Below are 55,653 nucleotides of genomic sequence, written 5' to 3'. Positions count from 1 at the left end.
TCTGCAAGCGGCGGTGGAGGCCAGCGCCAACACACAGCTAAAGTATATCGTCGCGTTGCTGCTGCTCACCGGCTGCCGCAAGCGTGAGCTACTTGACGCCAAGTGGGAGGAGTTCCAGCTCGATCGTCAGATGTGGCGCATTCCGATGCAACGCGCCAAAACATCGAAGACCCGCCATGTCCCCCTGTCAAAGGCGGCAATGGAGGTTCTTGCGCAAGTGCCGCGCTTCGAGGGATGCCCCTACGTTGTGCCCAATCCCGAGACCCTCAAGCCGTTCTGGTCGGTATACCACTGCTGGGACAAGGCGAGGAAGGCGGCGGGCTTGCCGGACGTCAGGATGCACGACCTGCGCCACAGTGCGGCATCCAACCTCGTGAACAGCGGACAGTCGCTCTATGTGGTTGGCACCATTCTCGGGCACGCGCAGACTAAGACCACGGCCAGATACGCCCATCTTGCTTCGGAGACCCTGCTGGCGGCGGCAAACGCTGCGGCGGATCACATGGGCACCGACTGGGCACGTACCGCAAGTTGATCCTTCCCCGGCCATCCCTTTCGTTAGATCGAACTAACGGAAGGGGTGGTTGGGGATTTTCTCCTTCTATTTTTTGCCGCCCCCGGAATCCGGCTCATCGCCGGGAATGGGCGGTGGTTGGTTGGAGCGGGCAGGGGCGTGGCTGGCCAAAGCGTGCTCGCCTTTGGAAACGGCAGGATTCGGAATCCGTCACCGATGGGTGATGGGTGGTTGGTGTCAAAAATTGTGACTTAAAATCAGAAGTTTGCGTTGAAAATTATCAACTTTAAAACCTATATGGTTAAATCTGATGATGCTGGTCAGTGCGCTGATGGGAATCGAGCGGATGCAGGCGGCTTATGCGCACGCCGTTGCGAACGAATACCGCTTCTACAGCTATGGCGATTCGAGTTTGCTGCTGCCGGGGGAATGAGCTGTAAGCTCTTTGCCCCGGTGCGGCCTCAGGCGATCATCGGCAGGTCTGGATAGGCGGGCGCGGGATGGGCGCGCGCTAGGCCGGGCGGTTGCGACTGCCGCTGTTTCGCCAATTCCGTCGTCATCGCAGGAGAAAGCGCCGGTGGCGCTGTTGTAGATGCTCCAGTCACCGGTATCGTGCGCGCCGACAGTGCATAAATACGGTTAGTAGTTCCAAAGTTACGGTGGTTCGACCGGGCCAGTCCTCCAATCCGTCAACGTAGTGCCATACAGAGTTCCGGCCCACGCGATTGACCAAGGGTCTTTACCAAGGGTCGTAGCGTTCATTTCATTTCGGGCGGCTCATCCTGGCGGCACCGGCACACGGCCTATTCAGGCCATCGAGGAGCTTACCTATGGCCATCACTCCCACCTTCACGCTCGTCAACACAGCAGGCATGGACCAGGCCGTGGTCGACCAGTTTCAAGCCGTTACGGCGGCTGCGATCGCCAATTGGGGTGCGGCGCTAGCCGGGGATGCAGCAGTTTCGGTGCGTATCGAGTTTTCTGGCGATACGTCGGGCCACACGTTGGAAGCGCGCTGGGGCAACGGGCTTATCGTGCAGCAGAATACCGATTTCGGCTATGTGATCGGCGGCGCGACCGCCGATCTGCAAGGGGCCGTTGGCCGCCTGGCGACCGATGCCGATATCTGGATCAAGGTCGATCCAGTTTATATCAGCGGCGAGCTGTTTCTCGATGCCACACCGCAGACGCGCGATGATGTGCCGCTTGATCGGACCGACGGACTTTCGGTGGTGATGCAGGCTGTCGGCCACGCGCTCGGCTTCTCAGGCTACTTCAACGAAACCGACAGCACATACGCCTACAATCTCAAGACGGCCTATGATGCCCGGCTGGTGGTGACCAATGGCGCGGTCACCTTCGATGGTCCGAACGTTCGCGCCGTGCTGGGCAATGCCGTACCGCTGACACCGGGCGCCTATCGCGGTTATGGCACGACGGACGGCGATCCGGCCACGAGTGGAGATCTGCTGCTCGGGCTGATGAACGGCGTCGCCTATCACCGCGGATATGGCTACACGATCAGCGACCTGGATCTGGCGTTCATGGCCGATATGGGTATCGGCACGACACGGGATGATATCCTGAACCTTGCCTGGTCTCCCGCGATGCACGGCGGAGCGGGTAACGACACGATCTCAGGCGGCAACTTCGACAATATCCTGACCGGAGACGCCGGCAACGACATCGTTCGGGGGCGTGCGGGTAACGATCGTCTTGAAGGCGGCGCGGACAACGACACGCTCGATGGTGGACGGGGCAACGATGTCATGTTCGGCGGCTCAGGCGACGACACGTATTTCGTCGATGCCGCGGCCGACGAAGTTTACGAGACGCTGACCAGGAAGCCCACCGACGCGAACGATGCTGGCGGCACCGATACCATTTCCAGCAGCGTGGCTTTCAGCTTGGCTGCCCGGAATGGCACCCGCTTTGTTGAGAACCTGACGCTGACCGGCAATGGCGACAGCACTGGAACGGGCAATGGCTTGGCCAACGTCATCACCGGCAACGGGGGCAACAATATGCTTTCCGGCGGCGCTGGCGATGACGTTCTGCGCGGCCTGGGAGGAAACGACAAATTGAGCGGCGGTGATGGCCGCGACACGCTGATCGGTGGTGCGGGGGCGGACCAGTTTGTGTTTGCGGTGCCAGCCACGGAAGCCGCCATGCGCGACCGCATTGCCGATTTCAGCCATGCCGAGGGCGATCTCATCCGGCTGAAGCAGGCCGCGTTTGCCGGGATCGGCCATACCGGTGCGCTGACGGCCGCCGAATTCCATGCCGCAGCGGGTGTGAGCCAGGCCCATGATGCCAGCGACCGGATCATCTACAATACGGCGACAGGCGAACTCTGGTATGATGCCGACGGCACCGGCGCAGCGGCGCAGGCCGTGCAAGTGGCGCTGCTGACCCGGCATCCCGACCTGGTGGCGGGCGATATTCTGATCTTTGCCTGAGCGGGCTAGCCGCGCGTCATTTGTGCGACAATCGGTTCAAAACAGGGCTCTCTTATCCGGCAAACCACCCCCAGACCAGCCGCCCGGTGAGCGCGAGGCTGGCGGTGACGAGCAGCGGGCGGATCAGCGCTGCGCCGTAGCGGGTGGCAAGCCGCGTGCCGATCAGCGCGCCCACCATCGAGCCCAAGCCCATGCACAGGCCCAGCAGCCAGATCACTTGTCCGCCCAATGCAAACACCACGAGGCTGGCGGCATTGCTCGCCAGGTTGAGCAGCTTGGTGAGGCCCGTGGCGCGGGTGAGGCCAAGACCGCGCAAGGCGACGAGCGTGGCGGCGAAGAACTGGCCGGTGCCAGGGCCGAAGAAGCCATCGTAGAAGCCGATCCCGCTGGCGACGGGGAGATAGCCGCGCTCGGTGATGCGCGGCTCGCGCGGGGCGTCGTCCATCCGGGGGGAGAGCAGCGTGTAGAGCGCCGCACCCATCAGCAGCAGCGGGACGACGAGGCGCAGGATGTGCGCATCGAAGTGCTGGATCACCAGCGCGCCCGCGCCCGCGCCAAGGAATGCGGCGGCCGTGGCCGGGAGATTGGGCCTCAGCGCAAACAGCCCGGCGCGGTGATAGCGCGTGGTGGCGACGGTTGCGCCCATCGCCGATTGCAGTTTGTTGGTGCCGAGCATCAGGTGTGGCGGCAGGCCGGCATAGATCATGGCCGGAATGGTGAGCAGCCCGCCGCCGCCCGCGATAGCATCGATGCAGCCTGTCAGCACCGCAAGGCCGGTGAGCGCGGGATAGAGCCAGGGGGCGAGGACGAACGCTTCGTGCATTTGCGCCCCATGGCGTTTGTGCGTAAGGGCCACAAGCTCTGCTGCACCCGAGAACCTCCCGATGACCCGCTTTTCCTTCAGCGTCCACGCCACCGATGGCCGCGCGCGCACCGGTGCGATCACCATGCAGCGCGGCACGATCCGCACGCCAGCGTTCATGCCTGTGGGCACGGCGGGTACGGTCAAGGCCATGAAGGTGGAGGATGTCGCGGCCACCGGGGCGGATATCATCCTCGGCAACACCTACCACCTGATGTTGCGCCCCGGCGCGGAGCGGATGGCGCGGCTGGGCGGGCTGCACCAGTTCATGCGCTGGGACAAACCGATCCTGACCGACAGCGGCGGCTATCAGGTGATGAGCCTTTCGGAACTGCGCAAGATCACCGAGGAAGGCGTGACCTTTGCCAGCCACCTTGATGGATCGCGCCACCTCATCAGCCCCGAACGTTCGATGGAGATCCAGCGGCTGCTGGGCAGCGATATCGTGATGGCGTTCGACGAATGCCCGCGCGCCGATGCCCCGCGCGATGTGATCGCGCGCAGCATGGAAATGTCGATGCGCTGGGCCAAGCGCAGCCGCGACGGCTTCGATGCGGGCGGCGAGCATGCGCAGCGCGCGGCGCTGTTTGGCATCCAGCAAGGCGGGCTGGATGAGCAACTGCGCGGCGAAAGCGCGGATAAGCTGCGGGGCATCGGCTTCGATGGCTATGCCATTGGCGGGCTGGCGGTGGGCGAGGGGCAGGAGGCGATGTTAGCCACGCTCGATTTCGCTCCGGGCCAATTGCCGGAAGATCGCCCGCGCTATCTGATGGGCGTGGGCAAGCCCGACGATCTGGTCGGCGCGGTGGAGCGCGGGGTCGACATGTTCGATTGCGTGCTGCCGACGCGGTCTGGCCGCAACGGGCAGGGCTTCACGTGGGATGGCCCGGTGAACTTGCGCAACGCGCGCCATGCCGAGGATACGGGACCGCTCGATCCGGATTGCACCTGCCCGGTTTGTGCGAAGTACAGCCGCGCCTATCTCCACCACTTGCACAAGAGCGGTGAGATGCTGGGGGCGATGCTGCTGACCGAGCACAACCTTTCATTCTACCAGCAACTGATGGCCGCGATGCGCGCCGCGATTGCCGAAGGGCGGTTTGCGGCCTTCGCGGCAGCTTTCCGCCAAAGGTATCTGGCAAAGCGTTAGAACCAGGCCGATAGTGGGAGGCGGCGGCTCTGGCGGCGATGGGGTGCGCTTTTGCTGCCGGGCAAAACCCGACCAATCCGGGCAATGGGCACCTTAAGGCCAGATTGACGAGCGCGCTGGGACGGATACGAGCGGCGCACCATGTTCGATGTTGATGCTGTTATTACCTGGGTGGATGGATCCGATCCTGCGCTTGCGCGCAAGCGCAATGCCTATCTTTCCGATGCGAAAACGCCGCTGCATGACAACGGGATCAATCCGCATCGCTGGGTGTGCAGTGATGAACTGAACTTTTGCCTGCGCTCCATTGCCAACAACGCGCCGTGGGTGCGGCGCGTGTGGATCGTGACGGACAGCCAAGTCCCTGAAATTGCGCCGCTGCCGGTGGAGTTTGCGCGCAAGATCACCATCGTCGATCATGCGGTGATCTTTGCTGGTTACGCAGAGGCCTTGCCGTCGTTCAATTCGCTTTCCATCGAAACCATGCTCTGGCGCATTCCCGGGCTGGCTGAGCGCTTCCTCTATTTCAACGACGATGTATTCCTGACAGCACCGGTCAGCCGCGACGATTTCTTTGCCGATGACGGACCAGTGCTGCGCGGCAGATGGACCGATCACTCATCGCTCGCCAATTGTTCTGCTTCACGCGATGAGGCTAGTCTGCTTAATCATTTCAATCAGATCAATGCTGCAGCTATGATCGGGTATGAAGCCGATCATGTGTTTGACAGCGCGCATGTGGTCCACCCCATGCAATGTTCGGTCATGGCGGGGCTGTTTGACGCGTTCTCTGAAGAATGTCGGCGCAATGCTGGTTTTCGGTTCCGCGACACGGCGCAATTTCTGCCGCAAAGTCTGCATAACCACGCCTGTCTGGCATTGGGCCGCGCGACCATTCTGGATACGCGCGATTATCTGCATGTGGCTGTCGGTGCGTTGGACCGCTGGTCGGACGAAGATGTTCACGCTTATCTGGGCGGTGCGGAGCGCCATGAAATCAAGTTCCTGTGCGTGAACGATCTGCCCGAAGTGGAGCGCAAGTTTCCCGAGGCGAGGGTGTGGATTGAAGCCGCGATTGCCTGAGGAAGCAGGTGCAGCCAGAGGCCAAACGTAACATTGCAGAGACGCGTTGATCGTGGCGGCAACAAAAAAGGCGGAGGTTTCCCCCCGCCTTTTTCGTGTTCGTTTGTGAACCGCCGGATCAGCGCGAGTAGAACTCGACGACCAGGTTCGGTTCCATCTTCACCGGGTAGGGCACTTCATCCAGCGTGGGCACGCGGACGAAGGTGGCCTTGTCGGCTTCGGCGACGACGTAATCGGGAACGTCACGCTCGGCCAGCGACTGGGCTTCGGCGATGAGCGCCATTTCCTTGGCCTTGGGGCCGAGGGTCAGGATATCGCCGGGGCGCACGCGGCGGCTGGCGATGTTGCACTTCACGCCGTTGACGCGGATGTGGCCGTGGCTGACGATCTGGCGGGCCGCGAAGATCGTCGGCGCGAACTTGGCGCGATAGACGATCATGTCGAGGCGCTGCTCGAGCAGGCCGATCAGGTTCTGGCCGGTATCACCCTTCATGGATGCGGCTTCCTGATAGGTGCGCTTGAACTGCTTTTCGGTGACGTCGCCGTAGTAGCCACGCAGCTTCTGCTTGGCGCGCAGCTGAATGCCGAAGTCCGACACCTTGCTCTTGCGGCGCTGGCCATGCTGGCCGGGGCCATAGGCGCGGCGGTTGACCGAGCTCTTCGGGCGGCCCCAGATATTCTCGCCAAGGCGGCGGTCAATTTTATGCTTTGATGCCTTGCGCTTCGACACAGGCAGTCCTTTCAATTTGCTATGGGGCCTGCGCTGGGCTGGCCCGATGGTGATCCAGCCTTGAGGCCGGGGTTTCGTAGACCCGGAACCGCACCATTGCCCCCTGCGGGGAAATGCGGCCACTGCTTCACCGGGCGTGCAGGGCCAATTGCGAAGGCGCGCCTAGACCAGTGATAGCGGGGAATGTCAAGGCTGTGATTGCCCCTCTCCCCTGAAGGGGGAAGGCTATTTCGGCTCGCGGGGGCCGGGTTTGCGCATCAGCGTGGTCAGCACACCGCGCATCGTGCGCACTTCGAGGTGGTTCCAGCCGGGCTTGGTCAGCATGGTGCGCAAGGTGCGGTGCGTCACGTCTGCCCGGCTGTAGGGTTCGAAATAGCCGCGCGGTTCAAGCAACTGGGTGAAGTGGCCGATCAGACCTTCGAGTTCCTCCTGCGGTGCAGGGGGGAGAAGGGGGTCTTCGGCCGGGGGCTGGGTCAGCCCGGCGGAGGCGTGCTTCGACCATTCATAGGCGCACAGGATTACCGCCTGCGCGAGATTGAGCGAGCCGAATTCGGGATTGATCGGCACGGTGATGATGCTGCGGGCGAGCGCGACATCGTCGGTTTCAAGGCCGGAGCGTTCGGGGCCGAAGACGAAGGCGGTGCCGCCGACCGCGCTGACGGCTTCCCTGGCGGCTTCCTCGGGCGTGAGCACGGGCTTGGTCACGCCGCGCTTGCGCACCGTGGTGGCATAAACATGCGCGCAGTCCGCCACGGCTTCGGCGAGGGTTTCATAGACTTCGGCGTTGGCCAGCACCACATCCGCACCAGCCGCCGCAGGCCCGGCGCTGGGATTGGGCCAGCCATCGCGCGGAGAAACGAGGCGCATGCGGGTCAGCCCGAAGTTCAGCATGGCGCGCGCGGCCTTGCCGATGTTTTCGCCCAGCTGCGGGCGGACGAGGACGATGACGGGCGTGTTGTTCACGATCCGCCCACTTCGCGCACGGTGCTGGCGAATTCCTCGAAATCGCGGGCTTCGGTGAAATCGCGGTAGACGGATGCGAAGCGGATATAGGCGACGCTATCGAGCTGGCGCAGGCCTTCCATCACCATTTCGCCGATCTGGCGGCTTTCCACTTCGGCATCGCCCAGCGTTTCAAGCTGGCGCTGGATGCCCGAAACGAGCCGTTCGATGCGTTCGGCGCTGACCGGGCGCTTGCGGCAGGCGAGCGCGACGGATTGTTCGATCTTGGCGCGATCAAACGGTTCGCGGCGCGGGTCGCGGCCATCGGTGCCGCTTTTGAGGATCATCACTTCCCGCAGTTGCACGCGCTCGAACGTGGTGAAGCGCGCGCCGCAGCCCTCGCACTGACGGCGCCGGCGGATCGAGGTGTTGTCCTCGCTCGGCCGGCTGTCCTTTACCTGGCTTTCTTCATGGGCGCAGAACGGGCAACGCATCAGGCGGTGTTACTTGATCCGCTGCCAGAACGCGTAACCGGCACCAACCGCAAGGCCGAGGGGAAGTGACACGAACGGCAGGAGCGCACCGGCCACCGCGCCGATGCCAGCGCCGACCAGCACTGGCTTGGTCGAAGGGTGCGCCATGCCCTCCTTGGCCATGCCTTCGATTTCAGCCTTGGCGCGCGCGGCCATATCGTCGTTGCCTGCCATGATCACATCTCCGGATAGATCGGGAAGCGGGCGCACAGCGCCTCGACCTTGCTGCGCACGGCCTGCTCCACCTGACCATCGCCTTCATCGCCATTGCGCGAGAGGCCATCGACCACTTCGGCGATCAGCGCGCCGATCTGCCGGAACTCGTCCTCGCGGAAGCCGCGCGTGGTGCCCGCAGGCGTGCCGAGGCGGATGCCCGAGGTGACGAACGGCGAGCGGGTATCGAAGGGGATACCGTTCTTGTTGCAGGTGAGCCAGGCGCGGTCGAGGCCCTTTTCGGCGGCCTTGCCGGTCACGTCCTTGGGGGTGAGATCCACCAGCATCGAGTGGTTGTCGGTGCCGCCCGAGACGATGCCAAGCCCGGCGTCTGCCAAGCTCGCCGCAAGCGCGCGCGAATTGGCGACGACCTGATGCGCATAGGCCTTGAACTCAGGCTTCAGCGCCTCGGCAAAGGCGACGGCCTTGGCGGCGATGATGTGCATCAGCGGGCCGCCCTGCATGCCGGGGAACACCGCCATGTTGATCTTCTTGGCCAGCGCCTCGTCGTTCGTCAGGATCACGCCGGAACGCGGCCCGCGCAGGGACTTGTGCGTGGTGGTGGTGACGACATGCGCGTGCGGGATCGGCGAGGGATGCGCGCCGCCTGCAACGAGGCCGGAGATATGCGACATGTCGACCAGCAGGTAAGCGCCGATCTCGTCCGCGATGGTGCGGAAGGCTTCCCAGTCCCACACGCGCGAATAGGCGGTGCCGCCTGCGATGATCAGCTTGGGCTTGTGCTCATGGGCCGTGGCGCGGACCGCATCCATGTCGATCTGGTGGTCTTCGCGGCGCACGCCGTAGGCGACCGGCTTGAACCACTTGCCCGACATGTTGACCGGCGAACCGTGGGTGAGGTGGCCGCCCGAATTGAGGTCGAGCCCCATGAACGTGTCACCCGGCTGAAGCAGCGCGAGGAACACGGCCTGGTTCATCTGGCTGCCCGAATTGGGCTGCACGTTGGCGAACTCGCAACCGAACAAGGCTTTGGCGCGCTCGATGGCCAGCGTCTCGACGACGTCGGCATATTCGCAGCCGCCGTAGTAGCGCTTGCCGGGATAGCCTTCGGCGTACTTGTTGGTGAACACCGAACCGGCCGCTTCGAGGCAGGCGAGGCTGGTGATGTTTTCCGACGCGATCAGCTCGATCTTGGTCTGCTGGCGGTTCAGCTCACCGCGGATCGCGGCGTAGACTTCGGGATCAGCCGCAGCGAGGTGTTCGGTGAAGAAGCCGACTTTGCGGATTTCCATTGCGGGGGCAGCAGCGTTCATCAGCGGGGCTCCTTTCAGAAGGCAGGGTTGGAAAGCTTGGCAGCGCGGCCTTCATGGCGGCCGCCGAGAAAATCGCCTGCGAGGAAAGCTTCAAGGCAGGCCTTGGCCATTTCGGGGCCGATCACGCGGGCGCCCATGGCAATGGCATTGGCGTTGTTGTGCGCGCGGCTGAGCGAGGCCGAGAGTGGCTCGCCGACGAGCGCGCAGCGCAGCGCCGGATGGCGGTTCACCGCGATGGATATGCCGATGCCCGAACCGCACAGCGCAACGCCGCGCTCCGCGGCGCCAGAGGCGACGGCTTCGGCCAGCTTGTAGCCATAATCGGGATAGTCGACGCTGGCGGTGCTGTCAGGACCGAGGTCGAGCACTTCGTGGCCGAGCGCGGCAATATGGGCGACGAGTTCGGCCTTCAGATCGAAGGCGGCGTGATCAGAGGCAATGGCGATGCGCATGGGCGGGCGTCGGCTTCCTGCAGCGGGGGATTCGCGTATCCAGCGCGCTTTAGGAGGGTTGGCCCGGCTTTGCCAGTCCGGCTGGTTGCCTTAAGTGCAGTATAAGCAATAATGATGGAAGCGCGTGCGTTCAGCGCCAGACGGGTGCGCGCTTTTCAAGGAAGGCTTCGATGCCTTCCGCCGTGTTCTCGTCCATCATGTTCTGCGCCATCACTTCAGCGGCGAGGGCATAGGCTTCGGCGCGGTGGACTTCACGCTGGGCATAGAACAGCGCCTTGCCGCGGCGGATCGCGTCCGGGCTCTTGGCGGCGATGGTCTGGGCGAGCGTGTCGATCGCGCTGTCGAGCTGGTCTGCCGGGACGGCGTGGTTGATCAGGCCCCAGCTTTCGGCAGTCTGCGCGCTGATGAACTCGCCCGTCACCAGCATTTCGAATGCGGGCTTGGCCGGCACGTTGCGGGTGAGCGCGACGGCGGGGGTGGAGCAGAACAGGCCGACATTGATGCCCGAGACGGCAAAGCGCGCGTCCTGGCTGGCGATGGCGAGATCGCAGGCACCGACGAGCTGGCAGCCCGCGGCCGTGGCGATGCCGTGGACGCGGGCGATGACGGGTACGGGCAGGGCGACGATGGCTTCCATCACTTCGGCGCAGGCGGCGAAGAGCGTGCGGTAATAGTCCAGCCTGCGCTGGCCGTGCATCTGGCGCAGATCGTGCCCGGCGCAAAAGGCCTTGCCCGCGCCCGAGAGCACGACGCAGCTGATCGCAGGATCGGCGGCGAGGCTGGTCAGTTCGGCCTTGAGCGCGGCGAGGAGGTCTTCGCTCAGCGCGTTGTACTGGTTCGGGCGGTTGAGCGTGAGATCGACGCGGGTGCCGGTGCGGCGAACCTCGAGAATTTCGTTGTCTGACATGGCGCGCGACCTCTCCTGGTTTTCAGGCAGTCTTACGCCTGTGGGGGCGGGGATCAAGTCCGGCGAAATACCCCTCCGTCTCGCTTCGCGAGCCACCTCCCCATTTTCGCGGAACGCGCAAATGGGGAGGTGGCCTGCCGCAGGCAGGTCGGAGAGGTTCTACTTCAATGCTTCTTGCGCGTCAGCTCGCGCATCGCCCCATCGAGGCCTTCGAGGCTGAGCGGGAACATCGAGCCGCCGACGAGATCCTTGATCATCTTGGTCGACTGCGAATAGTTCCACTGCTTTTCGGGCACGGGATTGAGCCAGACGGTGGCCGGATAGGTCTGCGCCACGCGGTGGAGCCAGACAGCGCCGGCTTCCTCGTTGAAATGCTCGACCGAGCCGCCGGGGTGGCTGATCTCGTAAGGGCTCATTGCCGCATCGCCGACGAACACGATCTTGTAATCGTGGCCATATTTGTGGAGCAGATCCCAGGTGTTGGTGCGTTCGGACCAGCGGCGCTTGTTGTCCTTCCACACGCCTTCGTAGAGGCAGTTGTGGAAATAGAAGAACTCCATGTTCTTGAATTCCGCCGTGGCGGCGCTGAACAGCTCCTCGACCAGCTTGATGAACGGGTCCATCGAACCGCCGACATCGAGGAATAAGAGCAGTTTGACCGCATTGCGCCGTTCCGGGCGCATCCGAATATCGAGCCAACCCTGCTTGGCGGTGCCTTCGATCGTGCCGGGCAGATCGAGCTCGTCGGCATGGCCTTCGCGTGCGAAGCGGCGCAGGCGGCGCAGCGCGATCTTGATGTTGCGGGTGCCGAGCTCCTTGGTGTTATCAAGGTTGGCGAACTCGCGCTTTTCCCAGACTTTGATCGCGCGGCCATGCTTCGATTCGCCGCCGACGCGCACGCCTTCGGGGTTGTAGCCGGAATTGCCGAACGGGCTGGTGCCGCCAGTTCCGACCCACTTGTTGCCGCCCTGATGGCGCTCCTGCTGCTCCTCGAGCCGCTTCTTGAGCGTCTCCATGATCTCTTCCCACGAGCCGAGGGCCTTGATCTTCTCCATTTCCTCTTCGGTGAGGAACTTTTCGGCGACGGCTTTGAGCCAGTCATCCGGAATATCGACCGGGCGCTGGCCGTAGTCCGTCAGCAGGCCCTTGAAGACCTTGTTGAACACCTGATCGAACCGATCGAGCAGGCCCTCGTCCTTCACGAAGGTGGCGCGGCTGAGGTAGTAGAACGCCTCCGGCGTCTGCTCGATCACGTCCTTGTCGAGCGCTTCGAGCAGGGTAAGATGCTCCTTGAAGCTGGCCTTGATGCCCGCAGCGCGCAGCTCGTCGATGAAGTTGAAGAACATGGGTGGTAGGGCCTCGCTCGCGTCTTAACCGGATGATTAAGGCGAATGGGGGGCTGGGGCAAGTCTTACGAGGCAGGCGGCGGAGGCGGCTGCTTGGCGTGGCGATCGATGCCCTCGGGGAACACCGCCCAGTCCGGTGCGTCGTCGGTCCAGATCACCATTTGCGGGGTGAGATCGTGCGGCGGCGTGATGAAGCCGACGCGCATGGTGCGGAACTGCGGGCGGGCGGAGACTTGCGCCATCACGGGGGTGCCGCAGGCGGGGCAGAACGACTGGGTAAGGGTATTGCCGCTGGCGGCGGTGTAGGCATGGGCGGCGAGCGTGCCGGTGATCGTCACGTTTTCGGTCAGGAACATGGCGTTGGTGCTGTGCGATCCGCCCGCGAGTTGCTGGCACTGGCGGCACCAGCACTGGCGCACCGCGATGGGCGCGTCAGCGGCTATCTCGGCGGTGACGGCCCCGCAGGCGCAGCGTCCGGTATAGGCCATGGCGTTCCCTCCGATTGGGTATTGTTAGTGTACCATACAATTTGTAGGCTGCGGGCAACCTGGAGAGGAAACCCATAACCATGCTCAAGCTCTACAGTTTCGGCCCCGCTGCCAACTCGATGAAGCCGCTGCTCACGCTCTATGAGAAGGGCCTGACGTTCGAGAAGAACCGGCTCGATCCGGCAAAGTTCGAACATCATACCGACTGGTTCAAGGCGATCAACCCGCGGGGCCAAGTGCCGGCGCTGGTCGATGGCGCGCATGTGATTACCGAAAGCACGGTGATCTGCGAGTACCTTGAGGATGAATACCCGACAGCCGTTTCGCTTCGCCCGGCGACCTCGGCGGGCAAGGCGGCGATGCGCGTTTGGACCAAGTGGGTGGACGAGTATTTCTGCTGGTGTGTCTCGACCATCGGTTGGCACCGCTATGTGGGCAACATGGTGAAGGCGCTTTCGGACGCGGAGTTCGAGGAGAAGGTGAAGGCCATTCCGGTGGTGGAGCAGCAGGTGAAATGGCGGCGCGCGCGCGAGGGCTTTCCGCAGGACATGCTCGATGAGGAAATGCGCAAGATCGGCTATTCGGTGGAGCGGCTGGACGCGCACTTGCGCGAGCATGAGTGGCTGGTGCCGGGGCAGTATACGCTGGCGGATATCTGCAACTTCGCCATCGCCAACGGGATGCAGTTCGGGTTTCCCGAGTTCGTGAGCAAGGACAAGACGCCGGGTCTGGTGCGCTGGATCGAACAGATCAATGCGCGCCCGGCGGTGAAGGCGATGTTTGCCGAAGTGGAGCTGGAGAAGCTTGGGCCCCGGGATTGATCCCGAGGCTCAGACCGGTGGCGGCCCCTTGGGCAGGCGGGGCATTTCGGCGGGGATCGGCGCCCAGCTTGGCGCGCTGTCGCCCCAGATGACGGTGGTCGGCGGGCAGAGCTCGGGATTGTCGAGCACGCCAGCGCGGATCCGCATCGGCAGGCCCTTCGGCGTGACGGTGCGGCTGTAGATCTGGCTGCCGCAGACCTTGCAGAAGCCGCGCTCGACGGTGTTTCCGCTGTCCGCGATCATCGTGAACAGGCCAAGATCGCCGGTGATCGAAACGGCTTCTTCCGGGAACAGCACGTTGACCGTGGCTGAACCGCTGGCGATGCGCTGGCAATCGCGGCACCAGCACATGCGCGCACCGATGGGTTCCGCGCTGATGGTGAAGCGCACCGCGCCGCAGAGGCATCCGCCGGGGTGGGTCATGTCTCGCTCCCAGTCTGAGTTATAATGAAATTGTACGCAGGCAGGATTACCGCTTCCAGCCAGCCAGTAGTCGGTAGTGCCTGACGATTCGGCCTGCCTCCTTGATGCGAGGAGGCATTCTGCTGCCCAAAGTAATCTTCCGAGTTGGCCAATAGAAGCTTGCCAACGCTCGGATGGGTGTTTTTAGTTGCAACTCCAACTCCCAATACACTCCGATCCTTCCACCTTCAATTCGCCTGACCCGTGAAGCCGAGATCTCAGACCAACTAATCGGGGTAGAGGCAATCCATGTTGGGAGGACTATCCCAGTCTCGTCGATGATGGCGTCAGGTTGATTGCTGAAAAGCCTGCAGGCACCTTGAAAGGCAATCCAAAAACATACGGATGCCAACGGAATTGAGATAATCATCAGCCAGATTTCTTTGGCCGGGCTCTCTTGCTTTACGAACGACCAGTCGAAGTACCCCGCCGGACCGAACGATGCGAAAACAATGCCCATCATCGCGGTCAACACTAGTGCAACGAAATCGTTCGTTCGGCCGCCCAGATCCAGCACCATGTAAGGTGCTGGGTCGAGGGCATCATCAGCCAGCTTAGTTCCCTGGTCGCCGCGCCATGAAGGCCAGCCGTTCGAACAGCATCACGTCCTGCTCGTTCTTGAGCAGCGCGCCGTGCAGCGGCGGGATCGCCTTGGTCGGGTCGCGGTTCTGGAGGATGTCGAGCGGCATGTCCTCATTGAGGAGGAGCTTCAGCCAGTCGAGCAGTTCCGAGGTGCTCGGCTTCTTCTTGAGGCCGGGGACTTCGCGCACTTCGTAGAAGATATCCATCGCCTTGGTGACGAGGGTCTTCTGGATGCCGGGGAAGTGCACGTCGATGATCGACTGCATCGTCTCCCGGTCCGGGAACTTGATGTAGTGGAAGAAGCAGCGGCGCAGGAACGCGTCGGGCAGTTCTTTCTCGTTGTTCGAGGTAATGACGACGATCGGGCGTTCCTTGGCGGCAATCGTCTCGTGCGTCTCGTAAACGTCGAAGCTCATCCGGTCGAGCTCCTGCAGGAGATCGTTCGGGAACTCGATATCGGCCTTGTCGATCTCGTCGATCAGCAGCACCGGCAGCTTGGGCGCGGTGAAGGCTTCCCAGAGCTTGCCTTTGCGGATGTAGTTCGAAATGTCGTGGACGCGCTCATCGCCCAGCTGGCCATCGCGCAGGCGGGCAACCGCGTCGTATTCATAGAGGCCCTGCTGCGCCTTGGTCGTGGACTTGACGTTCCACTCGATCAGCGGCGCGCCGACTGCCTTGGCGATTTCATGCGCGAGAACGGTCTTGCCGGTGCCTGGCTCGCCCTTCACCAGCAACGGGCGGCGCAGCAGCACTGCGGCGTTGACCGCAACCTTGAGATCATCGGTGGCGACGTAATTGCTGGTGCCTTCGAAGCGCATGTCCTGTCCCTGTAGCAATGTGGTTCAAGCCGGGTGATGGCGTGACGCGGGTTTAACCGAACGGTTAGACCGTAGGGGCGTCACGCCGGACAGGCAATAGCTTCAATTGAGAGGGCAGGGCTGGCCCCGAAATCAATCCGGGCTGCGGCACTTGCCGGTGGTGGTCTTCTCGATCGTGCCATCGTCGTCGTAGCGGATCTGCATGGTCAGGCCGTCTTCCGCCAGCCAGTTGATCCTGGCGCTGTACCAGTTGCCGTCCTTCCACTGGCATTCGATGGAAGAGCCCTTGCGCCAATCGAAGTCGCGCACTTCGCTGGCAATACGGGTTTCGCGGGTGCCATCATCGAACCGGATGGTGAGCGAAGAGCCGCTCTTGCCCACGACGACGCCGGGGAAGGTCTGCGAACTGTCGCGCCAGGGGGCGAGCACCCAATCGCCGACATCGTGGGCGAGCGCAGGCGCGGCGAACGCGCAGACGCCGAGGGCAGCGGCCAGTGCGGTGCGCATGGCGCGGCGGGTGGGCAGGTTGATCTTCATGGTTGTCCCCCAAGGATATGGCGACGCGAAACCTGCTTATGGTTGCCGCCGTTTGTTTGTTCAAAATAGTGGTCTTTGCTTATTTGGGCCACGCGCACAAAGCAACAGGCGTCACTGATCGCACCATGCGGGCGAACCGGCGCGGCGGGGCCGACTGATAGGGCAGGAGGCGTTGCCGAGCCTGCGCGCCGCGTGTAGGCGGTGCACCATGCCGTCCATCCCAGCCGCAAGCGCCGCGCGCTACGCTCCGTCGCGCCGGGACCGGGCCGTGTCGTTCGTGCTGGCGGTGCTGGCCGGTGTGGGCATGATTCTCGTGCTGGTGACGATGAGCGCCATGGGCGACGGGGTGGGAGATGCCGGGGGGCAACTGGTGGCGATCAACATTGCCCCGCCTTCCGCCGACAAGGCCAAGGAAAAGGCCGCGCCCAAGCAGGACGTGAAGCAGGAGCGGGTGCAGGCGGTGACGACCGTGCCGCCCAAGCTGCCGCCGCGCGTGGAGATCCCGAGCAAGAATCAGGTGGAATGGCCGCCGGGGTTCATCCGCATGAGCCGCGAGGATATTGCCAAGGCCGATATCAGCCGGATCAAGCCTGCAGGCGGCAGTTCCGGATCGACCGGCGCGTCGAGCGGGGGTGGCGGCAGCGCCGAAGGCACCGGCGACGGGCCGGGGGGCGCGCGGGTTTATAACGCCGAATGGTACCGCGAGCCGACGCGGGCGGAGCTTTCGCCTTATATGAGCGCGGCGCGCGGCAGTTCATCGGGCGATTGGGCGATGATCATCTGCCGCACGGTCGAGCGCTTCCATGTCGAGGATTGCCGCGAGGTGGATGAAAGCCCGCGCGGATCGGGGCTGGCGCGCGCCCTGCGGCAGGCGGCGTGGCAATTCCTGGTGCGTCCGCCGCGCGTGGACGGCAAGCCGCAGCTCGGCACCTGGGTGCGCATCCGTTTCGATTTCAAGTCTGCCAAGCGCGAGGATTCAGCCTCGGACGCGCCGTAGACTGCTGCCCCTTTGCGAAGCCCGCGCGGGCGGACTTCGCAAGGGGAGGCGGTTCAGAACTCGGACCAGTTGTCCTCATCAAGCTTGACGGCGAGATTGCCGTGGGCGGGGGCAGAGGCCACCGGGAGGGGGCGCGGCGCGCTGGCCAACGGAGCGGGCGCCGGGCGGTGGGCGGCTGGAGCACTGTACACAGCCACCGGTGCGGGCGCAGCATTGCCCCGGAAGCGGGCGACGAGATTGGCGAGATTGGCGGCCTGGCCCGAAAGATTGCGCGAAGCCGCCGCGCTTTCCTCGACCATCGCGGCGTTCTGCTGGGTCATGCGGTCAAGCTCGCCCATGGTCACGTTGACCTTCGAAATACTGGCCGCCTGATCGACCGCAGCGTCTGCGATCCCTTCGACCAGCGCGCCGATTTCGGCGACCTGAGTGATGATCGCATCGAGCGCCTCGCCGGTTTCGGAGACGAGGTGAACGCCCATTTCGACATGTTGCGCGCTGCCGCTGATGAGGCCCTTGATATCGCGCGCGGCTTCGGCCGAACGCTGGGCGAGGGCGCGCACTTCGTTGGCGACGACCGCGAAGCCCCGGCCCGCTTCACCCGCGCGGGCAGCTTCCACCCCGGCGTTGAGCGCGAGCAGGTTGGTCTGGAAGGCAATGCCGTCGATCAGGTCGATGATCTGGGTGATTTGCTTCGAGCTATCGACGATGCTGTCCATTGCGCCGACCGCGCGCTTGACGACATCGCCGCCAGCGTTGGCGCGGTCGGTGGCGCGCACGATGGTTTCGCGCACCGCACCGGCGTTGCTGGCGCTCTGCTCGACCTTGGCGGTCACTTCGCGCATCGCATTGGCGGCGGATTCGAGGTTGGCGGCCTGCTGCTCGGTGCGCGAGGCGAGATCGTCGGAGGCGGCGCGAATCTCGGTCGAGCCAGTCTGGACGCTGGTGGCGGTTCCGGCAACCGAGCCGATCACTTGCTCCAGTTCGGTGGCCATCGCGTTGAAGTCGGTCTTCAGCCGCGCGAAGGGGCCTTCCAGCGAAGCGGTGACGCGGGCGCCGAGATCGCCTTCCTTGAACTTCGCCAGCGCGGCGCCGAGCGTGCCGACGATCAGTTCGACCTGTTCGGCCTTGCTCGCTTCGGCACGGCCAAGCTGATCCTGCAGGCCGCGCATGGCCCGGCCCAGCGCGCCCACTTCATCCTGCGTATCGGCAATCTGCAGCGTGCGGGAAAGGCGGCCATCGGCAAGATCCTGGATCGCATGGGTGATCTGGCCGACCGGGCGGGCGACGAGGCGCACCATCATCGCATAGATCGCAGCGAGCGCAGCGAGCAGCGCAAGCGTGGCAACGACGCCGGTCCACTGCGCGATCGTGTAAGTCGAGGCGGCTTCCGCGCTCGCCTCTTCGATGTGCTTCTTCTGGTATTCGGCCAGCGCGCTCAGCGCCTTGGTGGTGACCTCGACCGGCTCGTTCGAGGTGGCGAGCCGCGCGAGTGCTTCGGCGGTGCGCCCTTCGGACGAGAGCTGCACGATCTGGCTGGTATCCTGGCTCATCTGCTGCCAGCCGCTCTTGAACGCCTTGAGGTAGCTCCTTTCCTTGTCGTCGAGATCGGTCGCCTCGAACGCGGCGGTCTGGGTGCTGATGATCTTCTGGTTCGATGCGATCTTCGCCTCGGCATCGGCGCGCTCGTATTCGTCGGCTGCGAGCAGGTGAGCACGCAGCGCGTTTTCGAACTCGGCCATCGCGATGTTGATCTTGTCCGCAGACAAGGCCTGCGGCACGTGATCCTCCGCCACTTCGATCTCGGAAGCGCGCATGGTGCTCATGCGCCAGACCATGCTGCCGATGGCGGCGACAACAACCAGCGAAAGCACGGCGAACAACACCGCGAGCTTGCGTCCGATCGGAGCATTCCTGAGATAATCCATGCCGTATGAGCCCGTCCCTGCGGCTGCGCGGGACTGCGCGGCCGATTTCGCTGGCGGTCTAGACCGGCGCGGGCTGCAACGGGGTTTGGCGCGGGCTAGGGTGAAACCCGGGGGGTGTGGTTAAATTTCAGGCGAGAGGCGCGGCGATGGCATCGAGTGCGGCCATGTCTTTCGGGGAGAGCATGATCCGTGCGGCGGCCAGATTTTCGCGCAAGTGCGCGCGCGAGGACGTGCCCGGGATCAGCAGCACATTGGGCGCGCGGTGGAGCAGCCAGGCGAGCGCAAGCTGCATGGGGCTTGCGCCAAGGCTGGCGGCATGGCCATCGAGCGCGGCCGATTGCAGCGGGGAGAAGCCGCCGAGGGGGAAGAACGGAACATAGGGGATGCCATCTGCCGACAGTGCATCGATCAGCGCGTCATCCGCGCGCTGGACGATGTTGTAGGCATTCTGAACGCAGGCGACTTCGCCGATGGCGCGCGCCTCTGCGATCTGCGCCGCGGTGACGTTGCTGAGCCCGATGTGGCGGATCTTGCCCTGCTGTTGGAGATCGCGCAGCGCGCCGAAGCGTTCCGCAAGACTGGTCTCGTCGGTGCTGAAGGCATGGCCGATGCGCAAGTTGACGACATCGAGCGCCTCCACACCGAGGTTGCGCAAGTTGCCGTAGACCTGCTCGACGAGCGCGGCAGGCTCCGGCGTCATGATCCACGAGGCATCGGAGCCGCGCCGCGCACCGACCTTGGTTACGAGGACAAGGCCTTGCGGATAAGGGGCGAGCGCCTCGCGGATCAGCTTGTTGGTGACTTCGGGGCCGTAGAAATCGCTGGTGTCGATGTGGTTGACGCCACTTTCCACCGCCTCGCGCAGGACGGCGATGCATTCTGCGGGATCGCGCGGGGGGCCATAGATGCCCGGGCCGGCGAGCTGCATGGCGCCGTAGCCCATGCGGTTTACGGTGAAGGCCCCGAGGGCGTGGGTGGCTGGGTGCCTCACGCGTCGATCATTTCCGGATCGAGTTCGCCCGCGCGGTTCTGGATGAACATGAAGCGCTGGGCGGGGTCGCGGCCCATCAGGCGGTCGACGAGGTCCTTCACTGCGGCGCGGCCTTCGTATTCCGGCGGCAGCGTGATGCGGATCAGGCTGCGCGAGGCGGGGCTCATCGTCGTCTCGCGCAGCTGCTGTGGGTTCATTTCGCCGAGCCCCTTGAAGCGGCCGACCTCGACCTTCTTGCCCTTGAACTTCGTCGCTTCCAGCTCGGCGCGGTGCGCATCGTCCTTGGCATAGACCGAGGTCGCGCCGTTGGTGAGGCGGTAGAGCGGGGGCTGGGCAAGATAGAGGTGCCCGCGCCGGACGATCTCGGGCATTTCCTGAAAGAAGAAGGTCATCAGCAGGGTGGCGATATGCGCGCCGTCGACGTCGGCGTCGGTCATGATGATCACGCGGTCGTAGCGCAGCGCATCGGCGTTGCAGTCCTTGCGCATCCCGCAGCCCAGCGCGAGCGCGAGATCGGCGATTTCTGCGTTTGCGCGGATCTTGTCGGCGCTGGCGCTGGCGACGTTGAGGATTTTACCTCGGATCGGCAGGATCGCCTGCGTCTTGCGGTCGCGCGCGTGCTTGGCGCTGCCGCCTGCCGAATCGCCTTCGACGATGAACAGTTCGGTTTCGCCGCTGCCTTCGCCGCTGCAATCGGTGAGCTTGCCGGGCAGGCGCAGCTTGCGCGCGTTGGTGGCGGTCTTGCGCTTGACCTCGCGCTCCGCCTTGCGGCGCAGGCGCTCGTCCATCCGCTCCATCACCGAACCGAGGAGGGCCTTGCCGCGCTCCATGTTGTCGGTGAGGAAGTGGTCGAAGTGGTCGCGCATCGCGGCCTCGACCATGCGCGCGGCTTCGGGGCTGGTCAGGCGGTCCTTGGTCTGGCTCTGAAACTGGGGATCGCGGATGAACAGCGAGAGCATGATCTCGCTGCCCGTCAGCATGTCTTCGGGCGCAATGTCCTTGGATTTCTTCTGGCCGACAAGCTCGCCGAACGCACGGATGCCCTTGGTGAGCGCGGCGCGCAGACCCGCTTCGTGCGTGCCGCCATCGGGGGTGGGGATGGTGTTGCAGTACCAGCTGTAGGAACCGTCAGACCACAGCGGCCAGGCGATAGCCCATTCGGCGCGGCCCATTTCCTCGCCGTTCGGGCCTGCCGGGAAATCCTGGCTGCCGGTGAACGGGATCGTGGTGACGCATTCGCGGCCCGCGACTTGTTCGGCAAGGTGATCGGCAAGACCGCCGGGGAACTGGAACACGGCCTCGGCGGGAATGTCCGTCCCTGCAATCAGCGCGGGCGCGCACTTCCAGCGGATCTCTACCCCTGCGAAGAGATAGGCCTTGGAGCGGACGAGACGGAACAGGCGGGCAGGCTTGAAACGCGCGTCTTCACCGAAGATTTCGCCATCGGGGATGAACGTGACCGAAGTGCCGCGCCGGTTGGGCGCAGCGCCAATGCGCTGGAGCGGCGTGGTGGGCAGCCCGCGCGAGAATTCCTGCGCGTAAAGCTCCTTGTTGCGCGCCACTTCGATGCGGGTGAGCACCGAAAGCGCGTTGACCACCGAGATGCCGACACCGTGGAGGCCGCCCGATGTGGCATAGGCCTTGCCCGAGAACTTGCCGCCCGAGTGGAGCATGGTGAGGATGACTTCGAGCGCCGACTTGCCCGGATACTTCGGGTGCTCGTCCACCGGCATGCCGCGCCCGTTATCGGTGATCGTGATCTTGCCCGCGGTGCCGGCCGGGCCTTCTTCGAGCGTGACTTCGATGCGGTTCGCGTGGCCCGCGACGGCTTCGTCCATCGCGTTGTCGAGCACTTCGGCGGCGAGATGGTGCAGCGCGCGCTCGTCGATCCCGCCAATGTACATGCCGGGGCGGCGGCGGACGGGCTCAAGCCCTTCGAGCACCTCGATCGCGGAGCCGTCGTAGGTTTCATCAGGCCCGCGCTGGGGCAGCTTTTCAAACAGATCGTCCGCCATGGGAACGGCTATAGAACATGGCCGATTCCCGGGGCAATGGGGTGCTTGTGCTTATCCCGGATTATCCCCGGAAACCGGGGGTAATCGCTATGGATTGAACTTTGCAGGCGCGGGGCTGGCGGTCAAGAAAGTGCCTGCGCTGACCTCGCGCACTTCCATCGCGCGTTCGGCGACCCCGTTCGGCTCGAACCGGAACACGCCGTCGAGGCCGATGAACCCGTCGCGCGCATAGAGCTTGGCAGTGGGGAACAGCGTGCCCGGCTTCCACCCGCGCGCGACATTGAGCGTGAGCAGGACCGAATCGTAGCCCAGCGTGGCTAGGCGCGAAGGCGCGGTGCCGAAGCGCGAGCGGTAGGATTGCTCGAACTGGGCAAAGCGCTTGTCCGATACGGCGGCAAACCACGCGCCGCGCATCGATGGGCTTTTCGCGATCGAGGCATCGCCGTTCCACAATTCGGTGCCGAGCAGCTGCGTGCCGGCAGCGGCAGGCGCGGCCATCAGCGCGATGCGGCCGCTATCGCCGATCAGCAGCGCTTCGACCGGGCCCTTGGCCAGCACGCGGCGCACCGCGCTGGAGACCGAGGTGTTGCTGCGGTCGTAGGTCTCGACCGTGGTGACGGTCATCCCCCGCGTGCGCGCCGCGACGAACAGCGCGGAAGACACGCGCTGGCCATAGGCACCGGTCGGGATGATCGCGCCGATGGACTTGATCCCCTTGTCCTGCGCGAAGCCGACCACGCGGGCGATGGCCTGCGCGGGCACCTGGCCGAGCACGAAGACATCGCGGTCAGCCACGGCGGCGTCGTTCGAATACGTGATCATCGGCACTTTGGCCGGGCGCGCGACGCTGGCGACGGCGACGACTTCATCGGCCAGCAGCGGCCCGAGGATCAGGCGGTTGCCATCGAGGATCGCCTTGTTGGCAGCCAGCCCGGCGCCGCCCGCTGTATCATACGTCGTGATGCGCACGTTCTGCGCGTTGGTATCGAGCAGCGCCATCGTGGTTGCATTGGCAATGGCCATGCCGACGGGCGCATTGGCCCCGCTCATCGGCACGAGCAGCGCGACGCGGTGGCGGTCCGCATCGGTGGGCAGGACATTGGCATCGGGCGTGACTTCGACCGGCTTTGGCGGCGGCGGCGGAGCGGCGACCGGCTTGGGGATCACGGTACAGCCTGCGAGGAGCGCAAGCGCCCCCGTGGCCGCGAAACGGCGCAGGCCTGTTCCTGCCTTGGCACCTGCCTGCCACATGCTGCCGATCATCATTGGCTTGCCGCTCCCTGGTAGCCGGTCCATTGGTACGCGTATGAATACGCACACACTTGATGCTGGCCTCTATATTGTCGCAACCCCGATTGGCAATCTCGGTGATATCAGTCGTCGGGCAATCGAGGTCTTGGCGGGCTGCGCCGTTGTGGCATGCGAGGATACGCGCGTTACTGGCGGGTTATTGCACCACCTTGGCCTGAAACGGCCCCTGCGGCGCTATGACGATCACGCGAGCGACGCCGCGCGTGAGGCCTTGCTGGGGGAAATGACGCATTCGGCAGTGGCGCTGGTGTCCGATGCCGGGACACCGCTGATCTCCGATCCCGGCTACCGGCTGGTTCGCGAAGCCCGCGCGCGCGGCATTGCGGTGACGACGATCCCCGGTGCCAGCGCGCTGGTGGCGGCGCTGACTTTGGCAGGCTTGCCGACCGACCGGTTCCTGTTTGCGGGCTTCCTGCCCAATAAGGACAAGGCGCGCGTCGATGTCCTCACCGAACTCGCGCCCATCCCGGCAACGCTGGTGTTCTACGAGACGGGGCCGCGGCTTGTCGCCTCGCTGGAGGCGATGGCGCAAGTGCTGCCGGGCCGCGAGATCGCCGTGGCGCGCGAGCTGACCAAGCTGCACGAGGAATGCCGCACCGGCAGCGCGGCGGAGCTGGCGGCGCATTACACCGCGCATCCGCCGCGCGGTGAGATCGTGCTGCTGGCCGGGCCGCCGGGCGCGCCGGAAAAGCCGGACGAGGCGGATGTGGATGCGCAGTTGCTGGCGGCGCTGGTAGACTTGCCGGTTTCCAAGGCCGCCGCCCACGTTGCCAAGGCGCATGGGCTCGACCGCAAGGCGCTCTATGCGCGGGCGCTGGAGTTGAAAGAGGGCCTGAAGGGGTGAACCGGCAAGCGGCCGAGCAGCGCGGACGGCGCGGTGAGGCGCTTGCGGCGTGGTATCTGTGGGCCTGCGGCTGGCGCATTCTGGCGAAGCGGCAGCGCGTTGGCGTGGGCGAGGTCGACCTGATCGCGCGCAAAGGGCGCACGGTGGCCTTCGTTGAGGTGAAGTGGCGCAGCACCCGCGCGGCGCTGGACGAGGCGATCGACGCGCGGCGGCTGCGGCGCGTGGCGCGGGCGGCGGAGGCGCTGGCCCCGCGCTATGCCCGGGCCGGTGATGATCTCAGGATCGACGTGATCCTGCTTGCACCCGGGCACTGGCCGCGCCACATGGCCAACGTCTGGCAGCCTTAGTGCGCCCCATTGCAGGAATAGCAGAATGACTCTTCGCGTTGCCGTCCAGATGGACCCGCTGCATTCGATCAATATCAATGGCGACAGCTCGTTCGCACTGATGCTGGCGGCGCAGGCGCGGGGGCATGAGGTCTATCACTACGACGTTGGCGCGCTCTCGCTCGACGAGGACGACCGGCTCATCGCGCGCGCGGTGCCGGTGACGGTGCAGCACGTGGCAGGCGATCACTACCGCGAAGGCGAGCCGCGCAGGCTCGATCTGGGGCGCGATATCGATGTGGTGCTGATGCGGCAGGATCCGCCGTTCCACATGGGCTATATCACCGCGACGCACCTATTGGAGCGGATCGAGAGCGAGACGCTGGTGGTCAACAACCCGCGCAGCGTGCGCAACGCGCCCGAAAAGGTGATGGTGCTCGATTACCGCCGCTTCATGCCGCCGACGCTGGTGACGCGTTCGGTGGAAGAAGTCCGTGCATTCCAGAAGCGCCACGGCGCGATTGTGGTGAAGCCGATCCACGGCAACGGCGGCAAGGCGATCTTCCGCGTTTCGGAAGAAGGCGAAAACCTCGGCGCACTGCTGGAAGTGTTCAACCAGACCTGGCCCGAACCGCACATGGTGCAGGCCTTCCTTCCCGATGTGGCCAAGGGCGACAAGCGCATCGTGCTGGTGGACGGCGAAGTGGCCGGCGCGATCAACCGCAGGCCGGGAGAGGGCGAGTTCCGCTCGAACCTTGCCGTGGGCGGCTACGCCGAAAAGACCGAACTGACGGCGGAAGAGCAGGAAATCTGCGCCGCGCTGGGGCCTGAACTCAAGCGGCTGGGGCTGATCTTCGTGGGCATCGACGTGATCGGCGGCAAGTGGCTGACCGAGATCAACGTGACCTCGCCGACCGGGATCGTGGCGATTGATCGGTTCAACGGGACCGATACGGCGGGGATGATCTGGGACGCGATCGAGGGGCGGGTTTAGTCGGCGGGTTTCAGGACCATTTCCATCTGGCTCAGCGGCGCGAAGGGGCGGCGCAGGAAATCGAAGGCGGCGCTCGCGGCTTGCAGTAGCGGGATCAGCGGATGGCTGACCGCGGGCCGCTCGGCGGTGATCTTCACGAGGCCAAGCTTGCGCAGTTCTTCCAGCAGCGAGACCGACCAGAACGGCGCGCCCTGCGTGTAGCTGAACGCGACGGTTTCCAGCCCGCATTCGGCGCTGAGCGCCTCAAGGCTGCGGCGCTGGAACAGCACGAAGTGGCGCGGGGTGTGAAACCCGGCCCATGAGCGGTGGCGAAACAGGCGCGCATCAAGCGATGCATAGTTCGGCGTCTTGATGAACAGCTGGCCGCCGGGCTTGAGCAAGCGGCGCACCTTGGCGAGCATCGCGCGCGGATCGGAGACATGCTCGATCAGGTTGAGCATGAGGATGAAATCGAACTGGCCATCAAGCTCGGCATCCTCGATGCGGCCCTGCACGAAAGTGTGGCCCTTGGCGCGGGCAAGCTGCGCGGCACCGCCATCGAGATCGACCACGGTGGTCGTGGTGACGCGGGCATCCGCACCTTTCACCATATCGAGCAACCAGCCGCTGCCGCCGCCGATATCGAGGACGGAGAGGTTCTCGCCCGGAACGGCGGCCAGCAGGCTCTTGAAGCGGCGGCGATCAAGCGCTTCCTTGATCTTCTGGACCGTGGAAGCCTTGCCGGCGCCATAGGAATAGTAGTTCGCCGGGTAGATCTCACCCAGTCGGTCCACCGGCATGGGATCGATGAACAGCACGCCGCACGGATCGCAGGCATGCCAGATCCAGTCCTCATGGCTGGTGCAATATTCGATGTCGTGCGCTTCGGCGTGGAAGCGCGTGTCGTGTTTGCCGCAAACGGGACAGGCAGGGCGGTGGCCGGTCATTTCGGCAAGTTCCGGAAACAGGGTGGGAGCGTTCATGGTCGGCCTCTCAGCGGCGATTGTAGAGCGCGCGGAAGGCGGCGCCATATGTGGTGCGGCGGGCGTCCATCGCGGGGCCCATGCCGACGCGTTCGAACACCTCTTCAAGTTCGTCGAAGCAGGTGTAGGACACGCTCGGCTCCCAGTGGTGGAGCAAGTGGCGGTTGAACCCGGCCGCGCCGAACAGGCGGGCGAACGGGCCAGTGCCGAACAGGCGGGTGTAGGCCCCGTGATCGACCTCGCGATAATCAACCGCGCCGCGCGCTTCCAAGGAGCGGTGTTCGAGCAGCTGGCGCAGCGCGCCGAGGAACGGGAAGACAACGCCAACGCCCATCACCCAGGCCAGCGCGGCAGCAGGTCCGCCGGTCAGCAGGAGCGCGGCAAGAATGGCCAGGTGCGCAGTGATGCCGCCAAGGAGCACGAGCTTGTCACGCAAGACGCCTTCGGGCTTGCTGGCGGCCTTGGGCGCGGTGAGGCGGCTGCGGGCAAGGAGAACTTCCACGACCCGCCAGCCAGTCAGCGCCTTGACGATGAACGCGCCGTCGAGCGGGCGGAAATAGGTGTTCTCGGCATCGGTGCGGGTGCCGAAGGCGCGGTGGTGTTCGAAGTGAACCTTGCGGTACTTGCGCACGCTGGTGCCGATCATCCAGCCCACGAGGAGATCGCACAGCAGATCGCTGGTCTTGCGTTCCTTGGCCAGATTGGCGTGCGCGCCTTCGTGGATGAACAGCTGGACGTAGGCGATCCAGAAACCCACCCCGGCAGCCCCGAACAGGATGGCGGCGATCATGCCGGGAAGGCCTAACTGCGCAAGCCACACCGTGCTGACCGCTGTCCACGCAAGGCCGAGGTAGCCCACCGCGATATCGCGCCAGACGCGGGGATAATCGGGCTGCAAATCCTTGAGCAGCGCGGTGAACGGCCTGCCGTCTGCATCGAACAGTTCGGTGCGGATCGCGGCGAAATTCGCCGAATGATCCTCGTGCGCAGTGAACTGGTGGGCGATGAACACGGGTGGCACTCCGGCAGACGGGTCTTGCGGAGAAGTCGTAATCAAGCTTGGTTAACAAAATCTCACTGCAGGAGAGGACTTTGGGGCGGATGAACAAGCGGCTGGCGCTTCTGGCGGCGCTCATTCTGGGCGTGCTGCTGGGGATTCGCGCAACCACGCCGCCCGCGCCCGTGGGCACCGATGCGCCGCCGCAGGTCTTTGCCGCCGGGCGCGCGATGGCCGATGTGCGAGTGATCGCAGCGGGCCCGCACCTCGCCGCCTCGCCGGAAAACGCGGCAGTGCGGGCGCATATTGCGGCGCGGATGCGGCAGATGGGAATGACGGTGCGCGAGGCCCGCTTCACCGCGCGGCCGAAAAGCGCGCAGCGGCTGGCGCGGTGGAGCGGGAAGGATGATCCAGCGCCCACGCTGACCAACGTGATCGGCGTGCTGCCGGGCCGCGACCCGTCGCTCCCCGCCGTGCTGCTGATGGCGCACCACGATACGGTGGGCGGATCGCCCGGCGCGGCGGACGATACCGCAGGGGTAGCCGCACTGCTGGAAACGGTGCGGGCGCTCCGCGCCGGTCCGCAGCAAGCGCGCGATCTGATCGTGCTCATGACCGATGGCGAGGAAACCGGGCTCGATGGGGCGCATCACTTCTTCAACGCCGATCCGCTGCGCGCGCATGTCGGCGCGGTGATCAATGTCGAGGCGCGCGGGGGCGGGGGGCGGACGACCTTGTTCGAAACCTCTGCCGAAAACGGCGCGGCGATTGCGCGCGCGGCAGGCGCGATTGCCCGGCCGGGCGGCTCCAGCCTCGCGGTGTTCATCTACAAGGTGCTGCCCAACGATACCGACCTTTCGGAAACGCGCGGCGGGCCATGGACGACCTACAACTTCGCCTTCATCGGGCGGCCGCAGCTCTATCATTCCCCCAAGGCGACGCCTGACGCGCTCGATCAAGGCGCGCTGCAGGACATGGGCGCACAAGTGCTCGATCTGACGCGCGATCTGCTCCGGGCCGAGCCGCTGCCGGGCAAGGCGGCGGACGTGGTGTTCTTCGATGTGTTCCGCCTCGGCCTGCTGGCCTATCCGGCGTGGGCCGGGTGGCTGATGATCGCCTATGCGGCAGTGAGGCTCGTGCAGGGTGCGCGGCACCGGGGCGACGTAAAAACTGTGGCTGTCGGTGCAGGGCGGATGCTGGCACTGATCGTGCTGGCGGGAGTGGTGCTCTGGGCGGTGAACCAGATCAGCCTCGCACCGGGCAAGCCCAATTACTACGACCGGCTGGCCGCCATTCCCCGGTTGGAAGTGATGGCGCTGTGCGGCGGGCTGGCAGCATTTCTACTGACCATGGGAGCGCAGAAGCCGACGCCTGCGGTCATGGCCGGCGCGGCGCTGCCCCTGTTCGTGCTGGGGCTGGTGCTTCAGGTGGTCGCACCGACAGCGGGATACGTCGTGGTGCTGCCGATGATGTTTACAGCCGAGGCGATTGCAGCGGCGCGCAAGGATGATGGGATATCCTGGGCCGGGGCCATGATTTCCGGCGCGCCGATCCTGGGCTACATGCTTTCGCTGGGCCACCAGGTGATGCAGGGCGTGGGGCCAGGGTTGCCGGTGGCGGCGGTTTTGCCGCTGGCGGTGGCGAGCCTTGCGGTGCTGCCGCTGTGGGAGGGGATTTCGGCGCAGAAGGTGCGGATTGCGGCGGCGGTTTTGCTGGTCGCCGCCTTGGGCACGGCGCTCACGGTGCGGCTTGATCCCTTGGCAGATACGGTGCCGGTCTATAGCGCGGACAAGTGATTTTCGGGTGAGGGTGATGGAAAACGGCGAAGTCCTGATTGCAGGCGGCGGCATTGGCGGGCTGGTGCTGGCGCTGACGCTGCACCAGATTGGCGTGCGCTGCACGGTGCTGGAAAGCGTGCGCGAACTGAAGCCGCTGGGGGTGGGGATCAACCTGCAGCCCAACGCGGTGCGCGAACTGGAAGACCTTGGCATTGGCGAGGCGCAGCTCGACGCGGTTGGCATCCCGGCGCGCGAATGGGCGCTGGTGGGGCTGAACGGCAAGGACATCTATGCCGAACCGCGCGGCAAGCTGGCGGGCTATCGCTGGCACCAGTATGCGGTGCACCGGGGGCAGTTTCATATGCTGCTCTATCGCACCGTACTGGAGCGGCTGGGGCCGGACGCGGTGCTGATGGGGCACCGGGCGAGCGGCTATCGCAAGGAAGCCGATGGCAGCGTGACGGTGCTGGCGGAGCGGGCGGATGGCTCTTCGGTGGAGATCGGCGGGCGGCTGCTGATCGGCGCGGATGGCATCCATTCGGCGATCCGCGCGCAAATGCATCCCGATCAGCCGCCGATCCACTGGGGCGGCACAATCATGTGGCGCGGGACAGCGCGGGGCGTGCCGATCCGCAGTGGCTCCTCGTTCGTGGGGCTGGGCACCAGCCGCCACCGCGTGGTGCTCTATCCGATCTCGCACCCCGATGCGCAGGGCCTTGCGGACATCAACTGGATTGCCGAGCAGACCTTTGACGAGGGCCATGACTGGACGCAATCGGGCTGGTTCCGGCCCGTGGCGCTGTCTGAGTTTGCGCATGAGTTCGAAGGCTTCGTCTACGACTGGCTCGATCTGCCCGCGCTGCTGGCCGGGTCTGACGTGGCTTACGAGAACCCGATGATCGACCGCGATCCGCTGCCGACATGGGTGGATGGGCCAGTCCTGCTGATCGGCGATGCGGCCCATCCGATGTATCCCACCGGCTCCAACGGCGCTTCGCAGGCGATCATCGATGCGCGGGTGCTGGGGCTGATCATGACTCAGCAGGGGGTGAGCGCGGGTGCGCTGGCGGCGTTCGATGCCGAACTGTGCGGCCCCATCGGCGCGGTGGCGATGCGCAACCGGGGGGCGGGGCCGTTCGGCCTGCTCAACATGGTGGACGAGCGCTGCGGCGGGCAGTTCGACGATATCGACGCGGTGATCCCGGCGGAGGAGCGCGCGGCTTTCATGCTGGCCTATCAGAAGGCGGCAGGCTTCGCGAAAGAGCAGCTCAACGCCGCGCCGCCGACGATCCCGGCTGGGGCGAGGGTTTTGGCATGAGCATTGCGTTGGAACATGTCTGCGATCTGGTGGTCGAACTTTCGCCGCCGCACGAAATGGGCGCGGCGCTTTCGGGCACGCGGCGGATTATTCCGATTGTCGGCGGGACGGCGCGCGGCGCGCGGATCAACGGGCGCATTCTGAACGTGGGCGCGGACTGGCAGACGGTGCAGGTGGGCGGCGTGGCGCAGCTCGACGCGCGCTATGCGATTGAGACCGATGACGGCGCGGTGATCGAAGTGGTGAGCCAGGGCATCCGGCACGCCTCGGCAGACGTCGCGGCGCGGATCGTGGCGGGGGAGGCGGTACCGCCTTCCGAATACTATATGCGCACTGCTATCCGGCTCGACAGCGGGCATCCGGACTATGCGTGGGCGGCGCGCTCGATCTATGTCGCGGACGGCGGCAAGGTTGGGAACACGGTGCGATTGGCGGTTTATCGGGTGGGGTGAGGGAATTGGGCCGCGCTTCGCTTAGTGCTTGGCCTTGCCCTTTGCCGGGTGCTTGCCTTTATAGGCCGCGATCTCGGCATTGAGCTCTTCGCTCATTTTGCTCATTATGGGCACCAGTTCGCGCATATAGTTTTCGCTGGCTGCTGCGACGCTGGGGTCGCTCAGTATGGCAGTATTGCGCAGAAAGAAGTGTTTGCCTCCGGGGGTGGCGGCGAAGGCGCTGTACTCTGAAAGTTCCTTGGCAGAAAATTCGCGAGCATAGGCTTGCGCCATTGCATCCATCTGGGCCGGGATGTGCTTTTTGGCCACCACTTTGGAGGTTTCAAACCAGCTGTCGAACTTGCGGTTGGTGATCGCGGCCAATTCTGGATCACACTCAGTTTCTGAATCCAGCGCCTTGCGCAGTGGCTTCATCATGGCATCCATCGCATCGGTAAACAGAGCTTCGCGCTTCTCTTCAGGGAAGGCTTGCGCAATGAGATCGCGCGCCAATGCCAGTCGTTCAGCATCCGGCGCAGGTATGGCCACTGTTTCGATCTTTGCCGGTTCATTCTGGGCCATGGCGGCGGTGGATGCTGCTAACGTCAGGAGTGCCGCCATTCGCAGGGCCGCCGAAATGCGTGGCATGCCGTTGGTCATTGTGCTTGCTTTCAGTGCGTATGAACAATGTCCCGGACTATCCCCGAATGAATTAAAGATAGCTTAGTGAGGTCATAAAGAGGGCCTGCTCCTACCTAATAGCCTCTGATGACTATACTTGGATATTATTTCGTCACCCCGTGCTTGACACGGGGTTGGGCTGTTCGTGTGGCGTGGCGCCCGGAAAAGAAAGCCAAGGCCCGTGTCAAGCACGGGCCGACGACTCGATTTTATGTCATGCTGCTCTAGTCAGGCAATCCGTCCGCCATACGAAAAGGGCCCCGCCGTAGCGGAGCCCCATCGTTTCAGGCTTTTGAGCCCGCCTTACTGATCCAGGAACGAACGCATCTTGCGTGACCGCGACGGGTGCTTCAGCTTGCGCAGAGCCTTCGCTTCGATCTGGCGGATACGTTCGCGCGTCACCGAGAACTGCTGGCCGACTTCCTCGAGCGTATGATCGGTGTTCATGCCGATGCCGAAGCGCATGCGCAGCACGCGTTCCTCGCGCGGGGTGAGGCTGGCGAGGACGCGGGTGACGGTTTCCTTGAGGTTGGCCTGAATCGCCGCATCCACTGGGATCACCGCGTTCTTGTCCTCGATGAAATCGCCGAGGTGGCTGTCTTCCTCGTCGCCGATCGGCGTTTCGAGGGAGATCGGCTCCTTGGCGATCTTCATCACCTTGCGGACCTTTTCGAGCGGCATCGACAGACGCTCGGCCATTTCTTCCGGCGTCGGCTCGCGGCCCTGCTCGTGCAGGAACTGGCGGCTGGTGCGCACCAGCTTGTTGATCGTCTCGATCATGTGGACCGGGATGCGGATCGTGCGCGCCTGATCGGCAATCGAGCGCGTGATCGCCTGCCGGATCCACCACGTGGCATAGGTGCTGAACTTGTAGCCGCGGCGGTACTCGAACTTGTCGACTGCCTTCATCAGGCCGATGTTGCCTTCCTGAATGAGATCCAGGAACTGCAGGCCGCGGTTGGTGTACTTCTTGGCGATGGAAATCACGAGCCGCAGGTTCGCCTCGACCATTTCCTTCTTGGCGATGCGCGCCTCGCGCTCGCCCTTCTGGACCATGTTGACGATGCGGCGGAACTCACCGAGCGACATGCCAGTGGCCGCCGCGATATCGGCGATTTCGGCGCGGATCCGCTCGACCGGATCGGCTTCGTTCAGCGCGAAAGCGGCCCACTTCTTGTCGCGGTTCGCAAGCGTCTGCAGCCAGCCTTCATCAAGCTCGCGCCCGACGTAGTGATCGAGGAAGTCCTTGCGCGGCACCTTGTGGCGCTCGGCCAGGCGCAGCATCTGGCCGCCGAGCGTGGTGAGGCGGCGGTTGAAGGCGTAGAGGTTGTCGACCAGATATTCGATCTTGGTCGCGTGGAACTGCACGCTTTCCACTTGCGCGGTGAGGTCTTCGCGCAGCTGCTGGTATTCGGTTTCCTTGGCGACGGGGAAATCATTGCCCGCGCCCAGCGCATGAAGCCGCGCAGCCTGAATCTTTTCAAAGGCGCGGAACAGGCCAGTGATGTGAGCGAACTTTTCGAGCGCCTCGGGCTTCAGCTGCGCTTCCATCTGCGCGAGGCTGAGGGTGTTGTCCTCTTCCTCTTCCTCGGCCGGGCGCTTGGCGCGGCGTTCGGTCAGCTCGTCGTCCTCGTCCTCGGCGGCCTCTTCCTCGACGTCCTCTTCTTCCTTGAAGGAAGGGCCGGCGGTGGCTTCGCTGATTTCGCCGTCACCGGTTTCCTCGCCGTCTTCGGAGAGGTTTTCGGGCTGCGGTTCCTTGGACAGCATGGCGTCAAGATCGAGGATCTCGCGCAGCTGCATTTCACCGGCGTTGAGCGCTTCGGACCACTGGATGATTGCGTGGAAGGTGATCGGGCTTTCGCACAGGCCCAGAATCATCGTGTCGCGCCCGGCTTCGATGCGCTTGGCGATGGCGATTTCGCCCTCGCGGCTCAAAAGCTCGACCGCGCCCATTTCGCGCAAGTACATGCGTACCGGATCATCGGTGCGCTCGATGGTTTCCTTGCGCTTGGAAACGAGGTCCGGGCGTTCGTCGACCTGTTCGGCCTCGTCAGCCTCATCCTCGGCAGCTTTGTCCTCGGGATCGACCGCATCATCGTCGTTTTCGACGATGTTGACGCCCATCTCCGAGATCGCGGCCATGATGTCCTCGATCTGGTCGGCAGACATCTGGTCCTGCGGCAGGGCCTCGTTCAGTTCGTCGACCGTGATGATCCCGCGCCGCTTGGCACGGGCGATCAGCTTCCGGATGGAAGCATCGTTGAGATCGATCAGCGGAGCGTCGCCGGTGTCAGTCGTGTCGTTGGAAGCCATCTAATCCCGGTACCATCTGTGCGCGCGCGGACTGCAACTCCCCTGTTACATCCCGGCGCGGGTGCGGCCCATTTGCCCCAACCGGGCCAGCAGCGCCAGCCTTCGTTGCAGCAAACGTTGCTGTTCGGCAAAGGTTTCGTCGGAAAACTCCGCTTCGTGCTGTCGCGTGGCCTCTGCCAGCGCAGCTTCGACGGCCGGCAATCCGGTAAGCAATTCGACCGCTTCGGCGAGTTCTTCCGCCGCATCGGGACCCTTGCCATCCAGAAAACCGAATCGCATTCCGGCATAATCGTCTGCCGTCGGCGCCCTGAGGCCCCGCTTAGCCAATATGGGATGTACATCGCTGCTTTCAAGCGGCTGGGCAGCACTTTGGATCATGTCGACGAGGGCATCGAGCAGCGCGCCGAGGCCCGCATCGGCCACTTCGAGCCGGGCCAGCACTTCGGCATGGCGGGCAATTTCGGGGGGCTGGGCGACAAGGCCCGCCAGCACCGCCGCCAGCAGCGAGCGCCGTTCGCCCACGGCCTGCATCTTTGCGGTGTTCGCGGCGGAAAGCGGCGGGGCAGGCGGCTGCCACGGGCCTTTGCGGCCAGAAGGCGCGCTGCGCTGCCCAGCCTGAAGCCGGGGCTGGAAGGCTGGCCGCTCGCGCTGCGGATAGGCCAGTTCGCCGAACCGGTCGAGCAACTCGCGCCGGTAGAGCGCCTTGATATCGCCATCAGCGATGGTTTCGACATGGGCCATCAGGCGGGCCTTGAGCCCGGCCTTGTCTTCGGGCGTGGCCAGCGGTCCGGCGGCGTGCTCGATATCCCACAGCACGTGGACCATCGGGCGCGCGGCGCCAAGCACGTCCTCCATCGCGGCAAGCCCGCGCTGTTTGATGAGGTCATCGGGATCGAGCCCGGTGGGCAGAACGGCAATCCTGAGCGAATGGCCCGGGCGCAGCAGGGGCAGGGCGCGCACGATGGCGCGGGCGGCGGCGCGCTGGCCCGCGGCATCGCCATCAAAGCACAGCACCGGCGTTTCGGTCATCCGCCAGAGCCGCTCGATCTGGTCTTCGGTCAGCGCTGTGCCGAGCGGGGCCACTGCCTCGCCGATGCCCGCCGCCGCCAGCGCGACGACGTCCATGTAGCCCTCGACCACGACCACCCGGCCCGACTGGCGCGAGGCAGGCGCGGCGCGGTGCAGGTTGTAGACCGTGCGGCCTTTGTCAAACAACGGGGTGTCGGGCGAATTCAGATACTTGGGCGCATCAGTCTTGGTCTTGTCGAGGATACGGCCGCCGAATGCGATGACGCGGCCGCGCGGATCGCAGATGGGCAGCATCAGACGTCCGCGAAACCGGTCATAGGGATCGCGGCCTTCGACGACGATGCGCAGGCCCGCCTCGATCAGCATGGCTTCGGGAAACTGCGAGAGCGCTTCCTTCAGCGCGGTGCGGCTATCGGGCGCATAGCCGAAGCCGAAATCACGCACCGTGGCAGCGGGAAACCCGCGCGAGGCGAGATAGGCGCGGGCCTGTGCGCCCTGATCCTCGGCAAGGCTCTTCACGAAGAAATCCTGCGCCGCCGCCATCACATCGTGGAGCGACTTCTGCTCTTCGGCGCGGCGGGCGGCGCGCGGATCGGGCGCGGGGACTTCCATGCCCGCGCTTGCGGCAAGTTCCTTCACCGCATCGAGGAACGGCAGGCCTTGGTGGTCGGTCATCCAGCGGATCGCGTCGCCATGCGCGCCGCAGCCGAAGCAGTGGTAGAAGCCCTTCTCGTCGTTGATCGTGAAGCTGGGCGTCTTCTCGTTGTGGAACGGGCAGCAGGCCTTGAATTCACGCCCCGCCTTCTGAACGCGCACGCTGCGCCCGATCAGCGCGGAGAGCGAGACGCGCGTGCGCAGTTCATCCAGCCATTGGGGGGTTAGCGACACGCGCCCCTCAGCCGAGCGCCGCTTTCACGAGGCCCGAGGCCTTGCCCATATCGAGCTGGCTGCCGTGGCGGGCCTTCAGCGCGGCGACGACTTTGCCCATGTCCTTCATGCTGCTCGCACCCAGTTCGGCCTTGATCGCCTCGATGGCAGCCTTGGTGTCGTCTTCGCTCATCTGGGCGGGGAGGAACTCCTCGATCACGGCGAGCTCGGCCTGCTCGACATCGGCGAGTTCCTGCCGTCCGCCTTCCAGATAAAGCGTGATCGATTCGCGGCGCTGCTTGGCCATCTTCTGGAGGACATCGACCACCAGCACATCGTCATCGGGCACATTCGCGGCGGTGCGCAGTTCGATATCCTTGTCCTTCAGCTTGGCAAGGATCAGGCGGACGGCGGCGAGGCGGGCTTTGTCGCCTGATTTCATGGCGCTGATCTGGGCGGCCTTGATCGTATCGCGGATCATGGAATGCTGTTTCCTGTGGATGGAGCGCCGCAACGGGGCGCGATGCGCTGTCACTTAGGCGAAACTTTCTGCCTCCGCTAGGTTGACGGGAGGGGGCGAGGAGCCTAGCGGACGAGCCTTAGCGACATCGCCAGACCTTTGCCAACGGAGCGCCCCCAATCATGGCCGACCCCGCCCTCTTGCACGCGCCCAAACCGGCTGGAGCGACCGGCGTGCTTGTCCTCGCCGATGGATCGGTGGCGTGGGGCCGCGGCTTTGGCGCGGCGGGCAAGGCCGTGGGCGAAGTGTGCTTCAACACCGCGATGACCGGCTATCAGGAAGTGCTGACAGACCCCTCGTATGCCGGGCAGGTCGTCACCTTCACCTTCCCGCATATCGGCAATGTCGGCACCAATCCCGAAGACATGGAAAGCCATGACGTGCCCGGCGCGATTGGCCTCGTGGTGCGCGAGGACGTGACCGCGCCTGCCAACTTCCGCAGCGCCGAGACGCTGCAGGCGTGGCTTGCGGCGCGCGGCAAGATCGGCCTTTCCGGGATCGACACCCGCGCGCTGACGCGGCGCATCCGGCTGGGCGGCGCGCCCAATGCGGTGATCGCGCACGATCCCGATGGCCATTTCGATATTCCGGCGCTGATTGCCGAGGCGAAGGCGTGGCCCGGCCTCGAAGGCATGGATCTGGCGCGCGTGGTCACGCGTGACGAGCAGGCTGATTGGCAAGGCTCGATCTGGAAGCTGGGCGAGGGCTACACGCTGCCCAGCGGCACAGGTCGTCCGCATGTCGTGGCGGTGGATTACGGCGCGAAGGACAATATCTTCCGCAACCTGGTCCAGGCGGGCGCGGATGTGACGATTGTTCCGGCGGAAACGTCGCTGGAAACGATACTCGCGCTCAAGCCCGCAGGCGTGTTCCTGTCCAACGGGCCGGGCGATCCGGCGGCAACGGGCGTTTATGCCGTGCCGGTGATCCGGGGCCTGCTGGAGCGCGATGTGCCGGTGTTCGGCATCTGCCTTGGCCACCAGATGCTGGCGCTGGCGGCGGGCGCGAAGACGATCAAGATGCACCAGGGCCACCGCGGCGCGAACCACCCGGTGAAGCGCCATGCCGACGGCGTGGTCGAGATCACCTCGATGAACCACGGCTTCGCGGTCGATAACACAGCGCTGCCCGAGGGCGTGGAGGAGACGCATGTCTCGCTGTTCGATGGCTCGAACTGCGGGATTGCGGTGAAGGGCAAGAAGGCGTTTGGGGTGCAGTATCATCCGGAGGCGTCGCCGGGGCCGCAGGATAGTTTTTATCTGTTTGAGCGGTTTGTGGGGATGCTGGGGTGAGTGATTCCTCGCCCCTTGATGCGGCAGGCGACACTGACACTTGGATGCTGCTTTCCCGGCAATCCGAGGATAGCTATCCGCTTGTCGTGCGGACACGCTGCAACTCCGAAGTCACTCAGTTTTCTAAGTTGAATAAGGTCGTTGCGGTGATCTGTGACGTTCGAGGTGACCTCGTTAACGATAATGGCATGCCATCCTGTTTCGATGAGCTTATCGAGATTGAGGATGCGCTAGTTGCCGCAGTCGCCGCGAGTGGCAAAATTGGCTATCACACAGCAAGTGTGACCGGTGACGGTCGCCGGGTTTTCTACTTTGCGATTGAACCGACTTTGCCAATTGCCGATCTGACTGCGGGGCAAGCTGTCAGAGTAGGCGAGCTTTCGCTCAATTCCGATTTTGAGCTCGATACCTACCTTGATTTCATCACGCCGACGGACCTTGATCGTCAACTGGATGGCGATCGCAAAGTCGTTCAAAACCTTTCTGAAGGCGGAGATGACGGTCAAATCCCCAGATCCATCGAGTTCTGGTTTTACGGAGAGCGATCTGCGCTTCAGTCAGTCGCTGATCGGCTTACTCCCGCCGGTTTCCAGCATGTGCGTTGGCTCGACGAGACGGACGGCGTTGTCCTTTCACTTGAGTCCGCCGCGGGTATGGACACTTTTTACGACCTGACGCCTTTGCTGGTGAATACAGCGGCAGAGTTTGGCGTCACCTACGATGGTTGGGAAACGCCTGTCATTTCTCCTCAAGCTCCTCCTCCGCAGGCGAAACCCTCGCTCTTCGGCAAGCTCTTCGGTCAGAGAAAACACTAATGCCCAAACGCACTGACATCTCCTCGATCCTGATCATCGGCGCCGGGCCGATTGTCATCGGCCAGGCTTGCGAGTTCGATTATTCGGGCACGCAGGCGGTCAAGGCCCTGAAGGAAGAGGGCTACCGCGTGGTCCTCGTCAATTCGAACCCGGCCACGATCATGACCGATCCGGACATGGCGGACGCGACTTATGTCGAACCGATCACGCCCGAGATCGTCGCCAAGATCATCGCCAAGGAGCGTCCCGATGCGGTGCTGCCGACGATGGGCGGGCAGACCGCGCTGAACACCGCGCTGGCGCTGGCGAACGACGGCACGCTGGAGAAGTACGGCTGCATCATGATCGGCGCGGACGCCGAGGCCATCGACAAGGCCGAGGACCGCATGAAGTTCCGCGATGCGATGGACAAGATCGGGCTGGAATCCGCCCGCTCCGGCATCGCGCATACGGTTGACGAAGCGCTCGCCGTGCTGGAACGCACAGGGCTGCCTTCGATCATCCGGCCGAGCTTCACGATGGGCGGCACTGGCGGCGGGATTGCCTACAACAAGGACGAGTTCGTCAAGATCGTGCGCGGCGGGCTGGAGGCTTCGCCGACCACCGAAGTGCTGATCGAGGAATCGCTGCTCGGCTGGAAAGAGTACGAGATGGAAGTCGTCCGCGACCGGAATGACAACGCCATCATCATCTGCTCGATCGAGAACGTCGATCCGATGGGCGTCCACACCGGCGATTCCATCACGGTCGCCCCAGCGCTGACGCTGACCGACAAGGAATACCAGATCATGCGCAATGCATCGATCGCGGTCCTTCGGGAAATCGGCGTCGAAACAGGCGGTTCCAACGTGCAGTTCGCGGTCAACCCGAAGGACGGGCGCCTGATCGTGATCGAGATGAACCCGCGCGTTTCGCGCTCGTCCGCGCTGGCATCCAAGGCGACCGGCTTCCCGATTGCCAAAGTCGCGGCCAAGCTGGCCGTTGGCTACACGCTTGACGAGATCATGAACGACATCACCGGCGCGACCCCTGCGGCGTTCGAGCCGACGCTGGATTACGTCGTCACCAAGATCCCGCGCTTCGCGTTTGAAAAGTTCAAGGGCGCGGAGCCGCTGCTGGGCACGGCGATGAAGTCCGTCGGCGAAGTGATGGCGATTGGCCGCAATTTCCAGGAATCGATGCAGAAGGCGCTGCGCGGTCTGGAAACCGGGCTTGATGGGTTCAACCGCGTGGTCGAACTGGAAGGCGCGACGCGCGACCAGATCGTGGCGGCGCTGAGCCGCGCCACGCCCGAGCGGCTGCTGGTGATCGGGCAGGCCTTCCGCGAGGGGCTGAGCGTCGAGGAAATCCACGCCGTCACCAAGTACGAGCCGTGGTTCCTGCGCCAGATCGAGGCGATCATTGCCGAGGAAAAGCGCATCAATGTGGAAGGGCTGCCGATTGACGCGGCGGGTCTGCGCCGCCTGAAGGCCATGGGCTTTTCCGACAAGCGGCTGGCAACGCTGGCGGTGCGGTCGGTTGGCGTGGCGGGCGGCATGGCCGAGACGACGGCGCGCCGTTCGGGCCTGATCCACGATGTGCTGAACGCGATGGCCGGTGCGACGAGCGAGGAAGAAGTCCGCGCGCTGCGCCACAAGCTGGGCGTGCGCCCGGTGTTCAAGCGGATCGACAGCTGCGCGGCCGAGTTCGAGGCGGTGACGCCGTACATGTACTCGACCTACGAAGGCGGCCTGTTCGGCGAGCCCGAGAGCGAGGCCGCGCCGACGGACAAGAAGAAGATCGTGATCCTCGGCGGCGGTCCGAACCGGATCGGGCAGGGCATCGAGTTCGACTATTGCTGCTGCCACGCCTGCTTCGCGCTGGGCGAGACCGATCCTGCCAGCGGCGAGGCCGGGGCCGGGTTCGAGACGATCATGATCAACTGCAACCCCGAGACAGTCTCGACCGACTACGACACCTCGGACCGGCTCTATTTCGAGCCGCTGACCGCCGAGGACGTGCTGGAGGTGCTGGAAGCCGAAAAGGCGAACGGCACGCTGGTGGGCGTGATCGTGCAGTTTGGCGGGCAGACGCCGCTCAAGCTGGCGCAGGCGCTGGAGGATGCGGGCATTCCGATCCTCGGTACTTCGCCCGACGCGATTGACCTTGCCGAGGACCGCGAACGGTTCAACCATCTGGTCGAAAAGCTGGGCCTGCGTCAGCCGCTCGGCGGCATGGCGCGCAGCCGCGACGAGGCAGTCGCCGTGGCGACGCGCATCGGCTACCCCGTGCTGATCCGGCCTTCCTATGTGCTCGGCGGCCGGGCGATGGAAATCGTCGACAGCCAGGCGCAGCTTGATGACTATATCGCGACCGCAGTGAAGGTTTCGGGTGATAGCCCGGTGCTGATCGACCAGTATCTGCGCGATGCCATCGAATGCGACGTTGATGCGCTGGCGGACGGCGACGATGTCGTGGTTGCGGGCGTGATGCAGCATATCGAGGAAGCGGGCATCCATTCGGGCGACAGCGCCTGCACGTTGCCGCCCTACAGCCTCTCGGCCGAAATCATTGCCGAGATGGAGCGGCAGGCGGTGCTGCTGGCGAAGGCGCTGAACGTGAAGGGCCTGATGAACATCCAGTTCGCGGTGAAGGACGGCGAAGTCTTTCTCATCGAGGTGAACCCGCGCGCCAGCCGCACGGTGCCGTTTGTGGCCAAGGCCATCGGCCAGCCGATTGCGAAGTATGCCGCGCGGATCATGGCGGGCGAGAAGATCAAGAACCTGCCGCCGATCAAGCGCGATGTGCCCTATATGGCGGTGAAGGAAGCGGTGTTCCCGTTCGCGCGCTTCCCCGGTGTCGATCCGGTGCTATCGCCCGAAATGAAGTCCACCGGCGAGGTGATGGGCATCGACAGCGGCTTCCCGGTGGCCTTTGCCAAGGCGCAGCTGGGCGCGGGCATGGTGCTGCCGCAAGGGGGCACGGTGTTCGTTTCGGTCAAGGACAGCGACAAGCCGGTGATCCTGCCTGCGGTGCAGAAGCTGGATGCGCTGGGCTTCCGCATCGTTGCGACGGGCGGAACGGCGACGTTCCTGATCGCGGCGGGGGTGAAGGTCGAGCGGGTCAACAAGGTGGCCGAGGGCCGTCCGCATATCGTGGACCGCATCATCGATGGCGAGATCGCGCTGATCTTCAACACCACCGAGGGCTGGCAGAGCCACAAGGATTCGCAATCGATCCGGGGCAGCGCGCTTTATGGCAGGGTGCCCTACTTCACCACGGCGGCGGCATCCGTTGCCGCGGCGAGTGCAATCGAAGCGCTGCGCAGCGCCGAACTTGCGGTACGCTCGTTGCAGGATTATTATCAGCCTTCCACGTGATCCCCATCATCGCGGCGATTGATGGCCCGGTTTGGCTTGGTGCCGACCGGGATGGAACGGTTTTCCCCTTGCCCTGTGCGGCAAGCGACTGAAAGATAGAAGGAATCGGGATGGCAAGTGTTGAAAAGCTGCCGATGCTGGCTGAAGGCTACGAGAAGCTGACGGCCGAGCTGAAGGCGCTGCGCGAGGAACGCCCCCTGATCGTGGATGCGATCGAGGAAGCCCGCGCGCACGGCGATCTCTCCGAAAACGCCGAATATCATGCCGCGAAGGAGCGGCAGGGCCAGGTCGAAGCGACGATCAGCGATCTGGAAGACAAGATCAGCCGCGCGCAGATCATCGATCCCACCACGCTTTCGGGCGACCGCATCGTGTTCGGCGCGACCGTCACGCTGCTCGATGATGCCGAAAAGCCGGTGCGCTATCAGATCGTGGGGCAGGCCGAAGCGGACGCCAAGCGCGGCCGGATCAGCTACAATTCGCCGCTGGGCCGCGCGCTGATCGGCCGGCGCGTGGAAGACGAGATCGAAGTGACGGTGCCTTCGGGCGACCGCTTCTACGTGGTCGAGAAGATTGAATTCATCTGATCGGCCCGCTGCGGCAGGCCTGAACGAAAAACGGCCGGGGTTTGCGCCCCGGCCGTTTTTCGTTGGCTTACTCTGCCTTGGGCAGCTCGGGTTCGAGCAGGCGATGGAGGTGGACCACCACATATCGCATCTCGGCATCGTCCACCGTGCGCTGGGCGCAGCTGCGCCAGGCTTCTTCGGCGGTGGCATAATCGGGATAGACGCCGACGAGATCGATCTTGGTCAGGTCGGTGAATTCGAGGTGCTGCGGGTCCTTGACCCGCCCGCCCATGACGAGGTGCAGTTTCTGCATGATTGGCCTGTCCGTTTCCTTGGGGAGGAGGAAGCGCGGCACTGGCAAAATAGAGAGGGGGATGCAAGCCCCGCTCATTGCGGATGGGCTTGTTTACTCCGACCTGTTGCCCGGCAGGCGGCGCGCGATGAGCGGGCCGATGGTGCTCAGTGCCTTGGTGGCGATGGCGGGAAGGCCCGGCTTTGCGGGCTTGGTGTCGCTTTCTGCGTCATCGGCAGCGGCTGCGGCCTTTTCACCCGCTGCTCCAGCGACATAGGCAGCGGCGAGTTCGATGCCGATCGTGGCGAGGTCTACGGCGCGGCGGGGCAGGGACATGCGTGCCAGGGTTCCCTTGCGCGTGGCCTTGTCGCCCAGCGCACCGCTGCCACGAGCGAGGGCCCCGGCGACGAGTGCGCCCAGCACGATGCCGCCTGCGACCATTGCGACGGGATGTTCCTCGACGAAGCCCTTGACCTTGCCCAAGGGATTTGAGGCCGAGGGATCGGTGGGCTTGTCGGAATCGTTAGCCGGTTCGGGCTGGAGGCTCTCGCTATCGGTCATGTCACGTCCTCGGCTTCGTCCTCGCCGGATGCGAAGCGGTCTTTGATCAGGCGGATCAGTGGGCGGCGGAAGAACCATGCGGCGAGCAGTGCGAGCGTTCCGGCAATCACCGGCACGTTGTCCTTCGCGACCGCCTTGGCTTCATCGACGGTGTCGATCACGCGGTCCATGGCGGCGTGCTTGATCCGGGTAGGGATCGAACGTTCCGCAAGGCCGGTGCGCAGCGCGTCCTTCTGGCTGTTGAAGCGCGCCCATGCTTCCTCGCGCCGGGTGCGCGCTTCGTGCAGGTGCTCAGCGCTCATGCTGCAGTGTCCTCGCCGGTGAGCGCGCGCAGGGTCGAGCGTACGCGGCGGACCGCGCCAAGCACGCACAGGCCGGTGAGCGCGAGGAGGCCCAGCACGACGGCTGCGAGCGCGCCCCAAGCACCGATCAGCGGTGTCAGCGCCAGCAGCAGCCCCATGACCAGCGCCATGAGGGCAAAGAACAGCAGCGCCAGCGCGAGCGCACCGAGCGCAAGCACGCCCTTGGCGCGCCCCAGCACGAAGCCGGCACGTGCCTTCTGGAAGGCGATTTCGGCGGCGAACAGCGTTTGCCCATCCTCCAGCAGCGCGCGAGCGCCGCCGAGCAGGCTGTCGTCAGCCGAAGTCTCGCTGTCGGTCCGGGTGTTCTCGTCGGTCACCGGGATGGATCAGGCTTCCGCAGCTTCTTCGGACACATCGACCGGCGCGGGCTTGCGGCGCAGCAGGCGCGTGAGCACAAAACCGGTGACCGCCGCGATGCCGAGCGCCTTCACCGGGCTCTTCTTCACGAAAGTCACGATTTCCTCGCCGATCTCGGGAATGTCCTTGGCTTCGAGGCTGGCTGCGGTGGATTGCAGGGTGTGCGCAGCACCACGGGCATAATCGCCGTATTGCACGCCAAGCTTCTCGTCGAGCACACCGGCGTTGCTCTCGATCGTCTCACCCAGTGCGCCCAGCGCGGCGGTGGCCTTGCCCTTGCCCTGACGCGCGAGATCGAGTGCGACGACCTTGGCCTGCTCGGCGTATTCGCCCGCCTTCTCGGTGTATTCGCTGGCGGTTGCGGTGACCGTTTCGGTCAGCGCGGTGGTGCGTTCGCGCGCTTCGCCGCTCAGGTTGGCGGCGCTGGCTTTGGCGTCCTCGATGGCCTTGCCGAAACGCGACGAGACGGTGCTGGCGGCCTCGGTTACGGTTTCTTCGATCTGCGCGATTTCAGCAGGGACAACTTCGGGCACAGCTTCCGCAACGGTCTCTACAACCTTGAGCGCGGGCTTCTTGCGGCTTTTGGGCTTGGCAGCGGCCTTGGGAGCCGCAGTGTCGGGGGTATCGGCCATGGGTGCGGTCCTTTCGCGGGGCGATTCTGGAATGGTTTTCAGCTCTACCGCAATTGCCGCAAGTGCGAAAGGCGCGCGGCGGCGGTTTTGCCGCACGCCAAAGTCCGTTGGGCAGGGGTGCTGCACGGTCTGCGCATAGCTAGGCGCACTTGTATCCCCGGCAAAGCGCCGATAGGGGGCGCCAGACCTTCTGCCAAATGACACTCTGCCAAATGACACTTTGGCAAAAGACAAACTGCCAATTTGGCATCTCATCAACCGAGGAAGCGCCATGACCGCAATCATCGACATTCACGCCCGCGAAATCCTCGATAGCCGGGGCAACCCGACCGTCGAAGTCGATGTGCTGCTGGAGGACGGCTCGTTCGGCCGCGCCGCAGTGCCTTCGGGCGCTTCGACTGGCGCGCATGAGGCAGTCGAGCTGCGCGATGGCGATCCCGCGCGCTACAAGGGCAAGGGCGTGCTGCAGGCCGTCGGCGCGGTGAACGGCGAGATCGCCGGCGCACTGGTCGACATGGACGCCGAAGACCAGCGCGATATCGACCTGGCGATGATCGCGCTCGACGGCACCGAGAACAAGGGCCGCCTTGGCGCCAACGCGATCCTGGGCACCAGCATGGCCGTGGCCAAGGCGGCGGCGGATGCGCGCGGCCTGCCGCTCTACAGCTATGTCGGCGGGGTTTCGGCGCACCTGCTGCCGGTGCCGATGATGAACATCATCAACGGCGGCGAACATGCCGACAACCCGATCGACTTCCAGGAATTCATGATCATGCCGGTCGGCGCGCCGACGCTGGCGGAAGCCGTGCGCTGGGGCTCGGAAGTGTTCCACACGCTGAAGAAGGCGCTGCACCAGAAGGGCCTCGCGACCGGCGTGGGCGACGAAGGCGGCTTTGCCCCGAACATCGCCAGCACGCGCGATGCGCTCGATTTCGTGATGGCCTCGATCGAGCAGGCCGGGTTCAAGCCGGGCACCGACATCGTGCTCGCGCTCGATTGCGCCGCCACGGAATTCTTCAAGAACGGCAAGTACGAGATCAGCGGCGAGGGGCTCTCGCTCTCGCCGGAAGCCATGGCGGACTATCTCGCCGCGCTCACCGATGCCTACCCGATCCGCTCGATCGAGGACGGCATGAGCGAGGACGATTTCGAAGGCTGGGCCGCGCTCACCGCCAAGATCGGCAAGAAGGTACAGCTGGTCGGCGACGATCTGTTCGTCACCAACCCCAAGCGCCTGACGATGGGCATCGCCAAGGGCCTCGCCAATTCGCTGCTGGTCAAGGTCAACCAGATCGGCACGCTGACCGAGACGCTGGAAGCGGTGAGCATCGCACAGCGCAATGGCTATACCGCCGTCATGTCGCACCGTTCGGGTGAAACCGAGGATGCGACCATCGCCGATCTCGCGGTTGCCACCAACTGCGGCCAGATCAAGACCGGCTCGCTTGCCCGTTCGGACCGGCTGGCCAAGTACAACCAGCTCATCCGCATCGAGGAAGAGCTGGGCCAGTCGGCGCGCTATGCGGGCGCGGCTGCGTTCGGCCGTCTCGCCTGAATTAATTGCTCGCTTAAAAACACTTCACATCCGTGCCGCTCTCTGCCAGCCTTGCTGGCGGAGAGTGATACATGAACGATTTTCCGAAGTCGGCCGCGGCGATAACGCCGGGCTGGATCGAAGCGCAACTGGCGCGCGCCGACCTCTTGGGTCAGGCGCGGATCACCGGGCTGGAGCACCGCTCCATCGGCACCGGACAAGTGGGCGATACCGCGCGCTTTACGCTGAAATATGACCGGCCCACTGCCGCGCCTGTCACGCTGGCGGGGAAGTTCGCTTCCGCCGATCCGACCAGCCGGGGCACGGCGGCGGCGATGATGCTCTATGTCAAGGAAGTGGGCTTCTACCGCGAACTGGCGGCGGGCATCGCAGTGCGCACGCCGAAGGTTTACGCCGCCGAAATCAATGCGGACGGCACCGATTTCGTCTTGCTGTTCGAGGATCTCGCGCCCGAGCGCGGCGGAAACCAGCTGGAGGGCTGCGATCTCGCCGATGCCGAGGCGGCGATCCGGCAGGCAGCGGCACTGCACGCTGCGACCATCGGACATCCCAAGGTGCTGGGCGCGGAATGGCTCCACGGGCGCGAGGGACTGCTTGAGCAGATCGGCCAGCTCTATCATCAGGCCCATGCGATTTTCCGCGAGCGCTATGACGGGCAACTGGCAGCGGATGCGATGGCGCTGTGCGACGAACTCGACCGGCGGGTGGAGCACTGGCTGGCGCGCCAGCCGGAGGAGCCTTGCCTGATCCACGGTGATTTCCGCCTCGATAACATGCTGTTCGGCGTGGCGAGCGGGGCGGAGCCGATCGCCATCGTCGACTGGCAGACGTGCGCCATCGGCTGCGCGATGACCGATGTCGGTTATTTCATGGGCTGCGGGATCGGCAGCGAGCTGCGCCGTCCCAACGAGGCCGCCTTGCTGGGCCTGTATGCCGAGCAAAGCGCGCGTCACGGAGCGCCGATTGCACCTGATGTGATGATGCGGCGCTACCGCATCGGCGCGCTGCACGGGCTGTTTACGGCGGTGTTCAGCGCGGCCTTCGTGGTGCGAACCGAGCGGGGCGATGCCAATTTCCTTTCGATGGCGCGGGGCGCAGCCGAACTCGCGCTCGATCACGATAGCATTGGCGCGCTCGACGCGATGATGGAGACGAAGACATGCTGACCAAGGGCGACGATTTCCCGCTGCACCAGACGCCCGAGCCGATTGCGTACTCCGGCACCGACCGCAATTTCTACGACCGCTATTTCTTCAATGGCTATGCGCCGGACGGCAGCGACTTCTTCGCGGCGGCCTTCGGCATCTATCCGCACCTCAACGTGGCGGACGCGCATTTCTGCTTCATCAAGGACGGGGTGCAGCATTCGCTCCATGCTTCCCGCGAGCTGAACATGGAGCGGCTGGACCTGACCTGCGGGCCAATTGCGATCCGGGTGGAGGAGCCGCTGAGGCAGCTTTCGATCAGCGTTGAGGGCGAGGGGATCAAGGCCGAGATCACCTTCACGGGCCGCGCCTTTCCCATCGAGGAGCCACGCTTCATCCACCGCATCGGGCCGCGCACTTTCATGGACTACACGCGCCTCACGCAGAACGGGCACTATACCGGCTGGGTCGAGATCGATGGCGTGCGCACGGTGCTGAAACCCGGAACGGCAGGCACGCGTGATCGCAGCTGGGGCGTGCGCCCCGTCGGCGCGAGCGACACCCAGCCGCACGGCCACGGCGTCGTCCCGCAATTCTTCTGGCAGTGGACCCCGATCAACCTGCCGAGCCGCAGCGTTTTCTTCCACATCAATGCCGATGCCCACGGCGCGCCGTGGAACACCCGCGCGGTGATCGCACCCGATGGCGCGGGGTATGACGGTTTCACGGAGACACCTTCCGCCAAACTCGACGCTCCCTTGCAGCCGGGCACCTTGTGGCCTGCTGGGGGCGAACTGGTGATCGGCGGAGGTGATGATGCCCTGAAGCTGACCTTCGAGCCCTTGCAGCGGTTCCAGATGCGCGGGCTGGGTTATACCTCGCCCAAGTGGGGCCATGGGCTCTATCACGGCGTGCTGGAGGTGGAGCGCGAGGATATCGTGTTGGCGGATGTGGACCCGAAGCAGATGGACAACTTCCACGTGCAGATTGTCAGCCGCGTGACGACAAGCGCGGGGGAAGTGGGCACCGGCGTGTTCGAGCAGCTGATTTTCGGGGCCTACGCGCCGCTGGGGCTGGGCTAGACTCTTCGTCACCCCGGACTTGATCCGGGGTCCCGCTTGACAAGCTGCGCTGCGGGTGCCGCCAGCGAGACCCCGGATCAAGTCCGGGGTGACGGGGGTGGTATCGGCCTACTTCGCTCGCCGCACCGGCACTGGCACGTTGCAGATATCCACCCCACCCGCAGGCCGAATGTAGAACGCATCGCGCCGGTTGGCCCGCGCATCGGCGTAGGCTGCGAAGCTTTTGCTCTCGGTGGAGAGGTACTGATAGCGCGGGAGATCCGGCACATCGCTGCCCATGCGGATGCTGAGGATTGGCGTGCGTTCTTCCGCCGTCTTGTAGAACCCGATATCGCCGGTGCCGCGCGGCAGGCTGGAGAGGTACTCCATCCCCTCGATCACCCGGCCAACCACCGCGATGTTACGATCCAGCTGGCGCGGGGCCTGGCCGATGACGGCATAGAGCTCCGCGCCCGAGCCGGTATCGGGCGGATAATCGCGGCCCACGCCGACAGTGCCGTAGCAGTGGATGGGCCATATCGCAGCGGCATCGGATGCCAGCGGCCAGCCTCCGCGAAACTCCACCTTGGATGCGTAGCTGTCCTTGGCGTAGGTTACGTGCGAGCCTTGTTCGATCTTCGGCAGGGCGGCCGTGAGCTCTGGCGAGCCCGATGCGGTCGTATATTCGGCATCCGTCATCACCTTCAGCCCCGGCGGAAGCAGCTTGGCCTTGGCCTTGTCCTCGCCGTCGGGATCGCCCCACTGGACGACATAGCCATCCTGCACGCGATTGATGCTGGTGCCATCCCACCAGTGTGCGGCGGCCAGCTTGCGCATGTTGCTGGTCCATCCCGCAGAGAACGGCACCGGCAGAAGCTGGACTACCACCCGTTGCGATGCGATCTCAGGCCCAATGTCCATTACCAGAAGGTCGGACGCGGCAATCGGCGCCCAGTCAGAAGCAGGGGCTGCCGCGATGATTTCCGTCGGCGCGAGAGTGGAGGTGGGCGCGGAAGTGGGAGCAGCGGAGCAGCTGGCAAGCAGCGCGGCGGAGAGCAGAAGCGGGTGTTTCATCACAAACCGAACATGCCAGCCTTCCCGCCCTTGCGAAAGCACGTTCATGCGGTTAGGGCCTCCACTTCCAGTGCATGCGGAGCGGTGGCCGAGTGGTCGAAGGCGCTCGCCTGGAAAGTGAGTATACGCCAAAAGCGTATCGAGGGTTCGAATCCCTCCCGCTCCGCCACCTACCCGTTTTTGACGGTTCCCCACAGGCCCCGAACCCTAACTTAATCCTAGGGTTTTAGGGGCTTTTCCGTTCCTAGTCCGCCCTTGCCGTTCCCCGCCAGCCGCGTTACAGTGTGGGAAATTGTGTGGGAGCAATTCCGATGGGTAAGTTGACTGCGACGGGCGCAAAGGCGCTGACTGCACCGGGCCGGTATAGCGACGGCGGCGGGCTTGAACTGCTGATTGGGCGCTCTGGCGCTAAGAGTTGGGTTGTCCGCGTCCAAAAGGATGGCAAGCGCCGGGATATTGGCGCTGGCAGTTTCAAGAAAGTTTCGCTGGCCGATGCACGCAAGCGGGCCGAGCGGATACGTTCGCAGATTGAAGCGGGGATCGATCCGGTTGCCGAGCGCCGTAAGGAAAAGGGCATTCCCACATTCCGCAGCGCGGCGGCGCTCGTTCATGCCGAGCAGAAAAAGGGCTGGAAGAACGGCAAGCACACAGACCAGTGGATCAACACGCTAACCACCTATGCCTTCCCTGCCTTTGGCGACGTGTCGGTTGCGGGGATCGACGCGGCGGCGGTGCGGGACGTGCTGGCGGCAATCTGGTTGACCAAGCCGGAGACTGCGCGGCGGTTGCGTCAACGAATTGGGACTGTGATCGATTGGGCTGTGGGCAAGGGATACCGCGAAGCCTCGCTCGCTTGGCCGGTAATCAACAAGGCCCTGCCGAAACAACGCGACAAGGCAAAGCACCATGCCGCCATGCCGTATGCAGACCTGCGTGCCTTCATGCAGGAACTGCGGTCCAAAGAGACGATGGGGCGGCTGGCGCTTGAAGCACAGATTTTGACCGCTGGCCGTTCGGGAGAGGTGCGCGGCGCGCTGTGGCCGGAGATCGATCTGGAAGCCGCGCTGTGGACGATACCAGCCGAGCGCATGAAGGGGGGCCAGGAACACGTTGTGCCGCTCTCTGGGGCCGCTGTGGCGCTATTCGGGCGCATGAAGGCCCACAAGCGCGAAAACAACGAACTTGTGTTCCCCGGCACGTCCAAGGGCAAACCGCTGTCTGACATGACGTTGACCAAGTGCCTGCGCGATATGGGCCTTGCCGTGACGGCGCACGGTTTCCGCAGCACGTTTGCCGATTGGATCAACGAGCAGACCAGCTACCCGCGCGAAGTGCGCGAGGCGGCGCTGGCGCACGTCAATCAGAACAAGGTGGAAGCGGCCTATTCCCGAACCGCCTACTTGGACAAGCGCCGCCCGATGATGGCGGCATGGGCGGACTATTGCACGGGATCGACTGGCGGCAACGTTGTGCAGTTGCTGAATAAGTCAGCTTGAACCCGCGAACCTGCTTAGAAAGCAAATAGTGGGAATGCCCCATCAATCTGGCTGCCACCGCTGCACGTCGCGCACTTTGCACAGAAATTATTGAAAATAAATTCAGACACAGTTTGGGACTTGAAAGCATGTGTTTCCGCCGATTCGTATAAGAAAGCTCACCTGCGCCTGCGACCAAATGAATCGCTCGTGCGACGGGCCGAATCGATAATGCGGTTTAAAGCCCTTGATGTTCACGCGGGCCTCATTACCCCTTTTGTTCTCCTAGGCGTTCCTAGGGGAACCTCCAAACCTAGCCCGAGTAACTCAGGCTGTTGAACAAGGGTAATGCAAGTGATCGACATTCCGGAGCTTTTCACCGTGGCGGATTTTTGCGCCCGGTATTCCATCGGCAAGACCAGCGCTTACCGCGAAGTCGCGGCGGGGCGCTTGAAGCTGCGTAAATACGGGACGGCAACGCGTATTGCGCGCGCCGATGCCGAATCATGGGTGGCAAGTCTGCCTGTGATCGAACGGGGGGCGGCATGACAACGCCGGGGCCTTCAAATGAACGTCCCCCGGTCGCGCCAACGACCGAGGGACTGCACAGTGCTGTGGGAGCAAATGCAATGCGACACTACGCGAATGATGCCGAGACGGGCAAGCACCGTTTCGATCCGGCCTACGAAGCCAACAAGCGCCCGATGCCGAGCGACGGCACAGAATATGGGCAAACCACGTTTCGCGCCTCTGGGGGCCGGATATGGGCCTACAGGGGCAAACGGGCGCGCGTGCTCGCAATGCTTGCCACTATGGCTGAAGGGGTGACGCAGTGGGATTGCTACCCGTGGCACACCCGGCTGGCGGCGAGCGTGAAGGTCATGCGGGATGACGGGATCGAGATCGAGACGACGCGCGAGGGTCCGTTTAACCATGCACGCTATCGTCTGCGGACACCCGGCACTCTGAAAATACAGGACCAGCGCAGCGACGGCGGCAGTTTCCGTACGCCGAAAAAAAGCGCATGAGCGGGCCGGTCATTTTCGAGCACTCGCACCGGGGACACCTGTGGCGGCTGGAAGTTGCCAGCTTCAAGGGCCGCGACTTTGCGAACTGGCGCAAGTGGTATGCATCGCCCGATGGCTGGAAGCCGACGCGTGAGGGCTTCACCATGCCGCCAGAGCGCCTTGGCGAGCTTACCGCCGTGCTGATGGCCTACCATAACCTCCCCGTCCCTGATGGGCTGGAAACCGGCTCCTAGGGCCTGTGAGGCGGGCGCGGGCCTGTTGAGAATTGTTGAGGTCCGCGCCCTACTCTCCCCCAAACTTGAAACTTGCGCGATATGGGCAAAAGCGACCAGCCGCGCGCGCCGTGGTCCGGAAAACAAACGGGCAGAAAACGGGCGATTGCCGAATCTGGCACGGCGCTTGCGATTATAGATACAATTCACAGTGGGGGCTTATCGGCGGCTGGCACAGGCTGGGGCGGCGCGCGCAACCGCGCAGACCGGACCAGTGAATACCTGACACGGCGGCAATGTGAGGGCCTGATAGCGGCGGCGGCGAGAGCGCAGCGCATGGGCCTGCCCTTCAACCGGCATTGGACAATCCACTATGAGCGCGCGGGCGTTGCCGAGATCGACGCGGGCCGGTTCATCGGGCGATTGCTGAAATTGGCCGGAGACTACGCGCGGCGGCACCACGGCAAGATTGCGGCAATATGGGTCCGCGAAAATGGCGACGGCAAAGGCGGGCACGTCCATATCCTCTTGCACCTGCCTGCGGGCCTTGGACTGCGAGGGCGAACGGCGCATTGGGTCCGGCTGGCGGGCGGCGAGCGCAGCGCGAGGGTAAGCCGGGTGAGATCGATTGGTCGCGGTCTGACAAGCGCGGATAACGGCGGTGAGCACTATCAGCAAAATGCTGGGGCAGTGCTGGCCTACATCCTGAAAGGGGCCGATGCCGAGACGGGCGCGACGCTGGGGCTGACACGGCACGGCGAACGCGGCCTGATTATCGGCAAGCGGTGCGGGCGAACGCAGAACATCGGGCAATTGTTGGAAAGCGACCAGCTAACCCATCAACTCAAACCCCCTAGTCCACGGCCTAACAACGCAAAAATGGATTGAGCGCCCCAAGTTGCAGGAAGTCAGTATTGCATAAAGCAACAGTGGTGCGAAACTCGCTCAACCTCAGATTGGCGATTCGGCATGGCAACCTACACCCATAATCGTTCTATCGAAGCAGACCTCCGGACCACGAACCTTAATTGGTTCCAAGCCTACGGATACGACGCTGGCATTTTGAAGGGTGCATATCGAACCTTCAACGGCAAGGTTTATCAGGATGTCGCCTACGCCGATGGAAGCGATGGCTATGACAACCTGGAGCTTGTCCTAGGCGGGTATGGCTTCACCACCGATAGCCTAGGAAACCCAACCGGTGGGACCGTAACAGGTGTCCTTCAAGCAGACCTCATAACCAATCAGATTGAGTGGGCAGCGGAAGGAATATCGATCAGCTTTGAAGCCATCTACAACTCGTCGTTCACGCCTTCCAATACTGATGAACTCCGACTTATTGAATCGGCCTTTAGTGGAAATGATAATTTCTATTTATCCAATTTGGATGACTATTTTCGAGGCTTCTCAGGAGCCGATGTGATGTATGGATATGACGGCAACGACACTCTATTGGGCGATTCTGAAGCCGATCAACTCTACGGCGGAAATGGAAACGATCAACTTTGGGGCGGATCTAGCGGCGACATTCTGAAGGGCGACGCTGGAGCTGATGTGCTGATCGGTGGCGCGGGCGCCGATCGCCTGTATGGCGGCATAGACACGGTTCGCGATGTCTTTGACTTCAATCTAACTAGTGAATCGACCAACTTGGCTCGCGATAGGATTTACAATTTCAAGAGCGGAGTGGACCGCGTGGACCTTGCAGGCATTGACGCTCGTTCGGGAACGAGCATCAACGAGGCATTCAAGGGGTTCACTGGTCTAACGCCAGCCGCTTATTCCGTATGGTACGTGAAGGCTGACGCGGACGGTGACGGTGCAAAAGACGACCTTCTGCTCCGGGCTGATATCAACGGAAACATGACCGCAGACTTCGAGGTTAGCATCATCAACGTGGCGACAATCGCGAGAGGTGACTTAGTCCTTTAAGTTATAGCAATCATTGCAATCACTTCGGTTTTGCCGGTCACGCTATGGCGGGTTGATGATTGGCAATCGCTGCGGGCAGACGCAGGAGGGGTGGGCAAAACTCCAAGTGTAACCGCTGTGGGGACCGCAGCACCTCGCACGCTTCCACGCTAACCCCATTTTCTTCATGCCTTGAAAGGCAGACAAGAGGCCGGAGTTTTCGGTAGCCGTAAAGGCGTGCATGATGCGGGCATGAGCTTGCTTTTGATCCTAGCCTCTGGCGCGATGTGCGTCTCGCTGTCAGTCCATGACGGCGATTCGATCCGTTGCGGCGGCGAGCGTATCCGCATTGCCAATATCGACGCGCCAGAAGCGCCCGGTTCCCCCAAGTGCGAGGATGGCAGGCGGGCGAGTGCATGGTGCGACTACGCGGCGGGCTATCGGGCGCGTGATGCGCTGCAAGCGTTCCTGTCGCGCGGGCCGGTGATGATCGAGCGCATGGGGGCAGACAAGTACGGGCGCACGCTGGCGCTAGTCACCGTCAACGGGGAGGATGCGGGTAGGTATCTGGTGCGGCTGGGACTAGCGCGGCATTGGCGGTGATAATCCTTACTGGAGTTGGCATATGAGACGCGTTCTTTTTATGATCCAAACTTGCCTGATGGCGTCAGTCTCTGTGTCCTGTAGGGCTGCTGATAGCTTTGCGCTTTGTCCTGACTTGGGGGCCGTTGGGAAAGGGTCTTACGAATATGAGGATGCAAGGCGGTGTGTGAGTGTGATGGCTGCACGCTATTCAGTTTCGGGCGAAGCACCGGCTGATATCGCTACAGCCGCTTTGGAATGGTGCGATGACCGTAAGATCGAACCCTTGGTCGCTTCAGAGTCCTCTGAAACTGCTGAGAAATTGAGGGCCGTTTTTGAGGCAAAGCTACGAAACTTGGCAGTTCAAACCGTTGTAGAAATGCGCGCAGGCAAGTGCGCACTCAAACCCAACCTTTACGACCACATAAACGACCCGATTGATCGGCCCAAAGTTGGCGACTAGACGTTCAGCCGTTCAACAGAAGTCTGCGGCGATTACGCGCGCGCGAATAAACTAGGGGGATCTAGAGGCGCGACCGTTGTACGGCGAAAAGGCTGCATCCCGCGCCGGGGCTGCGCAATTTTCCCGCGCCGCAATACGCGCGCACGCGCGAAGGGCCAGACAGGAATACGCGCGCGCGAGGGCCTGACAAAACCTAACATTGAGGTGGTCGCGCCGGTCCAGTGTGGGAAAAAGTGTGGGAGCGCGAAAAGTCAGTTGAATAAAATCATAGTTTTTCAAGATAATATGGATTTTATTATACGGACTCCCGCTCCGCCATTTGCCTTTGCCCCCGATGCGATTGCGTCGAACCGGTTGCAGCTGACAGCGCAAATCAGGGGATCAGCACGACCTTGATGCAATCTCCGCGCGCCTGCGCGGCAATCGCCTCGTTGATCTG

At 64.0% G+C, this 55,653-nt stretch carries 57 protein-coding genes, 1 tRNA gene and 1 pseudogene (1 of these 59 only partly in view); 29 read left to right on the top strand and 30 right to left on the bottom strand.

The window, feature by feature from the left end:
• The 3 genes and pseudogenes from CFE35_RS21010 to CFE35_RS21000 form a co-directional block, all read left to right on the top strand.
• On the top strand, positions 1-535 hold the end of the coding sequence (locus tag CFE35_RS21010) for a site-specific integrase (protein WP_292933665.1). The gene continues 647 nt to the left of window position 1, outside the view; the window shows 535 of its 1,182 coding nt (coding positions 648-1,182); its start codon lies off the left edge, out of view; its stop codon occupies positions 533-535.
• A 286-nt stretch (positions 536-821) separates the two neighbouring features.
• Positions 822-947: pseudogene (locus CFE35_RS21005) on the top strand (S-adenosylmethionine:tRNA ribosyltransferase-isomerase); the annotation flags it as partial.
• A gap of 397 nt (positions 948-1,344) precedes the next feature.
• Entirely contained in the window at positions 1,345-2,973 is a 1,629-nt protein-coding gene (locus CFE35_RS21000; RefSeq protein ID WP_292933663.1) for a calcium-binding protein, read from the top strand.
• 52 nt (positions 2,974-3,025) lie between these two features.
• Here the strand turns inward: CFE35_RS21000 and CFE35_RS20995 are convergent, their stop codons facing one another.
• Positions 3,026-3,796: a TSUP family transporter gene (locus CFE35_RS20995; RefSeq protein ID WP_292933661.1), complete on the bottom strand. Its 771-nt coding sequence runs from the start codon at positions 3,794-3,796 to the stop codon at positions 3,026-3,028.
• Positions 3,797-3,857: 61 nt separating this feature from the next.
• Here CFE35_RS20995 and tgt point away from each other — a divergent pair, with 61 nt between their 5' ends.
• Together tgt and CFE35_RS20985 are read left to right on the top strand one after the other, a co-directional pair.
• A complete protein-coding gene (tgt, locus tag CFE35_RS20990) occupies positions 3,858-4,985 on the top strand; it encodes a tRNA guanosine(34) transglycosylase Tgt (RefSeq protein WP_292933660.1) in 1,128 nt (375 codons plus the stop codon).
• A gap of 141 nt (positions 4,986-5,126) precedes the next feature.
• Positions 5,127-6,068: a stealth family protein gene (locus tag CFE35_RS20985; protein ID WP_292933658.1), complete on the top strand. Its 942-nt coding sequence runs from the start codon at positions 5,127-5,129 to the stop codon at positions 6,066-6,068.
• Between the two features lie 118 nt (positions 6,069-6,186).
• Here the strand turns inward: CFE35_RS20985 and rpsD are convergent, their stop codons facing one another.
• From rpsD to CFE35_RS20940, 9 genes are all read right to left on the bottom strand, one after another.
• A complete protein-coding gene (gene rpsD / locus CFE35_RS20980) occupies positions 6,187-6,798 on the bottom strand; it encodes a 30S ribosomal protein S4 (RefSeq protein WP_292933657.1) in 612 nt (203 codons plus the stop codon).
• Positions 6,799-7,023: 225 nt separating this feature from the next.
• Positions 7,024-7,764 carry an RNA methyltransferase gene (locus CFE35_RS20975; protein ID WP_292933673.1) on the bottom strand — a complete coding sequence of 247 codons (741 nt, stop codon included), beginning with the start codon at positions 7,762-7,764 and terminating at the stop codon, positions 7,024-7,026.
• Complete coding sequence (gene nrdR / locus CFE35_RS20970) at positions 7,758-8,234, bottom strand: transcriptional regulator NrdR (RefSeq protein ID WP_292933656.1); 477 nt, start codon at positions 8,232-8,234, stop codon at positions 7,758-7,760. The genes CFE35_RS20975 and nrdR overlap by 7 nt, the downstream gene beginning before the upstream one ends.
• A 9-nt stretch (positions 8,235-8,243) precedes the next feature.
• A complete protein-coding gene (locus CFE35_RS20965; RefSeq protein WP_292933655.1) occupies positions 8,244-8,447 on the bottom strand; it encodes a hypothetical protein in 204 nt (67 codons plus the stop codon).
• Positions 8,448-8,449: 2 nt separating this feature from the next.
• The gene (glyA, locus tag CFE35_RS20960; RefSeq protein WP_292933653.1) at positions 8,450-9,760 is read right to left on the bottom strand and encodes a serine hydroxymethyltransferase; all 1,311 of its coding nucleotides are present in this window, start codon (positions 9,758-9,760) and stop codon (positions 8,450-8,452) included.
• A 14-nt stretch (positions 9,761-9,774) separates the two neighbouring features.
• Positions 9,775-10,212 carry a ribose 5-phosphate isomerase B gene (gene rpiB, locus CFE35_RS20955; protein WP_292933651.1) on the bottom strand — a complete coding sequence of 146 codons (438 nt, stop codon included), beginning with the start codon at positions 10,210-10,212 and terminating at the stop codon, positions 9,775-9,777.
• Between the two features lie 130 nt (positions 10,213-10,342).
• Entirely contained in the window at positions 10,343-11,119 is a 777-nt protein-coding gene (locus CFE35_RS20950; protein ID WP_292933649.1) for an enoyl-CoA hydratase, read from the bottom strand.
• Between the two features lie 164 nt (positions 11,120-11,283).
• A complete protein-coding gene (locus tag CFE35_RS20945; protein WP_292933647.1) occupies positions 11,284-12,465 on the bottom strand; it encodes a VWA domain-containing protein in 1,182 nt (393 codons plus the stop codon).
• 65 nt (positions 12,466-12,530) lie between these two features.
• A complete protein-coding gene (locus CFE35_RS20940) occupies positions 12,531-12,953 on the bottom strand; it encodes a GFA family protein (protein WP_292933645.1) in 423 nt (140 codons plus the stop codon).
• A gap of 80 nt (positions 12,954-13,033) precedes the next feature.
• Between CFE35_RS20940 and CFE35_RS20935 the strand changes: the two genes are divergently transcribed.
• Complete coding sequence (locus CFE35_RS20935; RefSeq protein WP_292933644.1) at positions 13,034-13,774, top strand: glutathione S-transferase family protein; 741 nt, start codon at positions 13,034-13,036, stop codon at positions 13,772-13,774.
• A 9-nt stretch (positions 13,775-13,783) separates the two neighbouring features.
• Here CFE35_RS20935 and CFE35_RS20930 read toward each other — a convergent pair whose 3' ends face one another.
• The 4 genes from CFE35_RS20930 to CFE35_RS20915 all read right to left on the bottom strand — a co-directional run bounded on the left by CFE35_RS20930 (position 13,784) and on the right by CFE35_RS20915 (position 16,173).
• Complete coding sequence (locus CFE35_RS20930) at positions 13,784-14,197, bottom strand: GFA family protein (protein ID WP_292933642.1); 414 nt, start codon at positions 14,195-14,197, stop codon at positions 13,784-13,786.
• Between the two features lie 46 nt (positions 14,198-14,243).
• A complete protein-coding gene (locus CFE35_RS20925) occupies positions 14,244-14,756 on the bottom strand; it encodes a hypothetical protein (protein ID WP_292933640.1) in 513 nt (170 codons plus the stop codon).
• Between the two features lie 34 nt (positions 14,757-14,790).
• Positions 14,791-15,636: a MoxR family ATPase gene (locus CFE35_RS20920; RefSeq protein WP_292933638.1), complete on the bottom strand. Its 846-nt coding sequence runs from the start codon at positions 15,634-15,636 to the stop codon at positions 14,791-14,793.
• A gap of 132 nt (positions 15,637-15,768) precedes the next feature.
• The gene (locus CFE35_RS20915) at positions 15,769-16,173 is read right to left on the bottom strand and encodes a hypothetical protein (RefSeq protein ID WP_292933637.1); all 405 of its coding nucleotides are present in this window, start codon (positions 16,171-16,173) and stop codon (positions 15,769-15,771) included.
• Between the two features lie 208 nt (positions 16,174-16,381).
• Here CFE35_RS20915 and CFE35_RS20910 point away from each other — a divergent pair, with 208 nt between their 5' ends.
• A complete protein-coding gene (locus CFE35_RS20910; RefSeq protein ID WP_292933635.1) occupies positions 16,382-17,170 on the top strand; it encodes a hypothetical protein in 789 nt (262 codons plus the stop codon).
• 53 nt (positions 17,171-17,223) lie between these two features.
• On the opposite strand, the gene CFE35_RS20905 is transcribed toward CFE35_RS20910, so the two are convergent.
• The 4 genes from CFE35_RS20905 to CFE35_RS20890 form a co-directional block, all read right to left on the bottom strand.
• Entirely contained in the window at positions 17,224-19,095 is a 1,872-nt protein-coding gene (locus CFE35_RS20905) for a methyl-accepting chemotaxis protein (RefSeq protein WP_292933633.1), read from the bottom strand.
• Positions 19,096-19,222: 127 nt separating this feature from the next.
• Positions 19,223-20,086 (bottom strand): oxidoreductase, encoded by an 864-nt coding sequence (locus tag CFE35_RS20900; protein ID WP_292933631.1) that lies wholly within the window; start codon positions 20,084-20,086, stop codon positions 19,223-19,225.
• Positions 20,083-22,101 carry a DNA topoisomerase IV subunit B gene (locus CFE35_RS20895; RefSeq protein ID WP_292933629.1) on the bottom strand — a complete coding sequence of 673 codons (2,019 nt, stop codon included), beginning with the start codon at positions 22,099-22,101 and terminating at the stop codon, positions 20,083-20,085. The genes CFE35_RS20900 and CFE35_RS20895 overlap by 4 nt, the downstream gene beginning before the upstream one ends.
• Positions 22,102-22,188: 87 nt before the next feature.
• A complete protein-coding gene (locus CFE35_RS20890) occupies positions 22,189-23,367 on the bottom strand; it encodes a penicillin-binding protein activator (protein ID WP_292933627.1) in 1,179 nt (392 codons plus the stop codon).
• A 40-nt stretch (positions 23,368-23,407) separates the two neighbouring features.
• On the opposite strand from CFE35_RS20890, the gene rsmI reads away from it, so the two are divergent.
• From rsmI to gshB, 3 genes are read left to right on the top strand one after another with little or no spacing between them, the layout of a single operon-like run.
• Positions 23,408-24,256, top strand: a complete 849-nt coding sequence (rsmI, locus tag CFE35_RS20885; protein WP_292933625.1) for a 16S rRNA (cytidine(1402)-2'-O)-methyltransferase — start codon at positions 23,408-23,410, stop codon at positions 24,254-24,256.
• Positions 24,253-24,603 carry a YraN family protein gene (locus CFE35_RS20880; RefSeq protein WP_292933623.1) on the top strand — a complete coding sequence of 117 codons (351 nt, stop codon included), beginning with the start codon at positions 24,253-24,255 and terminating at the stop codon, positions 24,601-24,603. Before rsmI ends, CFE35_RS20880 begins: the two co-directional genes overlap by 4 nt.
• A gap of 25 nt (positions 24,604-24,628) precedes the next feature.
• Positions 24,629-25,576, top strand: a complete 948-nt coding sequence (gene gshB, locus CFE35_RS20875; protein ID WP_292933621.1) for a glutathione synthase — start codon at positions 24,629-24,631, stop codon at positions 25,574-25,576.
• Here gshB and CFE35_RS20870 read toward each other — a convergent pair.
• Both CFE35_RS20870 and CFE35_RS20865 read right to left on the bottom strand, forming a co-directional pair.
• On the bottom strand, positions 25,573-26,538 hold the full coding sequence (locus tag CFE35_RS20870) for a class I SAM-dependent methyltransferase (RefSeq protein ID WP_292933619.1): 966 nt from the start codon (positions 26,536-26,538) through the stop codon (positions 25,573-25,575). The two genes, gshB and CFE35_RS20870, sit on opposite strands and share 4 nt — an antisense overlap.
• Before the next feature lie 10 nt (positions 26,539-26,548).
• Positions 26,549-27,559 (bottom strand): fatty acid desaturase, encoded by a 1,011-nt coding sequence (locus CFE35_RS20865; protein ID WP_292933618.1) that lies wholly within the window; start codon positions 27,557-27,559, stop codon positions 26,549-26,551.
• 80 nt (positions 27,560-27,639) lie between these two features.
• Between CFE35_RS20865 and CFE35_RS20860 the strand changes: the two genes are divergently transcribed.
• Genes CFE35_RS20860 through CFE35_RS20850 form a run of 3 tightly spaced genes read left to right on the top strand, consistent with a single transcriptional unit; the run spans position 27,640 to position 31,083 of the window.
• Positions 27,640-29,331, top strand: coding sequence for a M20/M25/M40 family metallo-hydrolase (locus CFE35_RS20860; RefSeq protein WP_292933617.1), 1,692 nt, complete (start codon positions 27,640-27,642; stop codon positions 29,329-29,331).
• Between the two features lie 16 nt (positions 29,332-29,347).
• Positions 29,348-30,631 carry a flavin-dependent oxidoreductase gene (locus CFE35_RS20855; RefSeq protein ID WP_292933615.1) on the top strand — a complete coding sequence of 428 codons (1,284 nt, stop codon included), beginning with the start codon at positions 29,348-29,350 and terminating at the stop codon, positions 30,629-30,631.
• Positions 30,628-31,083 (top strand): DUF3237 domain-containing protein, encoded by a 456-nt coding sequence (locus CFE35_RS20850; protein WP_292933613.1) that lies wholly within the window; start codon positions 30,628-30,630, stop codon positions 31,081-31,083. The genes CFE35_RS20855 and CFE35_RS20850 overlap by 4 nt, the downstream gene beginning before the upstream one ends.
• Before the next feature lie 21 nt (positions 31,084-31,104).
• Here CFE35_RS20850 and CFE35_RS20845 read toward each other — a convergent pair whose 3' ends face one another.
• The 4 genes from CFE35_RS20845 to CFE35_RS20830 form a co-directional block, all read right to left on the bottom strand.
• On the bottom strand, positions 31,105-31,722 hold the full coding sequence (locus tag CFE35_RS20845; RefSeq protein ID WP_292933611.1) for a hypothetical protein: 618 nt from the start codon (positions 31,720-31,722) through the stop codon (positions 31,105-31,107).
• Between the two features lie 324 nt (positions 31,723-32,046).
• A complete protein-coding gene (gene rpoD, locus CFE35_RS20840) occupies positions 32,047-34,056 on the bottom strand; it encodes an RNA polymerase sigma factor RpoD (RefSeq protein WP_292933609.1) in 2,010 nt (669 codons plus the stop codon).
• 45 nt (positions 34,057-34,101) lie between these two features.
• Positions 34,102-35,973, bottom strand: coding sequence for a DNA primase (gene dnaG / locus CFE35_RS20835; protein ID WP_292933608.1), 1,872 nt, complete (start codon positions 35,971-35,973; stop codon positions 34,102-34,104).
• A gap of 7 nt (positions 35,974-35,980) precedes the next feature.
• Complete coding sequence (locus CFE35_RS20830) at positions 35,981-36,433, bottom strand: GatB/YqeY domain-containing protein (RefSeq protein WP_292933607.1); 453 nt, start codon at positions 36,431-36,433, stop codon at positions 35,981-35,983.
• 161 nt (positions 36,434-36,594) lie between these two features.
• On the opposite strand from CFE35_RS20830, the gene carA reads away from it, so the two are divergent.
• The 4 genes from carA to greA all read left to right on the top strand — a co-directional run bounded on the left by carA (position 36,595) and on the right by greA (position 42,525).
• Positions 36,595-37,764, top strand: coding sequence for a glutamine-hydrolyzing carbamoyl-phosphate synthase small subunit (gene carA, locus CFE35_RS20825; protein ID WP_292933606.1), 1,170 nt, complete (start codon positions 36,595-36,597; stop codon positions 37,762-37,764).
• Positions 37,761-38,579, top strand: coding sequence for a DUF695 domain-containing protein (locus CFE35_RS20820; RefSeq protein WP_292933605.1), 819 nt, complete (start codon positions 37,761-37,763; stop codon positions 38,577-38,579). The genes carA and CFE35_RS20820 overlap by 4 nt, the downstream gene beginning before the upstream one ends.
• Positions 38,579-41,938 (top strand): carbamoyl-phosphate synthase large subunit, encoded by a 3,360-nt coding sequence (gene carB / locus CFE35_RS20815; RefSeq protein WP_292933604.1) that lies wholly within the window; start codon positions 38,579-38,581, stop codon positions 41,936-41,938. Before CFE35_RS20820 ends, carB begins: the two co-directional genes overlap by 1 nt.
• Positions 41,939-42,048: 110 nt before the next feature.
• Entirely contained in the window at positions 42,049-42,525 is a 477-nt protein-coding gene (gene greA / locus CFE35_RS20810; protein ID WP_292933602.1) for a transcription elongation factor GreA, read from the top strand.
• A 67-nt stretch (positions 42,526-42,592) separates the two neighbouring features.
• Here greA and CFE35_RS20805 read toward each other — a convergent pair whose 3' ends face one another.
• The 5 genes from CFE35_RS20805 to CFE35_RS20785 form a co-directional block, all read right to left on the bottom strand.
• Positions 42,593-42,817: a DUF4170 domain-containing protein gene (locus CFE35_RS20805; protein WP_292933601.1), complete on the bottom strand. Its 225-nt coding sequence runs from the start codon at positions 42,815-42,817 to the stop codon at positions 42,593-42,595.
• A gap of 93 nt (positions 42,818-42,910) precedes the next feature.
• A complete protein-coding gene (locus CFE35_RS20800) occupies positions 42,911-43,357 on the bottom strand; it encodes a hypothetical protein (protein ID WP_292933599.1) in 447 nt (148 codons plus the stop codon).
• A complete protein-coding gene (locus tag CFE35_RS20795; RefSeq protein WP_292933598.1) occupies positions 43,354-43,659 on the bottom strand; it encodes a hypothetical protein in 306 nt (101 codons plus the stop codon). Before CFE35_RS20795 ends, CFE35_RS20800 begins: the two co-directional genes overlap by 4 nt.
• Positions 43,656-44,036 carry a phage holin family protein gene (locus CFE35_RS20790; RefSeq protein ID WP_292933596.1) on the bottom strand — a complete coding sequence of 127 codons (381 nt, stop codon included), beginning with the start codon at positions 44,034-44,036 and terminating at the stop codon, positions 43,656-43,658. Before CFE35_RS20790 ends, CFE35_RS20795 begins: the two co-directional genes overlap by 4 nt.
• A gap of 9 nt (positions 44,037-44,045) precedes the next feature.
• The gene (locus tag CFE35_RS20785) at positions 44,046-44,708 is read right to left on the bottom strand and encodes a hypothetical protein (protein ID WP_292933595.1); all 663 of its coding nucleotides are present in this window, start codon (positions 44,706-44,708) and stop codon (positions 44,046-44,048) included.
• A 271-nt stretch (positions 44,709-44,979) separates the two neighbouring features.
• Here CFE35_RS20785 and eno point away from each other — a divergent pair, with 271 nt between their 5' ends.
• The 3 genes from eno to CFE35_RS20770 all read left to right on the top strand — a co-directional run bounded on the left by eno (position 44,980) and on the right by CFE35_RS20770 (position 48,490).
• On the top strand, positions 44,980-46,263 hold the full coding sequence (eno, locus tag CFE35_RS20780) for a phosphopyruvate hydratase (protein WP_292933593.1): 1,284 nt from the start codon (positions 44,980-44,982) through the stop codon (positions 46,261-46,263).
• A 71-nt stretch (positions 46,264-46,334) separates the two neighbouring features.
• Complete coding sequence (locus CFE35_RS20775) at positions 46,335-47,429, top strand: phosphotransferase (protein ID WP_292933592.1); 1,095 nt, start codon at positions 46,335-46,337, stop codon at positions 47,427-47,429.
• Positions 47,423-48,490 carry a hypothetical protein gene (locus CFE35_RS20770; RefSeq protein WP_292933590.1) on the top strand — a complete coding sequence of 356 codons (1,068 nt, stop codon included), beginning with the start codon at positions 47,423-47,425 and terminating at the stop codon, positions 48,488-48,490. Before CFE35_RS20775 ends, CFE35_RS20770 begins: the two co-directional genes overlap by 7 nt.
• Before the next feature lie 108 nt (positions 48,491-48,598).
• Here the strand turns inward: CFE35_RS20770 and CFE35_RS20765 are convergent, their stop codons facing one another.
• A complete protein-coding gene (locus tag CFE35_RS20765) occupies positions 48,599-49,543 on the bottom strand; it encodes a peptidylprolyl isomerase (RefSeq protein WP_292933588.1) in 945 nt (314 codons plus the stop codon).
• 78 nt (positions 49,544-49,621) lie between these two features.
• Here CFE35_RS20765 and CFE35_RS20760 point away from each other — a divergent pair.
• The 9 genes from CFE35_RS20760 (at position 49,622) to CFE35_RS20720 (ending at position 55,214) form a co-directional block, all read left to right on the top strand.
• Positions 49,622-49,712, top strand: a tRNA-Ser gene (locus CFE35_RS20760).
• A gap of 142 nt (positions 49,713-49,854) precedes the next feature.
• Positions 49,855-51,039, top strand: coding sequence for an integrase arm-type DNA-binding domain-containing protein (locus CFE35_RS20755; protein ID WP_292933587.1), 1,185 nt, complete (start codon positions 49,855-49,857; stop codon positions 51,037-51,039).
• Positions 51,040-51,372: 333 nt separating this feature from the next.
• Complete coding sequence (locus CFE35_RS20750; protein WP_292933586.1) at positions 51,373-51,567, top strand: hypothetical protein; 195 nt, start codon at positions 51,373-51,375, stop codon at positions 51,565-51,567.
• Positions 51,568-51,647: 80 nt separating this feature from the next.
• Positions 51,648-52,046: a hypothetical protein gene (locus tag CFE35_RS20745; protein ID WP_292933585.1), complete on the top strand. Its 399-nt coding sequence runs from the start codon at positions 51,648-51,650 to the stop codon at positions 52,044-52,046.
• Positions 52,043-52,279, top strand: a complete 237-nt coding sequence (locus CFE35_RS20740) for a transcriptional coactivator p15/PC4 family protein (RefSeq protein WP_292933584.1) — start codon at positions 52,043-52,045, stop codon at positions 52,277-52,279. The genes CFE35_RS20745 and CFE35_RS20740 overlap by 4 nt, the downstream gene beginning before the upstream one ends.
• A gap of 72 nt (positions 52,280-52,351) precedes the next feature.
• Positions 52,352-53,146, top strand: coding sequence for a hypothetical protein (locus CFE35_RS20735; RefSeq protein WP_292933582.1), 795 nt, complete (start codon positions 52,352-52,354; stop codon positions 53,144-53,146).
• A gap of 81 nt (positions 53,147-53,227) precedes the next feature.
• Positions 53,228-54,190, top strand: a complete 963-nt coding sequence (locus tag CFE35_RS20730; protein WP_292933580.1) for a M10 family metallopeptidase C-terminal domain-containing protein — start codon at positions 53,228-53,230, stop codon at positions 54,188-54,190.
• Between the two features lie 231 nt (positions 54,191-54,421).
• Entirely contained in the window at positions 54,422-54,772 is a 351-nt protein-coding gene (locus tag CFE35_RS20725; protein WP_292933578.1) for a thermonuclease family protein, read from the top strand.
• Positions 54,773-54,947: 175 nt separating this feature from the next.
• Positions 54,948-55,214 (top strand): hypothetical protein, encoded by a 267-nt coding sequence (locus CFE35_RS20720; protein WP_292933576.1) that lies wholly within the window; start codon positions 54,948-54,950, stop codon positions 55,212-55,214.
• Positions 55,215-55,653 lie beyond the last annotated feature (439 nt).

Source organism: Novosphingobium sp. PASSN1 (genome assembly GCF_002278815.1).
The sequence above is the reverse complement of the archived record's forward strand: the minus strand, read 5'-3'. Positions and strand labels throughout refer to the sequence as shown.

What these genes read in the sequence shown, in the direction of transcription:
- CFE35_RS20765 (WP_292933588.1), bottom strand. Translation starts at nt 49,543, where the DNA reads ATGAAACACCCGCTTCTGCTCTCCGCCGCGCTGCTTGCCAGCTGCTCC.
- CFE35_RS20995 (WP_292933661.1), bottom strand. Translation starts at nt 3,796, where the DNA reads ATGCACGAAGCGTTCGTCCTCGCCCCCTGGCTCTATCCCGCGCTCACC.
- nrdR (WP_292933656.1), bottom strand. Translation starts at nt 8,234, where the DNA reads ATGCGTTGCCCGTTCTGCGCCCATGAAGAAAGCCAGGTAAAGGACAGC.
- carA (WP_292933606.1), top strand. Translation starts at nt 36,595, where the DNA reads ATGGCCGACCCCGCCCTCTTGCACGCGCCCAAACCGGCTGGAGCGACC.
- CFE35_RS20925 (WP_292933640.1), bottom strand. Translation starts at nt 14,756, where the DNA reads ATGGTGCTGGATCTGGGCGGCCGAACGAACGATTTCGTTGCACTAGTG.
- CFE35_RS20850 (WP_292933613.1), top strand. Translation starts at nt 30,628, where the DNA reads ATGAGCATTGCGTTGGAACATGTCTGCGATCTGGTGGTCGAACTTTCG.
- CFE35_RS20770 (WP_292933590.1), top strand. Translation starts at nt 47,423, where the DNA reads ATGCTGACCAAGGGCGACGATTTCCCGCTGCACCAGACGCCCGAGCCG.
- CFE35_RS20910 (WP_292933635.1), top strand. Translation starts at nt 16,382, where the DNA reads ATGCCGTCCATCCCAGCCGCAAGCGCCGCGCGCTACGCTCCGTCGCGC.
- CFE35_RS20930 (WP_292933642.1), bottom strand. Translation starts at nt 14,197, where the DNA reads ATGACCCACCCCGGCGGATGCCTCTGCGGCGCGGTGCGCTTCACCATC.
- CFE35_RS20985 (WP_292933658.1), top strand. Translation starts at nt 5,127, where the DNA reads ATGTTCGATGTTGATGCTGTTATTACCTGGGTGGATGGATCCGATCCT.
- CFE35_RS20965 (WP_292933655.1), bottom strand. Translation starts at nt 8,447, where the DNA reads ATGGCAGGCAACGACGATATGGCCGCGCGCGCCAAGGCTGAAATCGAA.
- CFE35_RS20830 (WP_292933607.1), bottom strand. Translation starts at nt 36,433, where the DNA reads ATGATCCGCGATACGATCAAGGCCGCCCAGATCAGCGCCATGAAATCA.
- CFE35_RS20745 (WP_292933585.1), top strand. Translation starts at nt 51,648, where the DNA reads ATGCGACACTACGCGAATGATGCCGAGACGGGCAAGCACCGTTTCGAT.
- CFE35_RS20945 (WP_292933647.1), bottom strand. Translation starts at nt 12,465, where the DNA reads ATGTTCTTCAACTTCATCGACGAGCTGCGCGCTGCGGGCATCAAGGCC.
- CFE35_RS20870 (WP_292933619.1), bottom strand. Translation starts at nt 26,538, where the DNA reads ATGAACGCTCCCACCCTGTTTCCGGAACTTGCCGAAATGACCGGCCAC.
- CFE35_RS20800 (WP_292933599.1), bottom strand. Translation starts at nt 43,357, where the DNA reads ATGACCGATAGCGAGAGCCTCCAGCCCGAACCGGCTAACGATTCCGAC.
- glyA (WP_292933653.1), bottom strand. Translation starts at nt 9,760, where the DNA reads ATGAACGCTGCTGCCCCCGCAATGGAAATCCGCAAAGTCGGCTTCTTC.
- CFE35_RS20755 (WP_292933587.1), top strand. Translation starts at nt 49,855, where the DNA reads ATGGGTAAGTTGACTGCGACGGGCGCAAAGGCGCTGACTGCACCGGGC.
- gshB (WP_292933621.1), top strand. Translation starts at nt 24,629, where the DNA reads ATGACTCTTCGCGTTGCCGTCCAGATGGACCCGCTGCATTCGATCAAT.
- CFE35_RS20935 (WP_292933644.1), top strand. Translation starts at nt 13,034, where the DNA reads ATGCTCAAGCTCTACAGTTTCGGCCCCGCTGCCAACTCGATGAAGCCG.
- carB (WP_292933604.1), top strand. Translation starts at nt 38,579, where the DNA reads ATGCCCAAACGCACTGACATCTCCTCGATCCTGATCATCGGCGCCGGG.
- rpiB (WP_292933651.1), bottom strand. Translation starts at nt 10,212, where the DNA reads ATGCGCATCGCCATTGCCTCTGATCACGCCGCCTTCGATCTGAAGGCC.
- CFE35_RS20855 (WP_292933615.1), top strand. Translation starts at nt 29,348, where the DNA reads ATGGAAAACGGCGAAGTCCTGATTGCAGGCGGCGGCATTGGCGGGCTG.
- CFE35_RS20805 (WP_292933601.1), bottom strand. Translation starts at nt 42,817, where the DNA reads ATGCAGAAACTGCACCTCGTCATGGGCGGGCGGGTCAAGGACCCGCAG.
- CFE35_RS20895 (WP_292933629.1), bottom strand. Translation starts at nt 22,101, where the DNA reads ATGGCGGACGATCTGTTTGAAAAGCTGCCCCAGCGCGGGCCTGATGAA.
- CFE35_RS20795 (WP_292933598.1), bottom strand. Translation starts at nt 43,659, where the DNA reads ATGAGCGCTGAGCACCTGCACGAAGCGCGCACCCGGCGCGAGGAAGCA.
- CFE35_RS20890 (WP_292933627.1), bottom strand. Translation starts at nt 23,367, where the DNA reads ATGATGATCGGCAGCATGTGGCAGGCAGGTGCCAAGGCAGGAACAGGC.
- greA (WP_292933602.1), top strand. Translation starts at nt 42,049, where the DNA reads ATGGCAAGTGTTGAAAAGCTGCCGATGCTGGCTGAAGGCTACGAGAAG.
- CFE35_RS20940 (WP_292933645.1), bottom strand. Translation starts at nt 12,953, where the DNA reads ATGGCCTATACCGGACGCTGCGCCTGCGGGGCCGTCACCGCCGAGATA.
- CFE35_RS20720 (WP_292933576.1), top strand. Translation starts at nt 54,948, where the DNA reads ATGGCTGCACGCTATTCAGTTTCGGGCGAAGCACCGGCTGATATCGCT.
- rpoD (WP_292933609.1), bottom strand. Translation starts at nt 34,056, where the DNA reads ATGGCTTCCAACGACACGACTGACACCGGCGACGCTCCGCTGATCGAT.
- CFE35_RS20730 (WP_292933580.1), top strand. Translation starts at nt 53,228, where the DNA reads ATGGCAACCTACACCCATAATCGTTCTATCGAAGCAGACCTCCGGACC.
- CFE35_RS20915 (WP_292933637.1), bottom strand. Translation starts at nt 16,173, where the DNA reads ATGAAGATCAACCTGCCCACCCGCCGCGCCATGCGCACCGCACTGGCC.
- CFE35_RS20845 (WP_292933611.1), bottom strand. Translation starts at nt 31,722, where the DNA reads ATGACCAACGGCATGCCACGCATTTCGGCGGCCCTGCGAATGGCGGCA.
- eno (WP_292933593.1), top strand. Translation starts at nt 44,980, where the DNA reads ATGACCGCAATCATCGACATTCACGCCCGCGAAATCCTCGATAGCCGG.
- rsmI (WP_292933625.1), top strand. Translation starts at nt 23,408, where the DNA reads ATGAATACGCACACACTTGATGCTGGCCTCTATATTGTCGCAACCCCG.
- CFE35_RS20725 (WP_292933578.1), top strand. Translation starts at nt 54,422, where the DNA reads ATGAGCTTGCTTTTGATCCTAGCCTCTGGCGCGATGTGCGTCTCGCTG.
- CFE35_RS20785 (WP_292933595.1), bottom strand. Translation starts at nt 44,708, where the DNA reads ATGGCCGATACCCCCGACACTGCGGCTCCCAAGGCCGCTGCCAAGCCC.
- CFE35_RS21000 (WP_292933663.1), top strand. Translation starts at nt 1,345, where the DNA reads ATGGCCATCACTCCCACCTTCACGCTCGTCAACACAGCAGGCATGGAC.
- tgt (WP_292933660.1), top strand. Translation starts at nt 3,858, where the DNA reads ATGACCCGCTTTTCCTTCAGCGTCCACGCCACCGATGGCCGCGCGCGC.
- CFE35_RS20920 (WP_292933638.1), bottom strand. Translation starts at nt 15,636, where the DNA reads ATGCGCTTCGAAGGCACCAGCAATTACGTCGCCACCGATGATCTCAAG.
- CFE35_RS20950 (WP_292933649.1), bottom strand. Translation starts at nt 11,119, where the DNA reads ATGTCAGACAACGAAATTCTCGAGGTTCGCCGCACCGGCACCCGCGTC.
- CFE35_RS20775 (WP_292933592.1), top strand. Translation starts at nt 46,335, where the DNA reads ATGAACGATTTTCCGAAGTCGGCCGCGGCGATAACGCCGGGCTGGATC.
- CFE35_RS20860 (WP_292933617.1), top strand. Translation starts at nt 27,640, where the DNA reads ATGAACAAGCGGCTGGCGCTTCTGGCGGCGCTCATTCTGGGCGTGCTG.
- CFE35_RS20740 (WP_292933584.1), top strand. Translation starts at nt 52,043, where the DNA reads ATGAGCGGGCCGGTCATTTTCGAGCACTCGCACCGGGGACACCTGTGG.
- CFE35_RS20905 (WP_292933633.1), bottom strand. Translation starts at nt 19,095, where the DNA reads ATGGATTATCTCAGGAATGCTCCGATCGGACGCAAGCTCGCGGTGTTG.